54 protein-coding genes and 1 pseudogene (2 of these 55 cut by a window edge) are annotated in these 57,671 nt (G+C 58.1%); 38 read left to right on the forward strand and 17 right to left on the reverse strand.

Features of this window, described 5'->3' with window-relative positions:
- The 13 genes from BLR97_RS11540 to tatC form a co-directional block, all read left to right on the forward strand.
- Window positions 1–726, forward strand: the end of a protein-coding gene (locus BLR97_RS11540) for a primosomal protein N' (RefSeq protein WP_089706613.1). 1,497 nt of this gene lie to the left of the window's left edge; only the last 726 of its 2,223 coding nucleotides appear in the window; the start codon falls outside the window, past its left edge; the stop codon is at window positions 724–726.
- A 107-nt stretch (window positions 727–833) separates the two neighbouring features.
- Window positions 834–2,519, forward strand: a complete 1,686-nt coding sequence (gene argS / locus BLR97_RS11545) for an arginine--tRNA ligase (protein WP_089706616.1) — start codon at window positions 834–836, stop codon at window positions 2,517–2,519.
- A gap of 3 nt (window positions 2,520–2,522) precedes the next feature.
- A complete protein-coding gene (locus tag BLR97_RS11550; protein WP_089706621.1) occupies window positions 2,523–3,248 on the forward strand; it encodes an SPOR domain-containing protein in 726 nt (241 codons plus the stop codon).
- 170 nt (window positions 3,249–3,418) lie between these two features.
- Window positions 3,419–3,952, forward strand: a complete 534-nt coding sequence (gene hslV, locus BLR97_RS11555; RefSeq protein ID WP_089706624.1) for an ATP-dependent protease subunit HslV — start codon at window positions 3,419–3,421, stop codon at window positions 3,950–3,952.
- 12 nt (window positions 3,953–3,964) lie between these two features.
- Entirely contained in the window at window positions 3,965–5,287 is a 1,323-nt protein-coding gene (gene hslU / locus BLR97_RS11560; RefSeq protein WP_089706627.1) for an ATP-dependent protease ATPase subunit HslU, read from the forward strand.
- A 78-nt stretch (window positions 5,288–5,365) separates the two neighbouring features.
- Complete coding sequence (locus BLR97_RS11565) at window positions 5,366–5,749, forward strand: gamma-butyrobetaine hydroxylase family protein (RefSeq protein WP_089706629.1); 384 nt, start codon at window positions 5,366–5,368, stop codon at window positions 5,747–5,749.
- Window positions 5,750–5,871: 122 nt separating this feature from the next.
- Entirely contained in the window at window positions 5,872–6,627 is a 756-nt protein-coding gene (ubiE, locus tag BLR97_RS11570) for a bifunctional demethylmenaquinone methyltransferase/2-methoxy-6-polyprenyl-1,4-benzoquinol methylase UbiE (RefSeq protein ID WP_089706633.1), read from the forward strand.
- Window positions 6,628–6,649: 22 nt separating this feature from the next.
- On the forward strand, window positions 6,650–7,288 hold the full coding sequence (locus BLR97_RS11575) for a ubiquinone biosynthesis accessory factor UbiJ (RefSeq protein WP_089706636.1): 639 nt from the start codon (window positions 6,650–6,652) through the stop codon (window positions 7,286–7,288).
- On the forward strand, window positions 7,285–8,907 hold the full coding sequence (ubiB, locus tag BLR97_RS11580) for a ubiquinone biosynthesis regulatory protein kinase UbiB (protein WP_089706639.1): 1,623 nt from the start codon (window positions 7,285–7,287) through the stop codon (window positions 8,905–8,907). Before BLR97_RS11575 ends, ubiB begins: the two co-directional genes overlap by 4 nt.
- A 21-nt stretch (window positions 8,908–8,928) precedes the next feature.
- Window positions 8,929–9,291 carry a phosphoribosyl-ATP diphosphatase gene (locus BLR97_RS11585; protein ID WP_089706642.1) on the forward strand — a complete coding sequence of 121 codons (363 nt, stop codon included), beginning with the start codon at window positions 8,929–8,931 and terminating at the stop codon, window positions 9,289–9,291.
- 42 nt (window positions 9,292–9,333) lie between these two features.
- On the forward strand, window positions 9,334–9,609 hold the full coding sequence (gene tatA / locus BLR97_RS11590) for a Sec-independent protein translocase subunit TatA (RefSeq protein WP_089706645.1): 276 nt from the start codon (window positions 9,334–9,336) through the stop codon (window positions 9,607–9,609).
- Window positions 9,610–9,612: 3 nt separating this feature from the next.
- Entirely contained in the window at window positions 9,613–10,050 is a 438-nt protein-coding gene (tatB, locus tag BLR97_RS11595) for a Sec-independent protein translocase protein TatB (protein ID WP_089706648.1), read from the forward strand.
- Entirely contained in the window at window positions 10,047–10,832 is a 786-nt protein-coding gene (gene tatC, locus BLR97_RS11600; RefSeq protein ID WP_089706650.1) for a twin-arginine translocase subunit TatC, read from the forward strand. The genes tatB and tatC overlap by 4 nt, the downstream gene beginning before the upstream one ends.
- Window positions 10,833–10,919: 87 nt before the next feature.
- Here the strand turns inward: tatC and elbB are convergent, their stop codons facing one another.
- On the reverse strand, window positions 10,920–11,579 hold the full coding sequence (elbB, locus tag BLR97_RS11605; RefSeq protein WP_089706653.1) for an isoprenoid biosynthesis glyoxalase ElbB: 660 nt from the start codon (window positions 11,577–11,579) through the stop codon (window positions 10,920–10,922).
- A 160-nt stretch (window positions 11,580–11,739) separates the two neighbouring features.
- On the opposite strand from elbB, the gene hemB reads away from it, so the two are divergent.
- Both hemB and ppk1 read left to right on the forward strand, forming a co-directional pair.
- Window positions 11,740–12,753 (forward strand): porphobilinogen synthase, encoded by a 1,014-nt coding sequence (hemB, locus tag BLR97_RS11610; RefSeq protein ID WP_089706656.1) that lies wholly within the window; start codon window positions 11,740–11,742, stop codon window positions 12,751–12,753.
- A 122-nt stretch (window positions 12,754–12,875) separates the two neighbouring features.
- Complete coding sequence (gene ppk1 / locus BLR97_RS11615; RefSeq protein ID WP_089706659.1) at window positions 12,876–15,068, forward strand: polyphosphate kinase 1; 2,193 nt, start codon at window positions 12,876–12,878, stop codon at window positions 15,066–15,068.
- A gap of 65 nt (window positions 15,069–15,133) precedes the next feature.
- Here the strand turns inward: ppk1 and metE are convergent, their stop codons facing one another.
- Window positions 15,134–17,431: a 5-methyltetrahydropteroyltriglutamate--homocysteine S-methyltransferase gene (gene metE / locus BLR97_RS11620; protein WP_089706661.1), complete on the reverse strand. Its 2,298-nt coding sequence runs from the start codon at window positions 17,429–17,431 to the stop codon at window positions 15,134–15,136.
- A gap of 99 nt (window positions 17,432–17,530) precedes the next feature.
- On the opposite strand from metE, the gene BLR97_RS11625 reads away from it, so the two are divergent.
- Window positions 17,531–18,469 carry a LysR family transcriptional regulator gene (locus BLR97_RS11625; protein ID WP_089706664.1) on the forward strand — a complete coding sequence of 313 codons (939 nt, stop codon included), beginning with the start codon at window positions 17,531–17,533 and terminating at the stop codon, window positions 18,467–18,469.
- Here the strand turns inward: BLR97_RS11625 and BLR97_RS11630 are convergent.
- Both BLR97_RS11630 and BLR97_RS11635 read right to left on the reverse strand, forming a co-directional pair.
- Window positions 18,432–20,027, reverse strand: coding sequence for an ATP-binding protein (locus BLR97_RS11630; RefSeq protein ID WP_089706667.1), 1,596 nt, complete (start codon window positions 20,025–20,027; stop codon window positions 18,432–18,434). The two genes, BLR97_RS11625 and BLR97_RS11630, sit on opposite strands and share 38 nt — an antisense overlap.
- A 20-nt stretch (window positions 20,028–20,047) precedes the next feature.
- Window positions 20,048–20,806, reverse strand: a complete 759-nt coding sequence (locus BLR97_RS11635) for a winged helix-turn-helix domain-containing protein (RefSeq protein ID WP_089706669.1) — start codon at window positions 20,804–20,806, stop codon at window positions 20,048–20,050.
- Window positions 20,807–21,034: 228 nt separating this feature from the next.
- Here BLR97_RS11635 and BLR97_RS20090 point away from each other — a divergent pair, with 228 nt between their 5' ends.
- On the forward strand, window positions 21,035–21,166 hold the full coding sequence (locus BLR97_RS20090; protein WP_280140191.1) for a hypothetical protein: 132 nt from the start codon (window positions 21,035–21,037) through the stop codon (window positions 21,164–21,166).
- Window positions 21,167–21,245: 79 nt separating this feature from the next.
- Here the strand turns inward: BLR97_RS20090 and BLR97_RS11640 are convergent, their stop codons facing one another.
- The 3 genes from BLR97_RS11640 to BLR97_RS11650 all read right to left on the reverse strand — a co-directional run bounded on the left by BLR97_RS11640 (window position 21,246) and on the right by BLR97_RS11650 (window position 24,753).
- Window positions 21,246–21,425: a PLDc N-terminal domain-containing protein gene (locus tag BLR97_RS11640; RefSeq protein ID WP_089706673.1), complete on the reverse strand. Its 180-nt coding sequence runs from the start codon at window positions 21,423–21,425 to the stop codon at window positions 21,246–21,248.
- A 66-nt stretch (window positions 21,426–21,491) separates the two neighbouring features.
- Window positions 21,492–22,772 (reverse strand): MFS transporter, encoded by a 1,281-nt coding sequence (locus tag BLR97_RS11645; protein WP_089706739.1) that lies wholly within the window; start codon window positions 22,770–22,772, stop codon window positions 21,492–21,494.
- Between the two features lie 355 nt (window positions 22,773–23,127).
- Window positions 23,128–24,753, reverse strand: coding sequence for a BCCT family transporter (locus BLR97_RS11650; protein WP_089706675.1), 1,626 nt, complete (start codon window positions 24,751–24,753; stop codon window positions 23,128–23,130).
- A gap of 175 nt (window positions 24,754–24,928) precedes the next feature.
- On the opposite strand from BLR97_RS11650, the gene BLR97_RS11655 reads away from it, so the two are divergent.
- Window positions 24,929–25,303, forward strand: coding sequence for a hypothetical protein (locus BLR97_RS11655; RefSeq protein WP_089706678.1), 375 nt, complete (start codon window positions 24,929–24,931; stop codon window positions 25,301–25,303).
- 32 nt (window positions 25,304–25,335) lie between these two features.
- Here BLR97_RS11655 and BLR97_RS11660 read toward each other — a convergent pair whose 3' ends face one another.
- From BLR97_RS11660 to trmB, 6 genes are all read right to left on the reverse strand, one after another.
- The gene (locus tag BLR97_RS11660) at window positions 25,336–26,229 is read right to left on the reverse strand and encodes an AEC family transporter (protein ID WP_089706681.1); all 894 of its coding nucleotides are present in this window, start codon (window positions 26,227–26,229) and stop codon (window positions 25,336–25,338) included.
- 52 nt (window positions 26,230–26,281) lie between these two features.
- Complete coding sequence (gene glnE, locus BLR97_RS11665) at window positions 26,282–29,236, reverse strand: bifunctional [glutamate--ammonia ligase]-adenylyl-L-tyrosine phosphorylase/[glutamate--ammonia-ligase] adenylyltransferase (RefSeq protein WP_089706684.1); 2,955 nt, start codon at window positions 29,234–29,236, stop codon at window positions 26,282–26,284.
- A 25-nt stretch (window positions 29,237–29,261) separates the two neighbouring features.
- Window positions 29,262–29,633 (reverse strand): diacylglycerol kinase, encoded by a 372-nt coding sequence (locus tag BLR97_RS11670; RefSeq protein ID WP_089706687.1) that lies wholly within the window; start codon window positions 29,631–29,633, stop codon window positions 29,262–29,264.
- Window positions 29,634–29,657: 24 nt separating this feature from the next.
- Window positions 29,658–31,058: a D-alanyl-D-alanine carboxypeptidase/D-alanyl-D-alanine endopeptidase gene (gene dacB, locus BLR97_RS11675; RefSeq protein WP_244511297.1), complete on the reverse strand. Its 1,401-nt coding sequence runs from the start codon at window positions 31,056–31,058 to the stop codon at window positions 29,658–29,660.
- A gap of 85 nt (window positions 31,059–31,143) precedes the next feature.
- Window positions 31,144–31,473: a DMT family transporter gene (locus BLR97_RS11680; protein WP_089706693.1), complete on the reverse strand. Its 330-nt coding sequence runs from the start codon at window positions 31,471–31,473 to the stop codon at window positions 31,144–31,146.
- Complete coding sequence (gene trmB, locus BLR97_RS11685; protein ID WP_089706695.1) at window positions 31,470–32,135, reverse strand: tRNA (guanine(46)-N(7))-methyltransferase TrmB; 666 nt, start codon at window positions 32,133–32,135, stop codon at window positions 31,470–31,472. Before trmB ends, BLR97_RS11680 begins: the two co-directional genes overlap by 4 nt.
- Window positions 32,136–32,460: 325 nt before the next feature.
- On the opposite strand from trmB, the gene BLR97_RS11690 reads away from it, so the two are divergent.
- From BLR97_RS11690 to BLR97_RS11720, 7 genes are all read left to right on the forward strand, one after another.
- Entirely contained in the window at window positions 32,461–34,347 is a 1,887-nt protein-coding gene (locus BLR97_RS11690) for a beta-ketoacyl synthase (protein WP_089706740.1), read from the forward strand.
- Window positions 34,344–34,862, forward strand: a complete 519-nt coding sequence (gene coaD / locus BLR97_RS11695; protein ID WP_089706698.1) for a pantetheine-phosphate adenylyltransferase — start codon at window positions 34,344–34,346, stop codon at window positions 34,860–34,862. Before BLR97_RS11690 ends, coaD begins: the two co-directional genes overlap by 4 nt.
- A 74-nt stretch (window positions 34,863–34,936) precedes the next feature.
- A complete protein-coding gene (locus BLR97_RS11700; RefSeq protein WP_074395288.1) occupies window positions 34,937–35,185 on the forward strand; it encodes a YfhL family 4Fe-4S dicluster ferredoxin in 249 nt (82 codons plus the stop codon).
- 5 nt (window positions 35,186–35,190) lie between these two features.
- Window positions 35,191–36,480 (forward strand): MATE family efflux transporter, encoded by a 1,290-nt coding sequence (locus BLR97_RS11705; RefSeq protein ID WP_089706701.1) that lies wholly within the window; start codon window positions 35,191–35,193, stop codon window positions 36,478–36,480.
- A gap of 97 nt (window positions 36,481–36,577) precedes the next feature.
- Window positions 36,578–37,888, forward strand: a complete 1,311-nt coding sequence (locus tag BLR97_RS11710) for a short-chain fatty acid transporter (RefSeq protein ID WP_089706704.1) — start codon at window positions 36,578–36,580, stop codon at window positions 37,886–37,888.
- Window positions 37,889–37,958: 70 nt separating this feature from the next.
- On the forward strand, window positions 37,959–38,480 hold the full coding sequence (locus tag BLR97_RS11715; protein ID WP_089706707.1) for an acyl-CoA thioesterase: 522 nt from the start codon (window positions 37,959–37,961) through the stop codon (window positions 38,478–38,480).
- A 47-nt stretch (window positions 38,481–38,527) separates the two neighbouring features.
- On the forward strand, window positions 38,528–39,532 hold the full coding sequence (locus BLR97_RS11720) for an ion transporter (RefSeq protein WP_089706711.1): 1,005 nt from the start codon (window positions 38,528–38,530) through the stop codon (window positions 39,530–39,532).
- 1 nt (window position 39,533) lies between these two features.
- On the opposite strand, the gene BLR97_RS11725 is transcribed toward BLR97_RS11720, so the two are convergent.
- Complete coding sequence (locus tag BLR97_RS11725; protein ID WP_089706714.1) at window positions 39,534–40,928, reverse strand: aminotransferase-like domain-containing protein; 1,395 nt, start codon at window positions 40,926–40,928, stop codon at window positions 39,534–39,536.
- A 98-nt stretch (window positions 40,929–41,026) separates the two neighbouring features.
- Between BLR97_RS11725 and BLR97_RS11730 the strand changes: the two genes are divergently transcribed.
- Entirely contained in the window at window positions 41,027–41,632 is a 606-nt protein-coding gene (locus BLR97_RS11730) for a LysE family translocator (RefSeq protein WP_089706717.1), read from the forward strand.
- 8 nt (window positions 41,633–41,640) lie between these two features.
- Window positions 41,641–41,778 (forward strand): annotated as a pseudogene (locus BLR97_RS11735) (type VI secretion system tube protein Hcp); the annotation flags it as partial.
- 70 nt (window positions 41,779–41,848) lie between these two features.
- Here the strand turns inward: BLR97_RS11735 and polA are convergent.
- Entirely contained in the window at window positions 41,849–44,617 is a 2,769-nt protein-coding gene (polA, locus tag BLR97_RS11740) for a DNA polymerase I (protein WP_089706718.1), read from the reverse strand.
- 174 nt (window positions 44,618–44,791) lie between these two features.
- Between polA and BLR97_RS11745 the strand changes: the two genes are divergently transcribed.
- The 11 genes from BLR97_RS11745 to BLR97_RS11795 all read left to right on the forward strand — a co-directional run bounded on the left by BLR97_RS11745 (window position 44,792) and on the right by BLR97_RS11795 (window position 56,758).
- A complete protein-coding gene (locus BLR97_RS11745; protein ID WP_089706741.1) occupies window positions 44,792–45,751 on the forward strand; it encodes a homoserine kinase in 960 nt (319 codons plus the stop codon).
- The gene (gene speA / locus BLR97_RS11750) at window positions 45,748–47,667 is read left to right on the forward strand and encodes a biosynthetic arginine decarboxylase (protein ID WP_089706720.1); all 1,920 of its coding nucleotides are present in this window, start codon (window positions 45,748–45,750) and stop codon (window positions 47,665–47,667) included. Before BLR97_RS11745 ends, speA begins: the two co-directional genes overlap by 4 nt.
- Window positions 47,668–47,903: 236 nt before the next feature.
- Window positions 47,904–48,929, forward strand: a complete 1,026-nt coding sequence (locus BLR97_RS11755; protein ID WP_089706721.1) for a LacI family DNA-binding transcriptional regulator — start codon at window positions 47,904–47,906, stop codon at window positions 48,927–48,929.
- A 21-nt stretch (window positions 48,930–48,950) separates the two neighbouring features.
- Complete coding sequence (locus tag BLR97_RS11760; protein ID WP_244511294.1) at window positions 48,951–49,763, forward strand: sugar phosphate isomerase/epimerase family protein; 813 nt, start codon at window positions 48,951–48,953, stop codon at window positions 49,761–49,763.
- 42 nt (window positions 49,764–49,805) lie between these two features.
- Window positions 49,806–50,780 (forward strand): sugar kinase, encoded by a 975-nt coding sequence (locus BLR97_RS11765; protein WP_211605121.1) that lies wholly within the window; start codon window positions 49,806–49,808, stop codon window positions 50,778–50,780.
- Window positions 50,781–50,790: 10 nt separating this feature from the next.
- Entirely contained in the window at window positions 50,791–51,780 is a 990-nt protein-coding gene (locus BLR97_RS11770; RefSeq protein WP_089706722.1) for a 2-hydroxyacid dehydrogenase, read from the forward strand.
- A 90-nt stretch (window positions 51,781–51,870) separates the two neighbouring features.
- On the forward strand, window positions 51,871–52,962 hold the full coding sequence (locus BLR97_RS11775) for a LacI family DNA-binding transcriptional regulator (RefSeq protein ID WP_089706723.1): 1,092 nt from the start codon (window positions 51,871–51,873) through the stop codon (window positions 52,960–52,962).
- 62 nt (window positions 52,963–53,024) lie between these two features.
- Window positions 53,025–54,032, forward strand: a complete 1,008-nt coding sequence (locus BLR97_RS11780; RefSeq protein ID WP_089706724.1) for a TRAP transporter substrate-binding protein — start codon at window positions 53,025–53,027, stop codon at window positions 54,030–54,032.
- Between the two features lie 50 nt (window positions 54,033–54,082).
- Entirely contained in the window at window positions 54,083–54,703 is a 621-nt protein-coding gene (locus tag BLR97_RS11785; RefSeq protein WP_089706725.1) for a TRAP transporter small permease, read from the forward strand.
- Window positions 54,700–56,007: a TRAP transporter large permease gene (locus BLR97_RS11790; RefSeq protein ID WP_089706726.1), complete on the forward strand. Its 1,308-nt coding sequence runs from the start codon at window positions 54,700–54,702 to the stop codon at window positions 56,005–56,007. The genes BLR97_RS11785 and BLR97_RS11790 overlap by 4 nt, the downstream gene beginning before the upstream one ends.
- A 67-nt stretch (window positions 56,008–56,074) precedes the next feature.
- A complete protein-coding gene (locus BLR97_RS11795) occupies window positions 56,075–56,758 on the forward strand; it encodes an HAD-IA family hydrolase (protein ID WP_089706727.1) in 684 nt (227 codons plus the stop codon).
- Window positions 56,759–56,886: 128 nt separating this feature from the next.
- On the opposite strand, the gene BLR97_RS11800 is transcribed toward BLR97_RS11795, so the two are convergent.
- Both BLR97_RS11800 and thpD read right to left on the reverse strand, forming a co-directional pair.
- Complete coding sequence (locus tag BLR97_RS11800; RefSeq protein WP_089706728.1) at window positions 56,887–57,552, reverse strand: fumarylacetoacetate hydrolase family protein; 666 nt, start codon at window positions 57,550–57,552, stop codon at window positions 56,887–56,889.
- A gap of 104 nt (window positions 57,553–57,656) precedes the next feature.
- Window positions 57,657–57,671: the end of an ectoine hydroxylase gene (gene thpD / locus BLR97_RS11805; RefSeq protein ID WP_089706729.1), read on the reverse strand. 960 nt of this gene lie beyond the right edge of the window; the window shows 15 of its 975 coding nt (coding positions 961–975); the start codon falls outside the window, past its right edge — the gene reads right to left on this strand; it ends in the stop codon at window positions 57,657–57,659.

Genomic DNA, 57,671 nt, shown 5'->3' on the forward strand with positions numbered 1-57,671 from the left:
ACCGAAGAAACCCTGCAAAGCCTGTTCCCCAAGACCACCGTGCAACGCATCGACCGCGACAGCACACGTCGCAAAGACAGCTTCGAGCAAATGCTTAAAGAGATTCAGCGAGGCGAACCTTGCCTATTGGTGGGGACACAAATGCTCGTCAAGGGGCACCACTTGCCCCATGTGACGTTGGTCGTGGTGGTCAACGCCGACGGCGGTCTTTACGCCGCCGACTTTCGCGCTCTGGAGCACAGCGCTCAACTGTTGGAGCAAGTGGCCGGACGAGCAGGCCGTGCGGCCCACCCCGGCCGCGTGCTGGTGCAAACCCTGCACCCCGACGACCCGCATCTCGGCCAACTCGCCGAACATGGCTACGGGGCACTCGCACGCAACTTACTCGAAGAGCGTCGCCTCGCCCAACTGCCCCCGTTTTGTTTTATGGCGCTGCTACGCATCGAAAGCCCCAAAGAAGATGCCGCGCTGGCCTTGGCCCAACAGGCCGCCCAGGCACTGCGCCAATGGCTAACCCATAGCAACACCCCAGCGCGCTGCCTAGGGCCGGCACCCGCGCCCATGGAACGACGCCAGAACCGTTACCACATGCAGGTCATGCTCGCCGCGGATAAGCGCAGCCAGCTCCACGCCGCTGCCAGTTGGCTAGTTCAATGGCTCGAGGCAAACCGCGATGCACGACGGGTTCGCTGGTCGATCGACATCGATCCGCAAAGCCTATCTTAGCCGCCTCCGCACACACGGCTTTGAAACTGCGCGCCAATTGCCGATAATAGCCGCCTTACTGGCACACCTCGTATAAATGCGCGCCACCGACGTAACCGGATACTTAAATGAAAGATACGATTATTTCCCTGCTCGACGGCGCGGTTTCCGCGCTCAAGCACCAAGGCGTGCTGCCCGCTGATTTACAGCCCACGATCAAGGTGGATCCTGCCAAAGATAAAGCCCACGGCGATTATGCGACCAACTTGGCATTGATGCTCGCCAAGCCGGCCGGTATGAAACCCCGTGAGCTGGCGGATGCGCTGGTCGCGGCGCTACCCGAAAGCGATGCCATCCAAAAGATCGACATTGCCGGCCCGGGCTTTATCAACTTTTTTGCGGCCTCCGACGCCGCTGCGCAAATTGTCGCCCAGGTGCTAGACAGCGGCGATACGTTTGGCCGCAGCCTGATCGGCAAGGGTGAAAAAGTGCAGGTGGAATTCGTCTCCGCCAACCCTACCGGCCCGCTTCACGTGGGTCACGGCCGAGGAGCAGCGATTGGCGACTGCCTATGCCGCCTGCTCGACGCCACGGGCTATGACGTGTCACGTGAGTTCTACTACAACGACGCCGGCGCGCAAATCGACAACCTGGCGCGCTCCGTGCAAGCCCGCGCCAAAGGGCTTGGCCCCGAAGATCCCAGTTGGCCGGAAGACGGCTATCGCGGTGAGTATATCGTCGATGTTGCCAACGACTATCTGGCAGGTAAAACGGTGAGCGCCGATGACCGCGAAGTCACCGCCAGCGCCGACCCCGACGATCTGGACGCCATCCAAGCCTTTGCCGTGGCCTGGCTACGCCGCGAGCAGGATATGGATCTTAAAGCCTTCGGTGTCGAGTTCGACGTCTACTTTCTCGAATCATCGCTCTACCAAGATGGCAAGGTAGACGCGACGGTTGAGAAACTCATCGCGGCAGGCCACACCTACGAAGAAGACGGCGCCATGTGGCTGCGTACGACCGATTTCGGCGACGATAAAGACCGCGTAATGCGCAAGCAGGAAGGCGGCTATACTTACTTTCTGCCCGACGTGGCATACCACCTAGACAAATGGCAGCGTGGCTTTACCACGGTGATTAACGAACAAGGGGCCGACCACCATTCAACAGTGACGCGGGTTCGTGCAGGCCTACAAGCGCTGGAAGTCGGCATTCCCAAGGGCTGGCCCGACTACGTGCTCCACCAAATGGTCATGGTGACCCGCTCAGGCGTCGAGGTAAAACTCTCCAAACGAGCGGGCAGTTATGTCACCGTGCGCGACCTGATCGACGAAGTCGGCCGCGATGCAACGCGCTTTTTCCTCGCTGCCCGGCGCGCCGACTCCCAGTTGACCTTTGATATCGACCTGGCCCGCTCCCAGTCCAATGACAACCCGGTGTACTACATCCAGTACGCTCACGCTCGGGTGTGCAGCATGTTGCGCAAAGCGGAAGCGGCCGGACAGACCTTCGATCACGACCTGGCGCTGGCTAACCTGGCGCTACTCGACAGCGACCAGGAGCGCGCCGTACTCAACCGTTTGGCCCGCTACCCCGAAGTGGTCGAAAACGCCGCCAACAACCGCGAGCCCCAACAGGTCGCTCAGTACTTGCTCGACTTGGCGGGCGACTTCCACACCTGCTACAACGCCGTCAAGGTAATGGTCGACGACACCACGTTGCGCAACACCCGTCTGGCGCTAGGCCTGGCCACCCGCCAGGTTTTGCGCAACGGCTTGGATTTGATGGGGGTCAGCGCCCCCGAGGAGATGTAAGCCATGGCCACCCCGCGTAAAAAGCCCACCCGCCGCGGTGCCACTAGCCAGCGCAAAGCCGCCCGTCGTTCGGGCGGTGGATTTCGGCTACCCGGCTGGCTCTGGGGGCTAGCGGGCGTTGCAGCGGGTTTCTTTCTTGCCCAGCATCAGCACGGCACAGCCCCCTGGCAGGATGCCCCAGACGAAACCGCCCAAGCGACATCAGGCTCAGCCACCGCCGAGCAACAAGAACGCCAAGCGGCACGCGAAACCGAAGCGTCGGAGGAGCCGTCCATGCCCACCTTCGAGTTTTATACCTTGCTGCCTGAAACCGAAGTGATCGCGCCTGGCGTGGCCCCCGACTCAACCGTTGAACGCCCTACCGCCGCCGATGCGGATGAAACCAGTCGCGCCGAGAGCAATACCGCTGACGACCCTATTGCCCAAGTCATCGCTGCCAATATGCGTCCGCAAGAGCAAGTCACCACCGCGCAGCAAACCACCCCCGACGATGAGGCGCGGTATATGCTGCAAGCGGCGTCGTTCCGTGAACTTGGCGACGCCGAGCAGCTACAGCAACGACTGCGCAATTTGAGCCTACTGGCTAAAATTAGTGAAATCCAAGCCAATGGCAGCACTTGGCACCGCGTGCAGGTCGGCCCCTATGAAGACACTCACGAACTAAATCGCGCCCAAGACTTGATGGGCACGCAAGGCATTGAACCGCTGCTTATTCAACTGCAGAACTAGCTGTTGCCAATCCAGGCGGTCAATTTTTAAAACGCTTTATTGAACGGCTTTATTTAGCGGGTGGTTGATTTTTTATCGACCGCCCGCATTTTGTTGTGAACTGCTTTCACAATGGTCACAACACGACCCGAATGTCATCGGGAGCACGCCTCCCCCAAGGAGTTACCTCCATGACCACCATCGTATCCGTGCGTCGCGGAAACCAAGTCGCCCTAGCGGGTGACGGCCAAGTCTCCCTTGGCAATACCGTCATGAAAGGCAATGCCAGCAAGGTGCGCCGCCTGTACCGTGGCAAGGTGCTCGCGGGCTTTGCCGGCGGCACCGCCGACGCCTTTACGCTATTTGAGCGTTTTGAAGCCCAGCTTGAAAAATACCAGGGTCACCTTACTAAAGCTGCCGTTGAGCTCGCCAAAGACTGGCGTACCGACCGGGCACTGCGCCGCCTAGAAGCGCTCCTCGCCGTAGCCGACCATAGCGCTTCGTTGATTATCACCGGCAATGGCGACGTCGTTGAGCCCGAGCGCGGCATTATCGCCATCGGCTCCGGCGGCAACTATGCCCAGGCGAGCGCCCGCGCGCTGCTCGAAAATACCGAGTTGGGCGCCCGTGAGATTACCGAGAAATCGCTCGACATTGCCGGTGACATCTGCGTGTTCACCAATCATCACATCACGCTTGAAGAGCTGAACATCAGCGAACGTTGAGGCCACTTTTTTATGACCCAGATGACACCCCGCGAAATCGTCCACGCCTTGGATCAGTACATTATTGGTCAACAAGATGCCAAACGCGCCGTGGCTATTGCGCTGCGTAACCGCTGGCGTCGGATGCAGCTGGACGACGATCTGCGCCCGGAGGTCACGCCTAAGAACATTTTGATGATCGGCCCTACCGGCGTGGGTAAAACCGAGATTGCCCGCCGCTTGGCCAAATTGGCCCGCGCGCCGTTCATTAAAGTCGAAGCCACCAAATTTACCGAAGTGGGTTATGTGGGCCGCGATGTTGAGTCGATCATTCGCGACTTGATGGAATCAGCGATCAAGATGGTTCGCGAACACGCTAAAGAAGAAGTCGGCCACCGGGCCGAGGACGCTGCCGAAGACCGCATTCTCGACGCCCTGCTGCCTCCACCCCGCGGCCAGGAAGACAAACCGCGCGAGGACAACGGCACGCGCCAAACCTTCCGCAAGAAACTCCGTGAAGGCCAGTTAGACGACAAAGAGATCGACATTGAAATTTCCGCCCAGGGCCAAGGCATCGACATCATGACGCCGCCGGGTATGGAAGAAATGACCAGCCAACTGCAGAACCTGTTTTCCAACATGGGCCAGCAGAAGCGTGAAACGCGCCGCGTTAAGGTCAAAGAAGCCTTCGGCCTGCTGCGCGATGAAGAAGCCAGCAAACTGGTCAACGAGGAAGAAATTAAAGCTCGCGCCGTGGAAGCCGTCGAACAGCACGGCATCGTTTTCCTCGACGAAATCGATAAAGTTGCCAAAGGCAGCGGCCAATCCAGCGGCGGCGAAGTCTCTCGCGAAGGCGTGCAACGCGATCTGCTCCCGTTGATTGAAGGCTCAACTGTGTCGACCAAATACGGCATGGTCAAAACCGACCATATCCTGTTTATCGCCTCGGGGGCTTTCCATCTATCGCGCCCATCGGATTTAATCCCCGAACTGCAGGGCCGCCTGCCTATCCGCGTCGAGCTGGACGCGCTGACCCCAGGCGACTTCAAGCGTATCCTGACCGAACCGTCTGCCTCGCTGACCAAACAATACCAAGCGCTGTTGGCCACCGAGGGGCTCGACGTTGATTTCACCCAGGACGGCATCGAACGTATCGCCGAAATTTCCTGGCAGGTTAACGAAGGCACCGAAAATATCGGCGCACGTCGGCTGCACACGGTCATGGAGCGCTTGTTGGAAGAAGCCTCGTTCAAAGGCGGTGACATGGAAAGCCCACTGCTGATCGACGCCGACTACGTAAATGCCCAACTGGGTGAGCTAGCCGTCGACGAAGATCTGTCGCGCTATATTCTGTAACGCATTGGCTCGGCAGGGATGCCGAGCTTAGGTGTGCCACACTTGGTCACCTATGCCCAGCCACATTTGAGGTGTGTTATGAATGCTCCCAAGCCCACCCGCGTTCACTACCACAAGTCGACCCGCGAACTAGAGCTGGCTTACGCTAGCGGTGAAAGTTACCGCCTGCCGGTGGAGCTTTTACGCGTTTATTCCCCGTCGGCCGAAGTACGCGGCCACGGCGGCGATACCGCCGTGCTTCAGGTCGGCAAAAAAGACGTGGGCCTGCAAAACATCACCCCAGCGGGCAACTACGCGCTTAAACTGCATTTTGATGACGGCCACGATAGCGGCCTGTTTAGCTGGAATTACCTCTATGATCTGGCCCAACATCAAGCGGCCTACTGGGAAAACTACCTGCAACGTCTAGACGAGGCCGGCGCGTCTCGCGAGCCTGCCAGCATCCAATTCAAACAGCTGTGACGTCGCGCCCCAGGGCAAACGCAGACAAGTCGGGGCAGACAAGGCTACAATGTCGTCAACTTTTTTAACGCGACGACCGCTTGGTCGACGACCACTGCCTCGAACTCGGGAGCTAGAGCCCCATGAGCCCCACCGATAAGCGCACGACCGATTTTGGTTATCAGGAAGTTCCTCTCGACGAAAAAGCCTCACGCGTGGCCGATGTTTTCCATTCGGTCGCCGCCCGTTACGACGTCATGAACGACCTCATGTCAATGGGCATCCACCGTGTATGGAAGCGTCTCACCATCGAGCGCGCCGGGGTTCGCCCTGGCCACCACGTACTCGATATCGCCGGCGGCACTGGCGACCTAACGCTTAAGTTTTCGCGTTTGGTCGGCCCCCGGGGCAAAGTGGTTCTGGCCGACATCAACGCCTCGATGCTCAATGTGGGCCGCGACAAACTGATGGACAGCGGCGTAGGCAGCAACGTTGAATATGTCCAGGCCAACGCCGAGTGCCTGCCGTTTCCCGATAACAGCTTTGACTGCATCACCATTGCGTTTGGATTGCGCAACGTCACCGACAAAGACGCTGCGCTACGCTCGATGGCCCGGGTGCTTAAACCCGGCGGACGTCTACTGGTGCTGGAATTTTCCAAACCCAACAACCCACTGTTATCGAAAGCCTACGACGAATACTCTTTCCGCCTTCTGCCGAAAATGGGCGAGCTGGTAGCGGGCGATGGCGAAAGCTACCGCTACTTGGCCGAGTCGATCCGTATGCACCCCGACCAAGACACGCTGAAAAGCATGATGGAGAGCGCCGGTCTTGAGCGGGTGGAATACACCAACCTCACCGGCGGTATCGTCGCGCTGCACCGCGGCATTAAACTATGACATCAACCACCATGAGGTCAGCATGCTGGTAACACCGACCTTATTGCTGGCCGGATGTGAACGCACCTTGAACGCCTTGCTCGCCCGCGATCCTGCGTCGCCTGGTCGGCTAGCCGCGTTGGCGGGTAGCCGCTTGTTAGTGCGTTTCGAGCAGCCCCACCTGGCACTGGTCATGCACTACCACGCCGCCGGCGTCGACTTACTCCGCGCCGACGGCCTAGACGACCAGCAGGCCGATGCAGTGGTAGAGCTAACCCCGGAAACGCTATCGGCTTGGATGAGCGGGGCGTCGGTAGAGCAACTGATGTTTGAAGGTAGGCTCGCCTTTCGTGGCCAAGTGCACTTGCTTGAGGCGACGCGCGCGTTGCTGCTTGACCTTGACCTCGACTGGGAAAATGAACTGGCGCGCTGGCTGGGGGACTATCCTGCCCACTCACTGGCCGAAGGCCTTCGGCGGGCGGCAGGCTGGGGCCTACGAACCAAAGACGAGCTCGTGAAGGACGTTTCGGACTACGTATTTGAAGAGGCCCGCCTGCTTCCCGGCCGCCAGCAACGCGACGTACTGCGTGACCAGCTAACCGCACTAGAAGTGGCGACTGATCGCCTGGAAGCTCGCTTTAAACGCCTTGATCGACGGCTTCGCGCGGAGGCGAACCAATGAGCCTGCGGCTTATTCGCATCAGTTGGATTATTGCCCGCCACCGCCTGGATACGCTGCTGCCGCTTGATCGGCTACCGTGGTGGCTGCGGTTTCTGCTGTGGTTTTCGCCGCTGCGCCTGATGCCCATTGGCCGGCGCTCACGGGCTGAGCGGTTACGTCTCGCCTTGGAAGCGCTCGGGCCTATTTTTATTAAATTCGGCCAGATGCTTTCCACGCGTCGCGACCTGCTGCCCGCCGACCTCGCCGATGAACTCAGGCGCCTACAAGATCAAGTCCCGCCCTTCCCTGGTGAGCACGCCGTTGCCCGGGTGGAAAAAGAGCTTGATATGCCGCTTAGCGAGGCATTCGCCTTTTTCGACCCGGCGCCCCTAGCATCGGCCTCAATTGCACAAGTGCATGTCGCCCGGTTGCATAGCGGTGAGGACGTGGTGGTCAAAATCATTCGCCCCGGCATCGACCGCATCATGCGTCAGGACATGGCTCTGATGTATCAGGTGGCCAAGCTGCTTAGCAAAGTGCCTGAGGCACGTCGCCTGCGCCCGGTAGAGGTGATCAGGGATTATGAGGCGACGCTCTTCGATGAGCTCGACCTGTATAAAGAAGCCGCCAACACCTCGCAGCTTAAGCGCAATTTCAAAGATTCCCCGCTACTGTTTGTGCCGACCATCTACTGGCCCTTTACCCGCCGCCACGTCATGGTCCAGGAACGCATTCGCGGCGTGCCTGTGGCTGACCTTGACACGCTTAAAGCCAACGGCACCAACCTTAAAAAGCTCGCCGAGCGCGGCGTGGAACTTTTCTTTACCCAGGTATTCCGCGACAATTTCTTCCATGCTGACATGCACCCTGGGAATATTTTCGTCAACTGCGACAACCCTGAAGACCCGCAATATATCGCCATTGACTGCGGGATTGTCGGCAGCCTAACGCGGGAGGATCAGGATTACCTGGCGCGCAACCTGCTGGCATTTTTTCATCAAGACTATTACGAAGTGGCGGCGCTGCACATTGAGTCAGGCTGGGTGGGTGAAAACACCCGGGCCAACGAGTTTGCCGCAGCGATACGTACCGTTTGCGAGCCAATCTTAGAAAAACCGTTGAAAGATATATCCTTTGGCCAGGTACTGCTGGGGCTGTTCCAAACCGCCCGGCGCTTTAATATGGAAGTTCAGCCCCAGCTGGTGTTGCTGCAAAAAACCCTACTGAATATAGAAGGATTGGGGCGACAGCTTTACCCAGACCTTGACCTGTGGAGCACGGCAAAACCCTATTTAGAGCAGTGGATGAAGGATCGCGCCGGCGTCGGCGGCTTGTGGCGGTCACTAAAACGCCAGGCACCGGAGCTTTCTCATCAGTTACCGGAGCTGCCGGTATTAGCGCACCAGGCACTTAATCGCATGGAGCACGAACACCGTCAGCGCCACCAGCAGGCTTCGGCTATCAGCGCCATGCGACGGCAAATGGCCCGACAAGGAAAACGCCAGCATCGCTTGCGGATTGGTTTGATCTTGCTGGGGCTCGCTCTGGCTTGGCAGCCACTCAGCCAATGGGCAAGCGGTCAAGAATGGCCGGTTCTCTTCGCTGCGGCCATCGGCTTATTGCTGTTAGCATGGCAATAGTTAAAGCACCTAAGGATCCCCATGGACACGACGCCTTCGACCCCCAATAATACGCCTGTGCTCGATGCGCTCGCCGAGGTATTACAACAGCGCCGCCACGCAGCGCCGGACGATTCGTATGTTGCCGCCTTGCATTACAAGGGATTGAACAAGATACTCGAAAAAGTCGGCGAGGAAGCCACCGAAACATTGCTTGCCGCTAAAGACGCCGAACACGGCGGTTTGGCCGAGCGACAGGCATTGGTCGCTGAAACAGCCGACCTGTGGTTTCATAGCTTGGTGATGCTGTCGCATCTGGACATGGATCACCGCGACGTACTAAACGAATTAGCGCGTCGCTTTGGCATGTCGGGCCACGACGAAAAAGCGGCGCGCGAACAATAACCCATTGGCTTTGCAACGTAGATCCATTATGAGGACACGCTTATGTTAGGTGGTATCAGTATTTGGCAACTGCTCATTGTGCTGGGCATCATCATCCTGGTTTTCGGCACTAAAAAACTACGCAACGTCGGCACAGACTTGGGCGGTGCGGTTAAGGGCTTCAAAAAAGCCGTTCATGAGGATGAGAAAGACACCGATAAACCAGACGCCGATCAGCCTCAGTCGAAAGTCAGCCACGACGAAGCTGGCAACACCTACGACGTTCAAGCAGAAGAGAAAGCCAAACAGAAAGCCGAAAATAACGACGAGCGCAAATAAGCCATGTTCGACTTTGGCTTTTTTGAAATACTGGTCATTGGCGTTGTCGGGCTTTTGGTGCTGGGCCCTGAGCGCCTGCCGCGCGCCGCGCGCACGGCAGGGCTGTGGGTCGGTAAGGTTAAACGCACCGTTTCGGGAATGCAGCGTGAAATCAGCGCTCAGCTTGAGGCGGAGGATCTACGCCAAAAGCTCACCGACCAGCAAACAAAGCTAGATGACAGTTTACGCAAAGCCAAACAGGACGTAGAGCGGATAGCCGACGACCCCGAAAAACCAACGGCCCCTTCACGCAGCACGTCAAGCGAGTCGGAACAGCGCGCCGCCAGTGCTGTGTCGCACCTGGATGATGCGCTGGAGACCGTCCAAGAGGAAGCCCCAGAGTCGCCGGCGCCAGCCTCCTCCGACGCTGAGTCATCTACTAAGGACCGCAAGCACCCATGAGTACGTCTGGCGATTCCCAGGAGCCCAATAATGAGCCGCCCCAAGCACCGCTAATCGAGCATCTCATAGAGTTGCGCTCGCGCCTGATGCGGGCGGTTATCGCCATTTTGGTGATCTTTCTGGGACTGTATTCGTTCTCAAACGATATCTACATTTTCGTGGCGGAACCTCTCATGGCGCTGCTGCCTCCCGGGTCGCAAATGATTGCGACGGAAGTCGCCTCGCCGTTTCTTGCGCCGTTTAAACTAACCTTGGTGACTGCGCTGTTCATTGCCGTTCCCTTCGTGCTTCACCAAGCATGGTCGTTTATTGCCCCAGGGCTTTACGATAATGAGAAAGCGCTGGCTATTCCGATCCTCGTTTCCAGCATCTTGCTGTTCTACGCAGGGGCGGCATTCGCCTATTACGTGGTATTTCCGCTGCTGTTTGCGTTTTTCACCCAAACAGGACCGGAAAATGTCACGGTGATGACCGACATCAACCAGTATTTGAACTTCGTGCTCAAGCTGTTTTTTGCCTTTGGTGTGGCCTTTGAAATCCCAGTGGCAACGTTTTTGTTGATCCTGTCAGGCGCCACGACGGTCGAAAGCCTTTCTCAGAAACGTCCGTATATCATATTGGGCTGTTTCATTATTGGCATGGTGCTAACACCGCCCGACGTTATTTCCCAGAGTTTGCTAGCGGTGCCGATGTATCTGCTTTACGAAGTTGGCCTGTTGTTTGGCCGCTTGGTGCGCAATCGTCGAGCCGAAAAAGCCGCTCAAGAACAGAGCGACGAATAAGCGATTCGTTTTCACTGTAAACACCCAATAAATAAGCCGCTGCCCTAGGCAGCGGCTTATGCGTTTGTACGGGCGTTCGCTTGCAAACTAGCTCATCATGTCATCAATCCGATCCACCAACTTAAAAATACCCGTGGCCGCTTCGCTAATCCGCGTGGCGAGCATATAGGCGGGTGTTGTCACTACCCGATGTTCCAGATCCACCACGATATCGTCAACGCTACAGCTGCGGTGCAGTCCGCCCATGGCGCTGATCGCTCCGGATACGCCGGGATCTTTGCCTACCGTGACAGCAATGCCATCGCCTAATAAACGCGTTGCCAGCACCGGCGCAATGCAGATTAAGCCAATCGGTTTGGCGTCTTCGCGAAAGCCTGCCAACACCTCTTTGAGTGACTCAAGTACCTGCATGCTGTCACCTGCTGTGGCGAAATCCGACAGGTTTTTGGCCACACCAAAGCCACCCGGTACGATCACCGCGTCAAACTCATCGGCCACTAACTCGGTCAGCGGGGTCACCTCGCCGCGGGCCAAACGCGCTGACTCCACCAGCACATTACGCCGTTCGTCTGCATCGGCTTGCTGGGTGAGGTGATTTACCACATGGTGTTGCTCGATATCGGGGGCAAAACAGCGATATCCTATTCCCAGCTGATCCAAGCGTAGAAGCGTCAACGTGGTTTCGTAAATTTCTGAACCATCGAATGCACCGCAACCAGCGAGAATCACTGCCACCTGTTTGGTCATGCCTATCTCCTTGTCCAGGGTCTGCTCATTCAGCAGCGTTCGCGCCACTTTAGTCAGTCTTGTGGCGCGCCACAAGGCGGCTTTCGCCGCAGGTCAAGGCTGATATACTCAGCTAAGGCCGATAGGCACCTTTATTCACGAGTTTTTGTGGAGAATACCGTTGAGCACATCAACCCCTCGTCACTTCCCTGCGACTCGTATGCGCCGCATGCGCCGCGACGATTTCTCGCGCCGTTTGATGCGCGAGTCATCATTAACCCCCGACGATTTAATTTTGCCGGTCTTTGTCCTGGAAGGCAGCCAACAGCGTGAAGCGGTCTCCTCGATGCCGGGCGTAGAGCGCCTGTCGATTGACCTGCTGATTGAGCAGGCCCGCGAAGCCTATACGTTAGGTATTCCCGCGATTGCGATCTTCCCGGTGGTGGGTGCCGAGCAAAAATCACAGCTTGCCGAAGAAGCTTACAACGCAAACGGCTTGGTTCAACGCAGCGTACGCGCGCTGAAAGAGGCCCTGCCCGAGTTAGGCATCATCACCGACGTTGCCCTTGACCCTTACACCATCCACGGGCAAGACGGCATCATTGATGAACAAGGCTATGTGCTCAACGACCGTACCGTCGATACCCTGTTGAAGCAGGCGCTATCCCACGCCGAGGCCGGTGCCGACGTGGTCGCCCCCTCCGATATGATGGACGGTCGTATCGGCGCTATCCGCCAGGTGCTGGAACAAGAAGACCTCCCTAATGTGCGCATCATGGCCTACAGCGCTAAATATGCCTCGCACTATTACGGCCCCTTCCGCGATGCCGTCGGTTCGTCGGCAAACCTAGGCAAAGCCGACAAGCGCACCTACCAAATGGATCCGGCCAACAGTGATGAAGCGCTTCACGAGGTGGCCATGGATATTGCCGAGGGGGCCGATATGGTCATGGTAAAGCCGGGGATGCCCTATCTGGATGTGGTTCAGCGGGTCAAAAGTGAATTACGCGTACCGACGTACGCCTACCAGGTGAGCGGCGAGTACGCGATGCACCGCGCCGCTTTCGATAATGGCTGGCTTGACGCCGACACGGTGATTCTCGAATCATTGATGTGCTTCAAACGGGCTGGTGCCGACGGCATTTTGAGCTACTTTGCACTCGATGCGGCTCGCTTGCTGGCCAAAGCGCGTTGATCTGCGTGCGTAGATGACAACGCTGTGACACGTCTTTGTCATCTTGCTTTGTCATACTGCGTTGATCATCGCGTATCGGGCAATGATACGCTCCAAAATCACTGACGCCGGAGGCAGTCAACATGGACGATCAGGTCACCGACAGCTTGCCCAATCCGCCTAATGAGCATGGCAGCGGCGATACCGAAACGTCCACGCTTCGCGTTAACCGCACGCCAGCGGGCATTCAGGCCCGCGAAACGCCGCCCGAAACCGACCTAGACAATCCGCAGCTCTACTTCAACCGCGAGCTGTCGCACCTGAAGTTTAATATCCGCGTGTTGGAGCAGGCGCTCGATGATGCCCACCCGCTTCTCAACCGACTGATGTTTCTGCTGATTTTCTCATCCAATATGGATGAGTTTTTTGAGATTCGCGTCGCTGGGCTTAAGCACCAAATCGCCCTAGGCGACGATACAACAGGCGCCGATGGGCGGCTCCCCAAAGCCGTACTGGCCGAGATTTCCGAGATCGCTCACGAACAAATCGTGCGCCAGTATCAAATACTTAACGATACGTTGTTGCCGGCACTCGAGGCTCAGGGACTCAGGTTTCGGCGTCGCGATCAATGGACCAAAGCGCAAAAAGACTGGGTTCAGGAACTGTTTAATAACGATATTATGCCGGTCATCAGCCCTATCGGGCTGGATCCGTCGCACCCCTTTCCGCGATTGGTCAACAAAAGCCTCAACTTTATCGTCGAGCTGGAAGGCAAGGATGCCTTTGGCCGCGCCGGTGGCATGGCGATTCTGCCCGCCCCCCGCTCGCTGCCGCGCCTCATGGCCCTGCCCAAGAACCTTTGCAGCGAAGGCTTTACCGAGTACGTGTTTTTATCATCGATGATTCACGCGCATGCCGAGGAGCTGTTTCCAGGCATGAAGGTGCGCGGTTGCTACCAGTTCCGCCTGACGCGTAATGCGGACATGACGGTCGACCCCGAAGAGGTGTCCGACCTGGCCTCGGCGCTGCGCGGCGAACTGTTGGCAAGGCGCTACGGCAGCGGGGTGCGCTTAGAAGTCGCCGATAACTGCCCGGACGATTTAACCAACTTCCTGCTACGCCAATTCAGCCTTGAGAGCGACGATCTTTACCGCGTACAAGGCCCGGTCAACCTGACCCGTATGATGTCGGTGCTTGGCGACGTTGACCGCCCCGAGCTGCTATATCGGCCTTACACACCTGGCACCCCCAAAGCACTGAGAGGTGGCAGTTTATTTAGCGCTATCGCTAAACAGGATCTCCTGCTGCACCATCCTTTTCAGTCGTTTTCGCCAATTGAAGATCTACTCAGCGAGGCGGCACGCGACCCGGATGTACTGGCGATCAAACAAACGCTCTACCGGACCGGTGCCGACTCGCCGATTGTTAGCGCGCTGGTGGACGCCGCGAGTCATGGTAAAGAAGTGACCGTGGTGATTGAGTTGCGGGCGCGCTTTGACGAAGCAGACAACCTGCAACTGGCGTCACGGCTTCAGGAAGCCGGAGCCATCGTGATTTACGGCATCATGGCGTATAAAACCCACGCCAAAATGCTGCATATTGTGCGCCGTGAGAGCGATGGGCTCCGCCACTACGCCCACCTGGGCACCGGCAACTACCATTCCAAAACCGCCAAACTGTACACCGACTACAGCCTGCTGACCGCCAATAAGGCACTTTGCGCCGACGTCCATCGGGTGTTTCAACAGCTGTCGGGCATGGGTCGCGCGCGTAAAATTGATACGCTGCTCCACGCGCCGTTTACGCTGCACGAACGATTAATAGAAATGATTGATCGCGAAGCGCAGGTGGCCCGCAAGGGCAAACGTGCTCATATCATCTTCAAGTGCAACTCGCTCACCGAGCCTCAACTTATCAAGGCGCTATATCGGGCGTCTCAGGCAGGCGTGGAGTGTGACCTGATTATTCGCGGCATGTGCTGCCTAAAACCCGGGCTACCAGGCGTATCGGAGAACATTCGCGTGCGTTCGATTATCGGGCGTTTTCTAGAGCACACGCGAGTTTTCCACTTCCACAACGATGGCAAGCCGGAAATTTGGTGCTCAAGCGCTGATCTGATGTCGCGTAATATGTTCCATCGGGTGGAAACCTGCTTTCCGCTGCTCGATAAAAAGTTGGCCTCCCGTGTGCGCAAGGATCTGGAAACCTACCTGGTGGACAACTGCCAAAGCTGGCTGCTGAAAAGCGACGGTAGCTACCACCTGCAAGACCCGGGCAACAGTGATCCCATCAGCGCTCAGGAAACATTGCTCTACGCCTACGCCACTAAAAGTTGACCATGTCAGATGAAAAACCCCGGCGCGTTGCCGGGGTTTGACATGTTGAGACATGCGATCCGCATTTAGGCGTAACGCTGGCGCAGTTGCTTAGCGGCCTCTACCATATTGGCAAGCGCCGGCTCTACTTCGGCCCAGCCGCGGGTTTTGAGCCCACAGTCGGGATTGACCCATAGCCGTTCGGCGGGGATTTTTTCCAGCGCTTTTTCCATCAAGTCCACCATCCACCCCACATCAGGAATATTCGGGGTGTGGATATCATAGACGCCAGGCCCAATCTCGTTGGGATAAGCAAAGTCCTGGAAGGCGTCGAGCAATTCCATATCCGAGCGTGATGTTTCGATGGTGATCACATCGGCATCCAGCGCCGCGATCGCTCCGATGATGTCGTTAAACTCCGAGTAACACATGTGGGTATGGATCTGAGTCGCGTCACTAACCCCCGCGGCACTTAACCGGAAACATTCCACCGCCCAGTCTAAATAGCTCTGCCACTCGTTCTGGCGCAGCGGCAAGCCTTCACGCAGGGCGGGTTCGTCAATTTGAATAATAGGGATACCGGCCTGCTCCAGATCCAGCACCTCGTCGCGAAGCGCTAAGGCAATCTGCCGGCAGGTGGTATCACGCGATTGATCATCGCGCACAAACGACCACTGCAATATCGTCACGGGGCCGGTCAGCATGCCTTTCATGGGCTTATCGGTGAGCGTTTGGGCATACTGACTCCAGCGCACGGTCATAGCCGCCGGGCGGGTCACGTCGCCAAAAATGACCGGCGGTTTCACGCAGCGCGAGCCATAGCTTTGAACCCAACCAAAGCGGGTAAAGGCAAAGCCATCTAGCTGTTCGCCAAAATACTCCACCATGTCGTTGCGCTCGGCCTCACCGTGTACCGGCACGTCCAAGCCGAGCGCTTCTTGGCGTTCAACCGCGTATGCAATCTCTGCTCGCATACGTGTTTCATAGTCGGTTTGGCTTAACTCACCGGCTTTAAACGCGCGCCGCGCCGCCCGAATGTCGTGGGTTTGTGGAAACGAACCGATGGTCGTGGTGGGAAATAGCGGCAGATTAAGCGCTCGGCGCTGCGCCACCGCGCGCTCAGCATAAACAGAACGACGCTGGCTATCGCCGGGCGTGACCGCGGCAACGCGCGTGCTCACCGCTGGCTGGTGAATCCGCCCTGATTCACGCCGGGCATCCAGTGCTTGTGTGGCGGCCTTTAAACGCTGCTCATCAAGGTCGGTGGCACGGTTATCGATCAAGCGGGCCAGGGTCACCACCTCGTCGAGCTTTTGACGAGCAAACGCCAGCCAACTGACTAAAGACTCATCAAGCTCGGTTTCTTGTGTGAGGTCTACCGGCACATGTAACAGCGAACAACTGGGGGCAAGCCACAGCCGTTTACCCAGACGCACCTTTAACGGCAGCAGCCGCTCACGCAGCGCGGCAAGATCGGCACGCCAAATATTGCGTCCGTCGATAAAGCCTATCGACAGCACCTGGTGGGGGCCTAAGCGATCGATCACATTGTCGACTTGTTGCGGTGCGCGCACGGCATCAATATGCAGTCCAGCGACCGGCAGCCGCGTGGCCAGCGACAAATTATCGCCCAGGCCACCGAAGTAGCTCGCGACCAGCAGCTTTAAGGGAGCAGACTGCAGCCGATGGTAAGCGCGCTCGTACGCTTGATGCCACGCCAGAGGCAAATCCTGCACCAACGCAGGTTCATCCAACTGAACCCACTCAACCCCCTGCGTTGCCAGACGCGCCAGCACTTCGCTATACACATCCAAGACGCTATCCAATAGCGATAAGCGATCCAGCTCGCCGGTTTTGGACTTGCCCAACCACAGCCAAGTGAGTGGCCCGGTGAGCGTCACTTTGGGGGTAAACCCGGCACTTAGTGCTTCATCAACCTCTTCGAACAACCGATTAGAGGCGAGGGTAAAGCGTTGTCCTTCATGCAGCTCCGGGACCAAGTAGTGATAGTTAGTATCGAAGTACTTGGTCATTTCGCATGCTGGTGCCGGTTCACCGCTTGGCGCCCGTCCCCGCGCCATACGAAAGGCAGTATCCAGGTCAACATCACCCGCCGCGACTTCCTGTGCCGCGTTGAAGCGTTCGGGCACCGCACCCAATAGCACCGAGACGTTAAGCACTTGATCGTAAAATGCGAAATCGCCGACACTCACCAGATCAAGCCCCGCCGACTGCTGCGCCTGCCAATGGCGTAAGCGCAGTTCGCGACCGGTCTTTTCGAGTGCTTCGCGCGAACACTCGCCTTTCCAGTACGCCTCGGTGGCTTTTTTTAGCTCGCGTTGAGCGCCAATGCGGGGATAGCCGAGAATATGAGAAACTGTCATGATGAAACCTTACAACGTGAATGATTTCGCACAGTCTGGGCACCGCCACCAGGTGAATCAAACTAAAGTTTCTAATATTGAAAATGAAAAAAACTCACCATGATTGAATTACGCCACTTGCGCACCCTGCTTGCGCTGCGCGAAACCGGGTCACTGGTTGAAGCCGCTGATCGCGTCCACCTCACCCAGTCAGCGCTGTCTCATCAGCTAAAAGACCTCGAAAGCCGCGTGGACAGCCCGCTGTTTGTGCGTAAGACCCGACCCGTTGAATTCACCCGTGCGGGGCTGCGGCTGCTCGCCTTGGCCGATCAGGTACTGCCTGAAGTACGCAAAGCGGAACGCGACATCGCACGCATGGCGGGAACCGAACTCGGCCGCCTGCACATGGCGATTGAATGCCACAGCTGTTTCCAGTGGCTGATGCCCACGGTGGATTACTTTCGCGATCATTGGCCCGAGGTTGAGATCGACATCCCCAGCGGCCACCATTTCGACCCGCTGCCCGCGCTTGCCCGGGAACAGCTCGATTTGGTCATTACAGCGGATCCGCAACCCCTGGACGGCGTTCGCTATATGCCGCTATTCCGTTATGAGGGTCTATTGGCGGTTGCTCGCCAGCATCCGTATGCCGCGTACAGCTTCGTCACCCCTGAGGCACTCGCCGATGAAACCTTAATTACCTACCCGGTAGAGCAGTCTCGACTTGACGTCTTCACTCAGTTTTTAGCCCCCGCCGGGGTTCGCCCACGGGAAATACGCACGGCCGAATTAACGATCATGATGATGCAACTGGTCGCCAGCGGGCGAGGGGTGTGCGCACTGCCCAATTGGGCACTCACCGAATACCTGGAACGCGACTATGTTAGCGCGGTCAAGCTCGGTGAACAGGGCGTTTGGAGCACGCTCTACGCGGCCGTTCGCGAAGAAACGCTGGAAGCCCCATGGATGCAGGATTTTTTACGCACGGCTAAGGAAACCTCGTTTGCCGTACTGACTGGCATCAAGCCGGTGACTCGCGACGCGGAATCAGCAGCGTGAATCGTGCGCCGCCCAAGGTGGGGCTGACATCCACGGTCACGCTGCCGCCATGGCCGGCCATGATTTTTTGCACAATGGACAGTCCCAACCCGTAACCGCCCGAGCTGCGTGCCCGGCTGTCGTCTAAACGCGCGAAGGGTTTAAACACGTCGGCCCGGACATCGGCGGGAATCCCTGGCCCATCGTCTTCCACGTCAATACGTACCAAATGCGGCTCGTCCCATAGCCCAATGACAACTTGGGACTGGCCATAGCGACACGCGTTACTCACTAGGTTTTGCAGCGCTCGCTGAAGGTAGCGGGGTTCTGCCAACAGCTCGATGTCTGGCCCCGGCATTAAGGTGATGGTCAAGCCCTCGTGAAGCGGCGAGAGCGTATCGATCACCCGCTCGGCCATCGCCCGGCATTCGACCAGTGCGGTTTCCAACTCGGCGCCGTTAACGGTCTCGCCGCCCAATCTCGCGTAGGTAAGAATTTCATCGACCAGTTCATCAAGCTCGGCGATATCGGCATCGATGCCCTGCAGCTGGCGTCGTATAGCGGGCTGTTCGGTCATGTCCTCGACCATTTGCACCGCAAAACGAATGCGGGCCACTGGCGTGCGTAGTTCGTGGGACACGGCGCGGATCATCTCTTGCTGACCGCGCAGCAGCGACTGCACTTGATTGGCCATGCCGTTGAAGGCCATGCCCAAACGCCCCAGGAAGTCGCCACTTTCCACTTTTACCCGGGTCTCCAACCGGCCGCTGGCAATCCGTGTGGCGGCTAATTCGAGTCGCGCCATGCGTGATTCAATGCTGCGCATAATCAGATAAATAATCAGCGCCAGCACGACCATCAACGCCATCAGCAAGAGTAGCTGGAGATTAAACGGCAGGTTATTGCCCCGGGAAGCCGGCCCTACGGCAAGCCACTGGGCTCTCCCCGGCAACTCATAGAGAAAGCTGATGGTTAACTGCTCACCGCGTAACCGCGTGACGACTTCACCGCGGGCAAGCTGGGCGTGCTGAGTATCGCTTAGTTCGCTGGGCGGTCGATTTAGCAGCGCAAGGGGCCAACTCCCCTGCTGCAAATCCCCTAACCGCTCACGGCGTTCGCCGTCGTTAAGCGGCGATAGCCACGCCCCAAGCATGGCAATCGAGGCGTGCCATTGCTGTTCACTCCAGGCGGGAAAGTCGGCCTGCAACAGCCAGGATTGACCGGGAATGCGGCGCTTTAACCGCCAGGGTGAGGCCTCGACCAGCACCTTGCCCTGCTCTAAACGAGCGCGTTCGAAATAGCTCAGCGAGGCGTCTCCCAGCGCCACCAGCGACAACTGCATATCAAGCTTTTCCGCCCAAATGCTCAGTTGGTCTTGGCGTTCACGTGGCGTGCTCTCGGCTAACTGTTGCGCCATCAGCGACATGGGCAGCGCCGCTAGGGCTTCGCGATAGTCCTCACGGCGCACCTGTTCAATAAAGGCGCGGCCGCCCAGGGCGATCAGAAACACCACTAATAGCGCGGTACCCAGCAGCAAATAAAAGCGTAAAAACGAGCCATGACTGAGCACCCGCCGCATGAGACTGTCCTTCTGTTTAATCAGCTGTCCTTCACAAACAGGTAACCCTTGCTGCGTACCGTTTTGATACGGTGGGGCTGGTTAGGATCGTCGCCAATTTTGGGGCGAATGCGTGAAACGCGCACGTCAATCGAGCGATCTTGGCCGTCGTATTTGATTCCCCTCAGGTCGTTGAAGATCTCTTCACGGGTAAGCACACGTCCGGCATTGCGCGCCAGCAACCATAAAAGATCAAACTCGGCGCTGGTCAGGTCAATGCGCTCCCCCGACAACCAAGCTTCGCGGGTCGCATTATCAATTTCCAGATTCTCAAAGCGCAGACGAATTTCACCATCGGGGGTCGGCCCATCGGCACGCCGCAACAAGGCGCGCATACGCGCTAAAAGCACCCTCGGCTGAACAGGTTTGGGCACATAGTCGTCAGCGCCCATTTCCAACCCCAACACTTGATCCAAGTCGTCGGTGCGGGCCGTCAACATCATAATCGGACCCGCGAAATTGGGTCGAACACGACGACAAATCGCCAGGCCATCCTCTCCCGGCAGCATTAAATCAAGAATCACCAGATCCGGCTGCAGGGTTAGGATACGATCCACCCCTTTTGCCCCATCAGCCTCTAACGTGACTTGAAAACCATTGGCCTCCAAGTAATCGCGGGTGAGCTCAGCCAAGCGTTGGTCATCCTCGATGATGAGCACATGATCCTGGTCAGGGTAGTCGGGTTTTTGTGGTTCTTGAGATCCAAGCGCCTGAAACTGTTCTTCTAAGTGATCCGCCATCCTCGTTATCAACTCCACTTCTAGGTGTCTTATCGCCTGCTTCCCCCATACAAAAGCAGAACCTTGGTATTTGTTTCCAGGATACCTTAAAAGTGCCCAGGCGCCTGCTAGGCGACGCCAAATCCACGATATTTATCCATTTAAGCCAACGGCGATGGCTTGATTCTTATCACAACCACGGCTAATGTAGAGATGCAAACTGTCGACAATCTGACAGGAGGAAAAGCCATGGGAAGCGGTAAAGCCAAAAGTATTATCAAACGCGTTTACGTACCGACTCAAGTGCGCGACCTGCCCAACGGAGAGAAGCTGAAAATCCCCGGGCATTACAAATCGCCGCCTGATGAAGAGCAAAGTTAAACAAAATCAATATGAAGTTACTTAATAAGGCAGGCCTAGCGCCTGCCTTATTCATATCAGCTTGCTGAACCTTGCGGCGCTAGCCTTTGGGGCCTAACAAAAACCATACAATCAACCCGACCAGCGGGAAGAACAGCAGCACTAATATCCATAGGAGCTTGGACAAACCGCCCGCCGAGCTTTTCGACACTTTGATAATCGCCCAAACGACGATGATCAACCAAATTAAGCCCAGTAGTCCACCGACTTCGATACCCATATCAACTCCTTATGTTGGGATCTGTGCCCTCGCAGCTAAGCATATCGATACACCCGACACAAGCTGCTAAGCCAAGGGCTGCCAATTGAGTGCCGCCTGACGGCCCCGCGCCTCATTGACCTGCGCACAAATCAGCATCGCCACGCCAAACAACACCGCACACAGCAGAATAGACGCCTGCAAGCCCACCAATGCCTGAAGCCCACCTAGCAGTACAATCCCCATAACACCGGCCAACTTATTGGCCAGGCCCCAAAAGCCGAAGAATTCCGCTGACTTAGTGGTCGGCGAGAACAGCCCCACCAGTGCTCGGCTCGCCGACTGACTGGAGCCCAAGCTCAGCCCCGCCAAACAGCCCACCAGCAAAAAAACGTACTGAGCTTGCCACTGCCACCCGGCGTAATGGTTCACCCAGTCGGTAAACTGAGGCGTCAGCCAAATAGCCAGAATGGCGCACACCCATAGCGCTAAGGTCATTTGATAGGTGCGCTTTGCGCCGACGTGGTCTTGAATCCAACCAAACCCCAACGCCCCGGCGGCGGCAGTAATTTGCACAATAATGAACATAATATTGCGCACGCCGGCTTCCCAGCCAATCACCTGCGCACCATAGATGAAGGCAAAGGCGATGATGATGTACACCCCCGCCATGGAGAATAACAGCGACACAAGGAAAACCGACAAATCCCTGAAATGTTTTAGTTCGTGGAAGGTATTGGTCACGCGCCGCCGCGCCGTATGCCAGTAGGATCCGCGCCGGGGTAGCGGTGTTCCTCGCTCCTTCAGCCACATAAAGGTGGGTATGGCGGCCACCAAGAAGAACCCCGCTGCAAAGGGGCCTACCCAGCGAATACGCTCGAAATTATCGGCACTCGCTTCTCCCAGCACGATGAGCGTAAACCCAGCGGCAAAAAGGCCGCCGATATAGCCCAATGCCCATCCAAACCCGGAAATTTTGCCCAGCGCATGCGGTGGCCCCAGCGCGGGCAAAAAGGCCGCAATAAAAGACTCGCCCATTGAGTAGGCGTAATTTGAGATAATAATCAGGATAAGCCCCAGAACCACATAGCCGGGCGCTACAAAGTACAGCATGGCGGTGGCGGCGACGGTGGCTAAATAGCTGACGAACAGAAAGCGCTTTTTTTCCGCGCGCTCGTCCATGATCGCCCCGCAGAGTGGCGCGGTGATCACGACCAACAGATAGCTAATCGCAAGGGCAAGGCTCCACAGCAGGTTGGCAAGACGAAAGTTACCGTCACGCTCTCCCACGATCACCGTGGTAAATAATTCACCGAACACCACGGTGATAATCAGCAACGTATAGGCTTGATTGGCAAAATCGAACATCGCCCAGCCAAAAATCTCACGGCGCGAAGCGAAGTCAGAAGCAGCACTGGTAGGTTGAGCGCGCACGATGGTTTCCCTCACCTGCTAGCAAAGTGACTTAGCCTAGCAGCTTGGAATAAAAAAGCGACACACCAAATGTTGGACAATAGGCATGGGGATTGAGCGTCACGGTTGGCGCGCCTGAATTAAGCTTTCAAAGCCACCAGTGGGCAATCACTGCGGCAAGCCCAACGACAAGCGCTGTGATCACGGTGACAGACACAGCACGGTCTAACCAGCGGTCGAAGACAACCCCCTTGGCATGCCTTCGTGTGGCTCCGTGCCGTGTTTTCTTGACCATTAGTCTTTACCCCATTTAATGGTTGATGCGACGATTAATGACGTTCGGGGCACGACGCAGCCGCTCCTCTTCGCCCAGCTCTTCGGCTTCAAAGGCATCGGCGCCCACCGGGGTTTCACCATGCCGACGGTACAGTTGAGTGAGCATGGATTTACGGTCGGCACGTAGCTCACGCACCAACACAATCACCATCATATAAAGAATAAAGGTGAAGGGTAATGCCGACAGCACCGACGCCGACTGCAACCCCGAAAGACCGCCCGCCACAATCAACGTAAAGCAGATCGCAGCAATCAAAACGCCCCATATTACACGCTTGTATAACGGCGGGTTAATTGAGCCATTATCGGTCATTTGCGCCACGATGTAGGACGCCGAGTCGGCTGATGTCACCAGGAAGATAAAAATTAGCATGATGGCGATAAGCGACAACACACCGGAAAACGGCATTAGGTCGAACATTTCAAACAACGCCACGGTGATATTGTCCTGAGTGGCAGCCGCCAGGCCAACATTGTCACCGGCCAGCTCCATATTTAACGCGGCACCGCCGAATACCCCGATCCATAAGCACGCCAGCAATGGAGGAACCAGCAGCACGCCAAAGATATATTCCTTGATCGTCCGGCCACGGGAGACGCGCGCCACAAAGGAGCCAACAAACGGCGACCAGGCAATCACCCATGCCCAGTAGAAAATGGTCCAGCTACTCGCCCAGTTTTCATCGCTGTAAGGCGCGGTGCGCAAGCTCATGCCAATGAAGTTTTGCAAATAATCGCCAATCCCCACCGTAATGGTTTCCAGGATAGCAACGGTTGGGCCGGTAAACAGCACGTAGAGCATCAAGCCGATACATAGCAGCATGTTCAAGTTCGACAGCCGCTTAATGCCTTTATCAAGCCCTGACCAGGTCGACAGCATATAGGCGCAAAACATCACAAACAGGATAACAAATTGCCAAAAACCATTTTCCGGCAGGCCAAAAACAGCATTCAACCCGCCGTTCATCTGTAACACGCCGAGCCCTAGCGATGTGGCGACCCCCATGACCGTGGCGACAACGGCAAACACATCAAGCCAGGAGGCATAAGGACGAATCCGCGGGTGTTTCGCCGTAACCGATGACAGTACCGACGACACCAGCCCTGCTTGGCCTTTGCGGAACTGAAAGTAGGCAATGATCAGACCGACGACAGAAAACGCCGCCCACTGGTGAATACCCCAGTTAAAATAACTGTATTGAATAGCGTAGCGCGCCGACGCCTCGGTTTCCGCCGTCACATCCCCGTAAGGCGGCTCGATGTAATGCAACATGGGCTCGGCCATGCCATAGAACACCAACCCCACACCGAAACCGGCGGCCAGTAGCATGCTGATCCAGGAAAAAAAGCTATAGTTTGGCCGGCTATCCTGGGGGCCCAAGCGTACCTTGCCGTATTTGCTTAGTGCTAAACCAAACAAAAACACCACAAAGCCAAATACAGAAAATAGGTAGAACCAACCGAATAGCTCGGTAACCCTTGATAACGCCGCCTCTGCCGCACTGCCAAAACTTTCAGGAAACGACGCGCCGACAACCACCAAGCCGAAGATGATCAGCGTTGATGCGATGAATACCGACTTGCCTCCATGATTTGCCATATAACCTCCCTGTTAAATGAGCATGGCGCGCAAACTACGTGCGCCTGCGAGCAAAATCGTAACACCTACATTGTTACTCTGCATGGACGCCGCTTTAACGCCAAACCATGCCAGGTCCACTGAACTCTCCCTAGCCAGCGCGTTCCAACGTACGTAACCAAACGAGGGAGGCTTCATGCCCCAGATGAATCGTGATCAACGTAACGCCGCCTGGCAAGCCGCCAATCAATGGCGTGCGCGTGCCGCTCAGACTCAACCCAGCGGCCTCATGGGCAGTTTAAAACTGCTTTTCACATGGCTGGCGTTTGGCGCATTGATGATTGTCGGCGTGGTACTAGGTTTGTTTTTCCTGTTAGTGGGTTGGGCCATGATGCCGTTTGTCCGCCACAAGATGAAAAAGCGTATGGAGCAGATGCGCGCCCAGAATGCACAGGATATCGGCGGCAGCCAATCGGAGCCGTCGCCAGGCGCTGGCCGCCATGATGTGCTTGAAGGCCAATATGAAGTTAAACGTGATGCACGTAACAGCGCCAAAAACGACAGCCCATAATGGCTCAGGCTCCATTACGTTCGTTGGTATAGTTATTGGGGTGCATGAAGCCAGATAAAGGCGGCCGCTAGCGTCAATGGCATGACGACTAAGCTACCCAAATTGCCGATCAGCACCAATGAAGCCACCTTGTGAGGGGCTAAACGGTATTGTTCAGCGACTAAGTAATTCAACACGGCAGGCGGCAATGCCGCAAACACCAGCAGCACGGCTGCCTGCAAGCTATTGAAAGGCAACAGCGCAATCAACGGTAGTGCAATCACCAGCCCCGATAACGGACATAGCACCGCGCCCAAAAGACCGGTTCGCCAATCGCTAAAGTCGATTTCCAGCAAGCGAACACCCAGCGCAAACAGCATCAACGGGATGCATACCCCACCCAGCATATTCATGGCATCCAGTAGCCACACAGGCAGCGGCAGTCCGCTTACGTTGACTGCCAGTCCCGCCAAACTCGCCGCCACAATCGGCATGCGTAACAAACGCCATAGCGAAATGCGCGGGTCGAGCATATGAAGCCCCACCGAAAAGTGCAGCAGCATCTCGACGATAAATACCACCACCGCGGCCGGCAGTGCCTGCTCGCCGTATGCCAGCACGATCAGGGGAATGCCCATATTGCCGGAATTGTTGAACATCATCGGCGGTAGAAAGGTTTTGATGTCCAGGCGCAACCAGCGAGCGACCGGCCATAACAACACCCCTGAACCGAGCACCACCGCAACGGCAGCGCTCGCCAGCCAGGCATAATCGGCTAGGGGTGCCTGTCGGTCGGCCAACACAGCAAACACCAAAAGCGGTACAAACAGCTCCATGTTCAGGGTATTCAAGCTGCGAATGTCCGGCGTTCGGAAACGTCCGTACGCGACACCCGCCCCGGTAATCAAAAAAACCGGCAATAGCGTCGCGAGAATTTGGCCGATCATCGCCGGGCCCTTCCCTGTAGCACTCTATCCATCAACGATCCTTAATGCGCCGCTACGGCTCCAGGAAACGCTTCCACACCGCCGTGACGGCATCGCGATGCGCTTCAAAATCAGTTGCACGCCCCACCGCTTTGTCACCGGTTAGCGCCGCACGATGCGTGGTACTCCGGTAGGCTAAATAAGCGTCACGGAGCCGCTCCGCCTCGTCTTGAGGTAAGTGCCCACTCTCCGCCAAGGTCTCTAAAATACGGATATTATCGCGATAGGTGAGCAACTCAGGTGTTTGGTTGGCAAGCGCTAACACCGCGTACTGGCAGAGGAATTCAATATCCACCATGCCACCAGTATCTTGCTTAAGGTTGAAGGTGTCGCCTTGGGTTTTAGTGGCAAGGTGGTCGCGCATCTTATGACGCATTTTGACCACGTCATCACGCAATGCTGTGGTGTCCCTCGCTTGCCCCACAATATCACCGCGCAGGTGTTCAAACTTATCCGCCAGCGCTTCATTGCCTGCCACCACCCGAGCGCGAACCAGCGCCTGATGCTCCCAGGTCCAGGCATGCTGCCGCTGATACTCGGCAAAGGCCGCAAGCGAGGTCACCAGCAAACCTGAATTGCCTGAAGGCCTGAGCCGCATATCGACTTCGTAGAGGCTGCCGGTCGGGGTGATCGCCGTCAGCAAATGGATAATCCGCTGGCCTAAGCGGGTAAAGAATACCGGGGTATCGATGGGTCGTGGGCCATCGGTGGATCCTTTACCGTCACTATCGTGGAGGAACACCAGATCCAAGTCAGATCCGTAGCCCAGCTCAATACCGCCAAGCTTGCCGTAACCGACAATCAAGAACGCGGGCTCTTGCGCATTACACCCGCTGGGCACGCCATGCTTAGCGACAATACGCTTCCACGCCATCGCCAACACGGCCTCCAGGATCACTTCGGCGATATATGTTAAGTAATCACTTACTTTCATTAAATGGCGGGTACCTGCAATATCCGAGGCCGCCACGTGAAGCATTTGAGCATGCTTAAATACCCGCAACGCTTCCAGTTGCGCTTCTTCGTCGTCTTCGGGAAGCCGGTTCAGCGTTTGGCGTAGCTCATCCGCCAAGCGGGCTTTATCAGCCGGGGTATAGAGCGTATCGGGGGTCAGCAGCTCATCCAGCAGAATCGGGTAACGCGCTAATTGCTCGGCGATCCAAGGACTGGGGGCGCATAGCCGCATAAGGTGCTCAAGCGCATGGGGATTCTCGCGCAGTAGGGCCAAATACGCCGTACGCCGAAGCACGGCTTCAATCAGCGGCTGAACGCGCGCCAGCGCCGTATCGGGTGTTTCATTTTCGGCCACGGCGTCCAGCAAAAGCGGCATTACCGCGTCAAGGCGCTCAAAACCGATGCGCTGCATACTCTGCACCTGACGCGAGTGATAAAGGCGAGAAAGCCGGGTGAGCACCTTGCCGGGCGCTTGAAACCCTGCTTCTTCCAGGTGCGCCAAGGCTTCGTCTTGATCCAACTCACCTCGCCATATCAACCGCCACTGCTCCAACCCGGGACCTTGTTCGTCACTCGCGTCGTCTACTTCGTCTTCGGGTTCGGCAATCACTGCGTCAAAATGCTGGCGAACACGCTCGCGTACTTCTTCTAGCTGGTGCACAAGGCTAGGCCAATCATCGTGGCCGGTGGCAAAAGCGACCCGTTCACGATCCTCGTCCTCGCTGGGCAAGGTTTGCGTTTGGCGATCTTCCAAGGCCTGTAGCGCGTGTTCAACGTCGCGCAAAAACGCGTAATCGGGCAGTAAGTCATCCACAACACCTTGTGGTAGTAACCCGAGCGCCGGCAAGCGCGTTAGTGCCGTGTATAGCGAGGTCACCTGGAGTTCGGTATCGCGCCCGCCGCGAATCAGTTGAAACGCCTGCACCACAAACTCGACCTCACGGATACCGCCAGGCCCAAGCTTGATGTTGTGCTGCATACCTTTGCGCTTCACCTCACGGTTAATCATCGATTTGAGTTCACGCAGCGATTCAATCGCCCCAAAATCGAGATAGCGGCGGTAGACAAAGGGACGCAAGCTGGCCAGCAGCTCCGCGCCGGCCGAGACATCGCCCGCAACCGGGCGCGCCTTGAGCATGGCATACCGCTCCCACTCGCGGCCCTGATCCTGGTAGTAGCTGGAAAGCATCGCAAAACTGCCCACCAGCGGCCCACCGTCGCCTAGCGGGCGCAAGCGCATGTCCACCCGGAAGACAAAGCCATCAGCGGTGATGGCGTCCAATGCGGCGATTAATTTCTGGCCTAACTTGGTGAAGTATTCTTGGTGCTCTAGCGGCTTGCGGCCGCCTTGCGTTTCGCCGTTCTCGGCAAACGCAAAAATCAGATCGATATCCGACGATAAATTAAGCTCGCCGGCCCCCAACTTGCCCATCCCGAGCACGACTAGCCGCTGAGGCTCGCCGTCACGCGTCGAGGCTGGCAACCCCCAGCGCGGCGCATAAAACTGCTCAAGCCAGCCAAGCGCTGCTTCAAGGCAAATTTCTGCCAGTTGCGAGACCGCATGGGCAGTCTCCCACATGGTGTAACCCGCTGGCCGGTTGAGGTCTCGCCATACGATGCCCAGCATACGCGCTCGCCGAAAGCGGCGGATGGCACGCTGCATCGTTTCCTCATCGTCGGCGTTGTCCAAGGCGTCAGCCAGCAATTGTGCCTGGTCGTCACGGCTTGGCGTGGCATCTAGCTCACCGCCGCTGTCTAACATGACCAGCCATTGGGGATAACCGATCAGCGTATCGACGGCAAAATTCGAAATGGCTAGCACGCGCGCCAGCGCTTCACGGCGCTCCGCCGACAGCGAAGGCCATTCGGCAGATGGCATCGGTTGGTCGGTCATCTCTGCCACGTTATCGGCTTGGCTGAGGGCCTCACACAGACGCTGCCACGCTTGCCCCGCCAAGGGTTGAAGCGCTTTGGGTAGCGTATCAACCGGTAAAAACGCTTCATTGAGTTGCATAGTGACCTCGCGTCCCTGGTTAAAGCTAACCGATGATTTTTTGCCAGCCTAACAGGCTCCAGGTGAGCCCCGCGAGTAGCAACGACAGCATTACCGCGGCAGAACCAATGTCTTTGGCCCGCCCGGACAGCTCATGATGCTCAGGACCTATGCGGTCCACAACGTTTTCAATCGCGCTGTTCAGTAACTCAACAATTAGCACGATAAATAAGCTGCCCACCAGTAACAGCCAGTTAACCGGCCCATCGCCAATCCACCAAGCCAACGGTAGCAGAATAACGGTAATCGCTACCTCTTGACGAAACGCTGCCTCGTTACGAAACGCTGCTTTTAATCCTTTCAATGAATAGCGCGTGGAATGCGCTAAATGTGCCAAGCCGGTATGTCCTGGTTTCATGGCTTTTGCCTCAAAATAAAGTCATCAATTGGCGAGTATCATGGCATCAAGATCCTTCGTCAGCGGATCCAGCACCTGCGACCAGTTTAAATAGGGTGTACTGGCATCACCGTTGACCAGCACACTGAACACCCCCCAGCGGCCTTGCGCGGTACGAAAATAACCCGCGGCGGCTCGCACCGCGAACGGCTGGTTCAATGTGCCGGTTTTTAACATGACGTTGTGTTGAAACGTCTCCGGACCGCGCCTAATAAAGCGCATCACCCCGTTGGCGGGCGACTGAAAGGCGGCGATAAAGCTCGGGAAAAGCGCACTTTCATGAAACATCTCGGTCAGCATAACGTTGATACCGTGCGCCGAAGTACGGTTTTCAGTGGTCAGCCCGCTACCGCTGTACAGCGTCAGTGGGCCGTGTCCCGGCAAACTCTGGGCATAACGCTCCAGCGCCTGGCCTGCTTCGCGAAGCTGCGCTTGGGGCGAATCTACCAAGTTTAGGGCCAGCACATCGGCCATGTAGTTATTCGAATAGTTCATTATGCGCAGCAGTAATTCCTGCAGAGGCTTACTATCCACGGCGGCAAGCTGCTGCGCATCACCGGGCGGGCGCATTGACGTCAGTTGCCACCCATCGCGCACGTTAATACCCGCCTGACGGAGCATGCCCAGCAACACCTCGGCGGTTACCTCGGCCGCATCACCCGCGCCACGGTAAACATCCCGCGCGTGCGCATTGGTGGATATTTGCCCGCTCAAGCGCATCACATCACCCTCAGCGGTGGTAATCCGCTCGGCATTGAGCTTGGTGCCGCTATTATCGGGTTTGGTGACCACACGGTTGTCAATGGTAAGGTCTAACGCCTGTCCGTCGCACATCGATATCCGGGCGGGCGCATTAGGCACTGAGGCGGGCCTCACGTTGGCACACCAGCTACCAAAATTAACCCCCGCCGACGATAACGGCGCACTGTAGGTATTTGCCACGCGCGTTTGGGCATCACAACGATCCGTGGTGATGCACTCGACAGGGCCAAAACGCCATTGGTTAACCACCAAGGCGCCCTCAACCTCACGCACGCCGGCTTGCTGCAACCGCTGCACCAAACGCCATATATTTTCCGCGCTCAACCCGGGGTCTCCGCCCCCTTCAAAAATTAAATTACCGCGTAAAACACCGTTCTCAAGCACGCCGGGGCTTACCAACTGGCTAGTAAAACGATGCTGGGGGCCAAACCGCTTTAAGGCCGCGGCAGCCAGGTACGCTTTGGTAACCGATGCCGGAGAGAGCTGACGGGTCGGCTCGATGCTCGCCAGTGGTGCCGCGCCAGCATCAACATTCAGCAAGCGTGCTTCAGCGCTAATCGCGAACCCTTTGCTTTGTAACTCCCCGACACGGCTAAAGTCCGCCCACAGCGACCCGCTGGCCATCAGGCTTATGATGGCCACGGCAGGCCGCCATCCCCAGTGCTTTGTTATACAACGCCGCCAGCCAACGCGGAACATTCGCTTCTCCTTAATGCACGCTCATTTTTGAAAATACCTGTAGCGTCACCACGCCCGCGACAATCAAACCAATACCGATCAGGCCGGGGGCATCTGGCTTTTCGCCAAACACGACAACGCCCACCAGCGTGACCAAGACAATCCCTAACCCCGCCCAGATGGCGTAGGTAATCCCCACGGGCAAGCTACGCAATACCAGGCTCAACAGGTAAAATGCCACGCCGTATCCACCCACCACCAAGAGGCTTGGCAACGGGCGAGTAAAACCCATGGAAGCTTTTAACGCGCTGGTTGCCACCACCTCGGCAATGATTGCCAGCACTAAATAAACAAACGTCATGTCGACTCCAACGTCACGCACAAACGCCATAACGTTTGGCCACTTTGATGATACTTGGCCTCAAACGGCGTTAAATACTCGCCGTTGGGCACCCACTCGCCTAAGTCGGCCTGCTGGCCGGTCACCTGCGCCACAGCTAAAGCGAACTCTTCAACATAAAGCTGCCAGTTAGACCGCAGTTCAATCAGGCCACCAAGCGCCAACAGTGTGGGGAAGACCGGATGCCCATGCCAGCGCATTTTCAAATGTGACGCTTTGGGGTACGGATTAGGATAAAGCAAATAGTGACGCTCAGGTGCCCAACCGGCCAAATGGGCCAGTCGCCAAAAATCGACCAGATCGGCCCGCACCAGCCGTGCATTAGGCGGTAGTTCGCCGTGGACCCGCGTTAGCCGATCGTTGCTACGGTCAACGCCGATCACCGCGTGTTCAGGAAACTGCGCCGCCAATCGCCGAGTCGAGAGCCCCACACCGCAACCGGCGTCGAGTATCAATCGCGGCGACTGACTCTCTCGCCACTCTGCCGCCAACTCAAATGCCCGTTGGGTATGCGCGGCGATAGGCTTACGCAACGGGTGCGCTAGCCCACGACTAACCCGGCGGGCTAAATCGTGGTGAGGGCCTGGCTGATTGGATATCACAGGACGCGAAGGCTGCTGCATATTGACTCTCTTTTGATGCCAGCGCGAAATAAATAGCGCAAAAAAACGTGATTCTATCAGCCCAGCGTGGATGCGGCATGACGCCGCCGCTCGCCCGGTGATATGATCGTTGGCAGTAATACGCATTTTGTCATATTTATTAAGTGCAAAGCGGCGGGTCAGGCGTTTGTTTATTGTTTAAGCGTTGGTGGATACTATGTTTCCGAACTATGTTTTTGCAGACTTCGCCGATGACCTCTAGCGTTACGCATTGCCAATAACTGTCATTTAAAAACCACCGCACCACGAGGAACCCGGCTTGTCACACTTACCGGTGATTGTCGGCATGGGCGGCATCAATTCCGCCGGCAGAACCTCGGGCCATCAGGCCTTCCGCCGCACCGTGCTTGATGCGCTCCCTGCTGACCAGCAACGCCAGACATTAGAAGGCCTCGCGACACTGATGCGCTTGGCTTTGCCATCTCCACAGGGTTGGCACGATAGCGCAGGGCAGCCCATGGCGGCCCCGGCCGATGTGCTGCGCGAGCAAATCCTCAACCATACGTTAATTCGACGCAACGAAGACCCGCGGTTTAGCTCACCAGGTCTGCCGGCGAATCGCCAAGTGAGCATGCAACTCGACGAACCGTTGCGCTTCAGGCTGCGTCGTCGGCAATTGCCCGATCACCTCCCCCCTCATTGGCAGATCGAGCCTATTGACGCCCGTATGGTGGAGGTAGTCGTTCCCGCCGGTGAAATGGAAGCCCTGCTGCCCGATGCACAAACGCCTAAGGTGCGTGCCGCGGCACGGTTGCCCTCAGGCTTTGACCCCACGCTTTTATACCGCAGCGTGCATCATCCGCGCGGCTTAGCCATGGCAATATTTGGGGCAAGCGACTGCCTGGGCGCCAGCGGCCTGTCGTGGGAACAACTGCGCCAACAGTTAAACCCGGATCACATTGCCGTTTACGCAGGCAACTCCATCGGCCAGTTAGACGACCAAGGTTGGGGCGGGCTACTAAAAAGCTTGGTCAGCGGACAGCGTGCCACCTCTAAACAAATGCCGTTAGGCTATGGCCAGATGCCCGCCGATTTTTTGAACGCTTACGTGTTAGGCAGCGTCGGCGGCACCGGAGCCGCGTTAGGCGCTTGCGCAAGCTTCCTTTACAACCTGCGGCTGGGCATCGATGACATTCGCGCCGGTCGCCGCCGTGTGGTGATGGTGGGCACCGCCGACGCGCCCATTACCCCCGAGATTATCGAAGGTTTTCGCGCCATGGGGGCGCTGGCCGATGATGCCAGCCTCAAAGCTCTCGACGCTTTAGAGCTTCTCACGGACGCCGATTACCAGCGCGCCTGTCGCCCCTTTGCGCGCAACTGCGGCTTTACAATGGCCGAGTCCAGTCAGTTTGTGCTGTTGATGGACGATGCTCTCGCCTTGGAGGTCGGTGCCGATATCTTGGGTGCCGTACCGGAGGTATTCGTCAACGCCGATGGTTTCAAGCGCTCTATCTCGGCCCCCGGCATTGGCAACTATATTACGCTGGGCAAGGCGGCCTCGCTGGTTCGCGACATGCTGGGCGATAATGCCCTGCGAACGCGCAGCGTGTTACACGCCCACGGCACCAGCACACCGAAAAACCGCATCACCGAATCCCATGTTTTCGATGAAATCGCCCGCGCCAATGGCATTAGCGACTGGCCGGTTGTGGCCATTAAAGCCTTTATTGGCCACTCCCAGGGAAGTGCCGCTGGCGACCAGTTGGTGAGCGCTCTGGGCAGCTTCGCCCACCAACTACTGCCCGGCATCCCTACGCTTGATGCCGTCGCCGATGACGTTTACGCCGACCGCCTGCGATTCTCGTCAACCGCCCAACCCTTTAATGCCGATGCGGCCTTTATCAACGCCAAAGGGTTCGGCGGCAATAACGCCACCGGGGTGGTGCTTTCGCCTGCCGTCACCGAGCGCCTATTGACGCAGCGACATGGCAAAGCCGCTATCCAGGCTTGGAAAACACGCCGCGAAGCCGTGCGCGATAACGCCGTCGCATATTTTGCTCAAGCTGACCAAGGCCACTACGCCCCCCGCTATCAGTTTGGTGAAGCGGTACTCGAAGGCCCCGAACTGGATATTCAGGCAGATCGAATTCACATTCCCGGCTATGCCCAAGCGGTTTCTTTACAGAGCGATAACCCCTTTGGCCGCCTTGATGATGAGGAGCCAAGGTCATGATGGGCCAACGCGAGAACATTGCCGTCTATCCGGGGACTTTTGATCCCATCACCAATGGGCACTTCGACCTGATTCAACGCGGTGCCCGGATGTTCGACAAAGTAGTGATTGCCGTCGCCGCGAGCCCCGGCAAACGCCCGAACCTGGAGTTAGCCACGCGGATTGAGTTAGCCCAGGTTGTGTGCGCCTCGCTACCCAACGTAGAGGTGATTGGCTTTTCCACGCTACTCACCACCATGATGTATGAGCAGCAGGCGACCATTATTTTGCGCGGCTTGCGGGCGGTCTCGGACTTTGAATACGAGCTACAGCTAGCGAACATGAACCGCGCCCAGAACCCTGAGTTGGAGAGCGTTTTCCTGACCCCAGCGGTGGAAAACTCGTATATTTCCTCTACCATTGTGCGAGAAATCGCTAAGCTTGGCGGGGATGTTTCGCCGCTAGTGCACCCCAAGGTCGCAGAGGCTCTACGTAAGCACTACACTATGCCTCCTAAGACACCTCCTGAAACCTAGATCCTACACGGTGGCGGTAGAACACTGACTGCGTTGCGACGCGGCCACCGCTGCGTTATTCGCGAGGTATACCCATGGCCTTAATGATTACCGACGAATGCATCAACTGCGACGTCTGCGAACCTGAATGCCCCAATGATGCGATCTCGCCCGGTGAAGAAATCTACGTGATCGACCCCAACCTATGCACCGAATGCGTGGGCCACTTTGATGAACCTCAGTGCCAACAGGTTTGCCCAGTCGACTGCATTCCGCTAGACCCTGAGCGGCCTGAAACGCACGACCAACTGATGAAGAAGTACCGCATCATCACAGCTGCCTAATCCTAATGAGGATATGGGCTCTTGCCTGGCCAATCATCATCTCCAACATCACCGTCCCGCTACTGGGACTGGTGGATACGGCGGTGGTCGGCCACCTACCCGACTCACGTTACCTCGCCGCCGTCACCCTTGGCGCCACGCTGTTTAGCTTCCTGTATTGGGGGTTTGGCTTTCTACGCATGGGTACCACCGGATTAGTGGCCCAAGCGGTCGGCCGCGAAAGCCACAGCGACGTGCGCAACTTACTCGGCCAGTCGCTTATTATGGCCGTGGTGATCGGCAGCCTGCTAATTATCTTCGCCTCGCCGATTATCTCCCTGGGGCTCTGGCTGCTCGACGGCAGCGAGGTCGCCACCTCCCTGGCAAGAAGTTACGCCGAAATACGCCTTTGGTCGGCCCCAGCCGTGCTGGCTAATTACACCATTTTGGGCTGGTTTCTCGGCCAACAAAATGCCCGTGTCACGCTGATGATTTTGGTGCTTACGAACAGCGTCAATATCGTTCTCGATATCTGGTTTGTCATGGGGCTGGGCCTCACCAGCGACGGTGTCGCCTGGGCCAGCGTAATCGCGGATTACTGCGCTCTGGCGTTTGGTGGCTTTCTCGTTCTGCGTCAGTTGGGGACACTCGAAGGTCGTTTTCTGCGCAGCCGTCTATGGGCTCTTTCTGCCTACACGGCACTATTTAACGTCAACGCCAATCTTTTTATTCGCACGCTTGGGCTATTGTTCGCCATGGCATTCTTCACCGCTCAAGGAGCGCGCCAGGGCGATACGACCCTCGCCGCCAACGCCGTATTGCTGCAGTTTATTATGTTGACGAGCTATGCGTTGGATGGTTTCGCCCACGCGGCGGAGTCCCTGGTCGGCAGTGCCTACGGACGCCGCGATTGGCCAGCCTTCGCCGCCACCGTGCGTGCGGCAGCGCGTTTTTCATGGTGGACCGCGGCAGGGGCTGCGTTGCTATTCGCCCTTGGCGGCAATGGGTTGATTGCGCTACTCACGGGGCTTGAAGACGTTCGCGCGACCGCGGCGACTTACTTGCCCTGGATGGTCGCCATGCCGTTGATCGCCGTATGGAGCTATTTATTGGATGGCGTCTTTATCGGCACAACATCCATTGCCGCAATGCGCAACAGCATCTTTATTGGCTTGGCCGTTTATTTGCCCACCTGGTGGCTGACCCAAGGCCTGGGTAACCATGGCCTATGGTTCGCCTTTACACTATTTACCTGCGTACGTTCGGCGGTCTTAATCGGTTATTATCGGCATTACCGTATTAACCACTGGCGTTAATACGACAGCTGTCAAGTGCGCCTAATGTGATGAAAAATAAGCCTTGGCCCCGTATATTAGCTATGCACTTCCTAATAACGAATAAAGTGAGCCTGCCATGCTGAAAATGATATCCAAACCGGCAGTGAAGATGGTCGAACGCTATCTTCCTGATCCGTATATTTTTGTACTGCTCCTCACGCTTATTGCTGCCGTCGCGGCGATCGCCATTGAACGCCAAACGCCGCTCGCCGTACTGCGTTTTTGGGGGGATGGCTTTTGGGGATTACTGACCTTCTCCATGCAGATGCTGCTGGTGCTGGTGACCGGCTTTATGCTGGCAAGCTCCCCACCGGTCAAACGCCTGTTGCAACGGCTGGCCAGTACCGCGAAAAGCCCGGGTGGCGCCATTATCCTGGTGACGCTGGTATCTCTGACGGCAAGCTGGATTAACTGGGGCTTTGGGTTGGTCGTCGGCGCACTGTTCGCCAAAGAACTGGCGCGCTTGGTACGCGTTGACTATCGCTTGCTGGTGGCCAGTGCGTACTCCGGCTTTGTGGTTTGGCACGGTGGACTTGCGGGTTCAATTCCGCTCACCATTGCCACCGAAGGCCACTTTTCCGCGGATGAGATTGGCATTATTGGCACCGGCTCAACAGTGTTTGCCTTCTTTAACCTTGCGATTGTGGTGTGCTTGTTTATCACGATTCCGCTGGTGAATCGGCTAATGCTGCCAGACGAAAAAGACAGCGTTTACATCGACAACAAGCAGCTGGAAGATGAGCCGGAAACTAAAGGCCGCATTACCCGTCCCGCTGAAAAACTCGAAAACAGCACAACGCTAGCGTGGCTAGTGGGGATACCGGGCCTGCTGTTTCTAGCCGACCATTTTCTGTTACGCGGTGGCGGCCTGAACCTGAACGTCGTTAACTTCTTGTTCCTGTTCCTCGCCATTGTGCTTCACCGCACGCCGCGAAGCCTGCTGAACAGCTTGTATGAAGCGGTTAAAGGCGGCGCCGGCATCGTTATCCAGTTCCCGTTTTACGCCGGCATTATGGCCATTATGGTGCAATCGGGCCTGGCGCAGAGTATGTCTGAGTGGCTGGTATCCTTTGCTACCGCCACTTCGCTGCCGTTTTGGTCGTTCATCAGCGCCGGGATTGTGAATCTTTTTGTGCCCTCCGGAGGCGGTCAGTGGGCCGTCCAGGCGCCGGTCATGCTGCCTGCCGCAGAAGCACTCGGGGCGGACGTTGCCCGCGTTGCCATGGCCGTTGCCTGGGGCGATGCCTGGACAAACCTGCTGCAGCCGTTCTGGGCACTGCCGGTGCTCGCCATTGCCGGTCTAAAAGCCAAAGATATTATGGGCTTTTGTCTGATTCAGCTGCTTATCACCGGCGTCATCATCTCGATTGGCTTAGTCTGGTTCTAAGCCTTTTCGTAACCCACGTAAGCGCCTGCCAATTTGGCAGGCGCTGAGCATTTACCTGGACGCATCGCTTATGTCGGATACCACAACAACCGCGCTACCCGGGCAGCACGAACTCTCCATGACCGTTTTAATGACGCCCGACATGGCGAACTTCAGTGGCAAAGTTCACGGCGGGGCCATCCTTAAAAAACTCGATGAGGTGGCCTACGCGTGCGCCAGCCGCTATTCAGGGCACTACGTGGTCACGTTATCCGTCGACCAAGTGCTCTTTAAGCAACCCATTCACGTAGGTGAATTGGTGACCTTTTTGGCCAGTGTTAATCACGTGGGCCGCTCGTCGATGGAAATTGGCATCAAGGTCGTGGCGGAGGATATTCGCAACAAGCTCATTCGTCATACCAACAGCTGCTACCTTTCCATGGTCGCTGTGGATACCGACGGCAATCCCGCTGAGGTGCCCGCACTTGCCTTGGCAACGCCTCTACAGCAGCTACGCTTTGAGAAGGCGGCACTGCGCAAAAAAATGCGCAAACAAGCCGAACAAGAAGAGAAGTTAACCCAACAGCAGCATCAATCACACCAGCCGCGTTGAGCTATTAAGGCACAACACCGCTTCCTCACCAAGCCAAAGGAGTTGCCATGCCTGCCAGGGAGCGCTACCCCCACCTTCCCAAAGGCGTTGAGTACGCGCATATTGGCTGGGACTTTTTCATCTTAGCAGCCGTGGTTATTAACCTTGGCTTGTTATTGTTTGATTCGCTATTTTTGCTCGCCCCGTTTAACCAGGCTATTGAGGCACTATCACCGGGCTTTCATAGCATCTACCAATCGGCTATTCACAGCCGCTTTATTACCATCGACCTATTTTTTGTTGGCATTTTTATCGCCGACGTTCTGCTTGGCTGGACGGTAGCCATTGCAGAGCGACGCTATCATCGCTGGTTTTTCTATCCCTTTGTGCATTGGTACGACGTGCTGGGCTGTATTCCCCTTAGCGGTTTCCGCTGGCTGCGCATTCTGAGGGTGATTTCGTTAATGAACCGGCTGCATCGCCTGCGTCTTATCAACATCGAACGCTGGGCGATTTATCAGTTTTTTGCCAAATACTATGAAATTCTGTTGGAAGAACTCTCCGACCGCATTGCCTTACGCTTACTGGATAACGTGCAGCATCAGATTCGCTCCAGCGACTCACTCACAGAGCGGGTTATTGACCGTGTTGTCATGCCGCGCAAACAGCAACTGATTCAAGAAATCGCCCAGCGGCTAGAGGCTTCGGTGGGCACCGCCTACCAACACAACCGGCAAGCGATTATGGCGGCGATTAGCGAGTTGGTCAGCCGCACGCTACGTGAAAGCCCCGAAATTCAGCGTCTGCGACGCCTGCCTATGGGTGAACCGGCCACCAGCGCAATGGAAGCCTCGCTGAGTGGCGTGGCTCAACGACTGGTCGACGAGGTTGCCCTGGGAATTTACTCTCCGGAGTTTCGCGAGCTGGTGGTGGGCATGGCAGAGAACGGCTTTGATAGCTGGCTGACCGTAGATGAAGGGAGTGATCGAGTCACCGAACAAGTGCTATTTGACGTACTGGAAATGCTTAAAGATCAAGTACGCCACAAGGAATGGAAAGATCGTTATGAATAATCTACAACGTTACCGGGGCTAACGGCCGCTCGGTTAAACAGGCGGCAACGATACTTAATGCCTGAATGAGCTCGCTGCGATCCGCTGCGGCCCCCACACACAGACGAATAGCCTGCGGCGCTGGCGTGCTACCTACACAAAAAGGCTCTGCGCTGCTTACTTTAACACCACGCTGTAGCAGCCGATCACAGAGCTCTAGTGCGCGACTCCCCTCCGGAAGCGTAAGCCAGACATTACTGCTATGCGAACGCCCGCTTAACGTAAATCCTTGAAGCCATTCGGCGGCCAACTGCTGACGCTCGGCTAACTCTTGGGTTTGCCAGTCAAGTAAGGTGTCAGCCGCGGTTTGGTTAATCCAATGGCAAGCAACGTCGACCATTAACGGCGGCACCATCCAACTCTGCGCGCGAAGGCCCGCGGCTAGTCGTTCGTATAGGCTGTCAGGTGCACGCAGCACGCCAATACGCAGCCCGCCAGCCAGCACCTTAGCGGTACTAAAGACGAACAACGTGCGTTCCGGGGCCAACTTATAAAGGAGGGTGCCACGCAGCTCCAGCGGTAAATACTGCACGCCATCCTCTATTAGCCAGATATCATAGCGCCTCGCCAACGCCACCAACTGTTCACGACGCGACTCGCTCAGGCAAGCACCCGTGGGGTTGTTTTGATCCGGCGTAATATAAATCGCCCTCGGCGGCTGACGGGCACACTGAGCCTCTAGCTGATCCATGCGCATGCCGTCATCATCCTGACCAATTCCTACTAACTTAAGATGCCCCTGTTGTGCAGCACTAATCGCACCCGGATACGTTAAGGCATCGGCGGCCAACAGCTCGCCCGGCCGTAGCAAGGTACTCAGCGTCAAACTAAGGCCATGTTGCCCTCCCTGAGTTATCAGCAATTCATCGGCCACCAGCGGCATGCCTAACCTATTCAACCAGCTCGCTAATGCTTCGCGGTGCTCTCGGCGACCTTGAGCTTCTTGGTAGGTAACGCCGCGCGCCAGTGCGGCCTCTGAATGGCTTAAACTAACCAGTGCCTCACTCAGCAATGACTGTCGCAAGGGATGCGGTGGTGGCAAGCTAAGACTTAAATCGATCACACCGGGCATTTCGTCAGCGGGAAACGACGGGCTAAAAGCGTTGTCCTGCGCCGGGCTTTTCACATAGGTGCCACTACCCACGCGGGCCAACACCCACCCATTGCGTTCAGCCTCTGCATAACCCCGCGTCACCGTACCTATCGTCACGCCTAATGCATCCGCCAAACGGCGCTGGGGCGGCAAACGCTCACCGGGCGCTAACGTTCCTGCACGAATGTCGGCCTCTATTGCGTGTGCGATGGCGCGATAGCGCGAACCGTTAAATGCGTCCAGTGATGGAACCCACATTGTCATGGTGACAATAAAACCTTTGACGTCAATTTAAAGCCCATTATGCTAGGTAAAACCACCGAATAATACCACTTTAAATAATATTGTATGGATACAATAAAATGAACAGCGAATGGTTAATCCTCGGCCCTGCCGCGCTCTATATGATGTCGATGACGCTTACCCCCGGGCCGAACAACATTATGCTCACCGCCTCGGGCGCTAACTTTGGTTTTCGGCGTACGCTGCCGCATATGTGGGGGATTTTAGGCGGCTGTTTTATACTGTTTGCAGGTATCGCGTTGGGCTTAGGTATGTTGTTTGAGCGCTACCCGGCATTCCAAACCACGCTGCGCTGGGTGGGTAGCGCTTATTTGCTTTACCTTGCCTGGAAGATCGCCAGCGCGCCGCCGCCCAATCTCAAGGTGCGGGAGCATAGCGTCCCGTTTACCTTCTGGCAGGCGGCCGCGTTTCAATTTGCCAACCCTAAAGCGTGGGTGATGGGCTTGGCACTGATGGCTGGCTTTCTCCCCGAAAGCGGCCCGCCGGTGTTCAATGCGCTGCTGCTGGCAGGCTTTGCCGAAATAGTGGGATTACCGTGCATTGCTTTATGGGCCGCCTTTGGCAGTGCCATTGGGCAGTGGATCAAAAGCGACAAGGCATGGCGGGCGTTTAATATCACCATGGGCATTTTGACCGCCGCCTGCGTAGTGTTGATTCTTGGCTAGGTTTAGCACCGCATGCTCAAGACGTCACCAAATCTGAGTTTACTCAGCTAATGGATGTGTCCCTGTCTTATCGTAAGATTGATTGGGAACATACCGTTGCGGGCACTTCAGGCTCTGACGACTGGCGCGCGCCCATCGAGAGCTAAGCGCCTCGCCATGCGTAGCCTGCAAAGGCTACGCATGGGTTTTATCGCCAACGGCTCACCTAAGCGGCCCTTAGTGGGCTTCGTCCCAGTTGTTACCGCTTTCCGCTTCTACAATAAGCGGCACGCTCAGTTGCGCGGCGCCTTGCATACGCTGCTGAATCTGTTGGATAAAGGCGTCTACCTGAGCCTCGGCCACTTCAAATACCAGTTCGTCGTGCACCTGCATGACCATCAGCGCGTCAAATTCCCCCTCTGCCAGCCAGGCGTCCACATCAATCATCGCTTGCTTAATGATATCGGCCGCCGTGCCTTGCATGGGCGCGTTGATCGCGGTGCGCTCCGCTCCCTGACGCCGGTTACGGTTTTGGGAGTGAATTTCGGGTAGGTAGAGACGGCGCCCGAATACAGTTTCCACAAAGCCGTCTTCCGCTGCCTGGCTGCGAATACGCTCCATGTAGCGCGCCACGCCCGGATAGCGGTCAAAGTAGCGGTCGATGTAGGTTTGCGCTTGATTACGCTCAATGTGCAACTGGCGTGAAAGACCCCAGGCGCTCATCCCATAGATCAAGCCGAAGTTGATGGCTTTGGCGCTGCGCCGCTGATCACCGGAGACTTTTTCAAGCGAGGTGCCAAACACTTCCGCAGCGGTAGCGGTATGAATATCGCGCCCCTCGGCAAACGCTTCCAGCAGCCCCTTGTCCTCCGAGAGGTGCGCCATGATGCGCAGTTCGATCTGCGAGTAGTCGGCCGCGACGATGCGATAGCCGGGGCGAGCCACGAACGCCTGGCGAATCTTGCGGCCTTCTTCGGTGCGGATCGGGATGTTCTGCAGATTGGGATCGGACGACGATAGCCGCCCGGTGGCCGTCACCGCTTGGTGGTAGCTGGTATGCACCCGCCCGGTGGCTTTATTGAGCAGGCGCGGCAGCTTATCGGTGTAGGTGGACTTCAGCTTGGCCAGCCCGCGATGCTGCATAATCACCTTGGGCAGTGGGTAATCCAGTGCCAGTTCTTCAAGCACCGCTTCTGCCGTGGAGGGCGCACCTTTGGGGGTCTTTTTGAGTACCGGGATTTTCTGTTCTTCAAACAGAATCTGCCCCAGCTGTTTGGGCGAACCCAGGTTGAACTCACGGCCCGCCAGTTCATACGCCTGACTTTCAAGTTCGCGAATCCGGGTGTCTAGCTGCTGGCTCTGTTCATGGAGGCGCTCAGCATCCAAAGCCACGCCGTTGCGTTCAATGCGCGAGAGCACGCTGATCAGCGGCAGCTCAAGGGTGTCCAGCACCTCGGCCAAGCGGCCCTCTCGCTCGACCTGGGGGCGCAACGTCTCTTGCAGTCGCAGGGTAATATCCACGTCTTCACAGGCATATGGCGCCGCCTGCTCCAGGGCTATCTGGTTAAAGGTCAGTTGCTTGGCGCCTTTTCCGGCGATCTCCTCAAACGAGATGGTGGTTTCGCCCAGGTACTTCAGCGCCAGCGAGTCCATGTCGTGGCGGGTGGCGGTGGAGTTCAGTACATAGGAGGCCAGCATGGTGTCGGCCAGCGGCCCTGACACGCTAATGTCGTAGTTCGCCAGTACGGAAATATCGTACTTGAGGTTTTGGCCGATTTTGGTTTTCTGCGGGTCTTCGAGCAGCGGTTTTAGCGCGGCCAGCACGGCTTTACGATCAAGCTGCTGGGGGGCATCCAGATAGTCGTGGGCAAGCGGAATATAGGCGGCTTCACCAGCCTCCAGTGCCAGGCCGATGCCGACGATTTCCGCCTCCATGTAATTGAGGCTGGTGGTTTCCAGGTCGAAGCAGAAGCGCTCCGCTTTTTTGAGCCGCTCAAGCCAAGCGTCGAATTCGCTTTGGCTGACGATGACGTGATCATGACGCTCACTGGGGGCAGGCGCCGGGCTATCGTCGACCGCATCGGCGGATGCCGGCTCGCCACCCTTTACGTCATCAACGCCTTCGTCTTTGCCCTCGAGCAGCTCACCGAGCCACTGCTTAAACTCCATCTCTTTGTAAAGTTCTACCAGCGCTTCGCGGTCGGGATGGGCGATATCCAGGTCGTCCAGCCCCACCGGCAGGTCGCAGTCGACTTTGATCGTGGCGAGCTGGTAGGAGAGAAACGCCTGCTCGCGGTTTTCCTCAAGCTTCTTGGGAAGCGTTTTTGCGCCACGGAATGACAGCGTTTTTACCCGCTCCAAATCATCGTAGATGGTATCGAGCCCGCCGCCCATGCCCTGTAGCAGGCCAATAGCGGTCTTTTCCCCCACCCCAGGCACGCCGGGGATGTTATCCACCTTGTCGCCCATCAGAGCGAGAAAGTCGATAATCAGCGCCGGCGGCAGGCCAAACTTCTCTTCAACCCTTGCTTCGTCGAGGGTTTCGTCCTTCATGGTGTTGACCAGCGTGATATGAGCGTTTACCAGCTGCGCCATGTCTTTATCGCCGGTGGAGATGACCGCATCGCGCCCCGCCTGGGTGGCGTGGTGGGCCAAGGTGCCAATCACGTCGTCCGCTTCGACGCCGTCGATGCATAACAGCGGCAGGCCAAGGGCTTTCACGCAGGCATGGAGTGGCTTGATTTGGCTGCGCAGGTCGTCGGGCATCGGCGGGCGATGCGCTTTGTATTCGCTATACAGCTCATCGCGAAAGGTTTTTCCCGGCGCGTCGAACACCACCGCCATAGGGCTTTCGGGGTAATCTTTGATCAGCCGTTTGAGCATGTTCAGCACACCCTTAACGGCCCCCGTGGGCTGGCCGTTAGAGGTCGTTAAAGGCGGCAGCGCATGAAACGCGCGATAAAGGTACGAGGAGCCATCGACAAGCACGATCGGAGCACGGGCCATAACCAAATTCCATTGTGAGCAAACAGTAAGAAAGTCTGCTCGCCATGATACGCGTTCAACGCCTACGCTGCAGACCCAAGATAGTTCAATGGCGTACTTCAACATGACACAACGCTGCCAACTGTGGCATCAAGCCGCTACAATAATGGGCTTAGCAACCTGGGCGAGATTCTCATGGCTGTATTCACCCCGCTTAGCGACGCACAGGTCGCTACGTTTTTAGAAAAATTTGATGTAGGTAACTTCGTTTCGCTCAAGGGCGTGGCGGCCGGCACCGAAAATTCGACCTTTTTTGTGACCACCGACCGCCGCGAATTGGTATTAACCCTGTTCGAGCAAGGCGAGCATGCCGAGCTGCCGTTTTTTGTCGAGTTACTCGACTATTTGGATGAGCATCGCCTGCCGGTTCCGGGCACGGTGCACGACCGCGACGGTATCTCACTGCACAGCCTGGCCCATAAGCCGGCGCTGCTATTTCCGCGCTTGCCGGGGCGCCATCCCGAGGCACCCAACCTCAGCCAATGCCAGGCACTCGGCGATACCCTCGGGCGGATGCACGTGGTTTCCAAGCGCTTCCCTGGGCACCGCCCCAACCCGCGAGACCTGCATTGGCTGCGCGTGATGCATCACAAAGTGCTGACCTACTTAAGCCCAGACGACCAAATGTTAATGAAAGACGAGGTCGATGATTTCGAAAGCGCGTTCGCCCAGCACGACGAACTGCCGCAAGGCGCGCTACACGGCGACTTATTCCGCGATAACACGCTGTTTGAAGGCGATACGCTCGGCGGTATTATCGATTTTTATAATGGCTGCACAGGGGATTTGCTGTTTGACTTGGCCATTGTGATTAACGACTGGGCTTCCAACCAAGACGGCTCGCTGAGTAGCGAACGCTATGAGGCCATCTTGAGCGCTTATCAGGCGCGTCGCGCCCTAACGGCGGATGAGCAAGCGCTGTGGCCGACCATGTTGCGCATGACTGCGCTGCGCTATTGGCTATCGCGTCTGCTGGTTGTTTATGTTGACCCGCCCGCCCACGACTTAACGCCCCATGATCCCGAGCGCTTCCGTACCATTCTAAAAACGCGCATAGCCAAAGGCGCGTTGCCGCTACCCAAGGTGTCTTCATGAGTGAGATAGCCGCCACCAGCCCCTCGGCCCTACGTGCCCGCCGCACCTGGAACATTGACCAGTGGGGCAGCGGTTACTTCGACGTGGATGACCACGGCCAAGCGCTGGTGCGCCCGCTAGGCAGCAACGCGGAAGGCCCAGCGTTGCCGATTAGCGGCTTAGTTCGCCAACTTCAGGCCGCCGGTCTACGCCTGCCTGTGCTGGTACGCTTTAGCGATATCCTGCATGACCGCGTGGAACAGCTTTGCGGTGCCTTCGATATGGCGATGCAGGATAGCGACTACCGCGGCGGCTATACAGCGGTTTACCCCATCAAGGTTAACCAGCAGCGGCGCGTCGTAGAAGAAATTTTGGCCACCGCCGAACGGGGCAATGGCCGTGTTGGACTTGAGGCCGGCAGCAAGCCTGAACTACTGGCGGTACTCGCCTTATCGGACGGTGGCTCTTCGCTGATCGTATGCAATGGCTATAAGGATCGCGAATACATCCGCCTGGCCTTGCTAGGCGAAAAGCTCGGCCACCGGGTTTATCTGGTGGTGGAAAAGCTTTCAGAACTGGCGATGATTTTAGAGGAAGCCCGCGAGCTTGACGTGACTCCACGCATTGGCCTGCGTGCGCGGCTTGCCTCGGTGGGCAAAGGCAAATGGCAAAACACCGGCGGTGAAAAATCCAAGTTCGGCCTAACCGCCAGCCAGATTTTGGAAGTGGTCGACACACTACGCTCCCAGGATGCCCTGGCAAGCCTGCAACTCGTGCATTTCCACCTGGGCTCACAGATTGCCAATATCCGCGATATCCAGCGCGGCCTGCGCGAGTGTGCCCGCTTTTACCAAAACCTGATAAGTCTGGGCGCGCCCATTGACACCGTCGATGTCGGCGGGGGCTTAGGCATTGACTACGAAGGCACGCGTTCGCGCAGCGACTGCTCGGCCAACTACTCGATGCGCGAGTATGCTCGCAACGTGGTCAGCGCATTTGCCCAACTGTGCCAAGAAGCCAACCTGCCCCAGCCGCACTTAATTAGCGAATCTGGCCGAGCACTCACCGCCCATCACGCGGTGTTGATTACCAACGTGATCGGCGACGAACGCATCGACGCTACCCCACCCGAGCGCTCGCTTCAGAACGACCCACAGGTTGAGGCATTGTGGGGTGTCTTTGAGCAGTTATCCGAGCCCCAAGAACCTCGCGTGTTGGTAGAAGCGTGGCACGATCTCTTGCAAGCGGTGAGTGAGCTTCAGGATCGCTTCGTGATGGGACTGAACACGATCAACGCCCGCGCTGAGGGTGAACGCGTCTATATGGCCGCGTGCGCGCGACTGCGCGACCAGCTCGACACCCGCAACCGCGCTCACCGCGAAATCCTGGATGAGCTCGCCGATAAGTTGGCCGATAAGCTGTTCGTCAATTTTTCGCTGTTCCAGTCGGTACCCGACGTGTGGGGCATTGAGCAAATCTTCCCGGTGCTGCCGTTAAGCGGACTGGATCAACCACCGACCCGTCGCGCGGTTATCCAGGACATCACCTGCGACTCGGACGGCCGCATCGATAACTATGTAGACGGCCAGGGCGTCGAAAGTACGCTCCCCATTCCCGAGTGGGCAACGGATGACGAACGCTGGTTAGGTTTTTTCCTCGTCGGGGCTTATCAAGAAATTCTGGGGGATTTGCACAACTTATTTGGCGATACCGACTCGGTGGATGCCGCCCTCGGCTCCAACGGCGAATGGGTGCTGACCAATCACCAGGCCGGCGACACGGTGGCCGATGTGCTTGGCTACGTAAATTTCGACGCACGGGTATTAAAGCAAAAACTCACGGAACAATTGATTACCAGCGGCTTTTCTACTCAAGAGCAGGCGCGCTTTGCAGCTAGCTTAAGCGACGGCTTAGAAGGCTACACGTATCTTGAGTAACGGCTCGGTAAGAAGATAGCTATTTTTTATTCCTCTAATACAAAAGGTTAGAGGAATTTTTTATTTTTGCTGCCAGTTCCCGCCAATAACCACCTCTGTCACCACATTCTGTAATCCCACCACAAAAAAGTATAATTTTATTTAACAGGCTAAAAATAAACCTTCCAGGGTGATGGGCATTTGCCTTATCACCGTCATGGATCTACGATGGGAACGGTTCCATTTGTAGAGATAAAATGCCAACAACCACTCAACAACGCACAACGATCCTCGAGGTCGCACGCGAGGCCAGGGCTTCCAAGACCAGCGTTTCCCGCTACTTCAGTGAAGAGCGCGAGCGGCTCTCTCCGGACATGCAGACGCGCATTGCCGCCGCTGCCCAGCGCCTGGGCTACCGCCCCAATCGGATGGCCAGCGGCCTTAAGGGGGGGCGCTCGAGGCTGATTGGGATGCTGGTGGCGGACATCCGCAATCCCTTCTCTGTGGCGGTGATGCACGGTGTAGAACAGGCCTGCCGCGAGCGCGGCCTGTCACTGATGGTGTGCAACACCGACAATGACCCGGCCCAGGAACGTGAGCACCTCGCCCTACTCGCCTCGTATCGTGTCGAGGGCCTGGTCATCAACGCCGTCGGCAGCCCGGATCGGGAACTGCAGGCGCTGGTCGAACAGGGCACCCCCCTGGTACTCCTCGAGCGAGAGCTGGGCGAGGTAGAGGCTGAAGTGGTGGGACTCGACAACGTACGAGCGCTCGACATGGCTCTGAACCACCTCCAGGCCCAGGGTTATGGCGAACTGCTTTACCTTAGCGAACCCCCGGAGCAGGCCAGTCCACGCCAGACACGCCTGACACGCTTCCATCAGGGGATCGCGGCGCGTGGCCTGGCCGGTGAGGTGCATTGCCGGCCCCTCGGCGATACCGAGGCTCTGCACCATGCCATTGGCGATTTCGTGGCACGCCCCAGCACGGTGCCCCGGGCGGTACTGTGCGCCAACGGCAATGCCACCCTGGCCGCCACCCGAGCCCTCCGGGCCCTCGGCGCGCGCCTCGGCGAGGTCGGACTGTTGGGCATCGACGAGCTCGACTGGTGCGAGCTGGTCGGCCCCGGCATCACCACGCTGGCCCAGCCCACCGAGGCAATCGGTCGTGCTGCCGTTGAGTGCCTAATGCGCCGCCGTGAGGGAGGTGGTGAGCGCATTGCCCCAGCGCGCCGAGTGCATTTCCAAGCCAGCCTGATCCCACGCGGCTCTACCCGCCGCTAATCCACCTATTCGAGAATCCCTATGCCCAGCCTAACCTCCAACACTCAAATGGTACCGTTCCCACCATTACTGCCCGGCGCGTCGGAGCCCCCCGCCGTCCTGATCGCCACCTCCGCCTATGGCCACGAGGCTATCGCCACCCACGGCCATAGCGAGGTGCTATCGTGGCTCGCCGCGGCCGGGGCCGACGGTGTGGAGATCCGCCGTGAACTGCTGCCAGCTGGCTTCGCGGATTTTACCGACCTTGGCCGAGCCTGCGCCGATATGGGCCTGGCGGTCGTTTATTCCGCCCCCGAAAGACTTTGGGAAGCCGACCGCTTCGCCGCGAACCTGGACGAGCAACTTGGCGAGGCTGTTGCCCTGGGCGCAGTCGCGCTCAAAGTCCCCATGGGACATTACACCGGTGGGGCTCAGGTCGACTGGGCGGCGCTGCGCGAACGCCTCGCCGCCGGCCCGCCGCTACTGGTAGAAAACGATCAGACCCACGAAAGCGGCACCCTGGAGCCCCTCGCCACCTGCTTGGAAGACGCCGCGGCAGCGGACTGCCCGCTAGGCATGACGTTTGACATTGGCAACTGGCACTGGACCGGCACCGATCCCCTAGACGCGGCACGGCGCCTGGGGCCCTTCGTACGCTATCTTCACTGCAAGGGGGTCGTGCGCGATGATGGGCGCCTCGAGGCCGGCGTGCCCGGCGACGGTGAGCTTTCCGACTGGCGTACACTGCTGACGCACTTACCCGCCCAACTGCCGCGCACCGCCGAATACCCCTTACAGGGCCAGGATCTGACCGCCCTCACGGCGGCACAAGTGGCGCGGCTGCGCCGCCTCTGATAACCCATCCATGACATAGCACCCATGACATAGGAGACTGCCATGACCCCACCTTCCGCACCTCCCGAGATCCTCGCCTTCGGCGAGGCCATGACGATGTTCGTCGCCGAGGATCCCGGCGAGCTGGCAGGTGTCGAGCATTTCCAGCGCCGCATCGCAGGCGCCGACACCAACGTGGCCATCGGCTTGGCCCGCCTGGGTTTCCATGTCGGCTGGCTAAGCCGGGTAGGCAACGATAGCTTCGGCAGCTTCATTCGCCGCGCCCTGGAAGCCGAGGGGCTGGACTGCCGACACCTGCGCACTGACCCCAAGCACCCCACTGGCCTGGTGTTCAAGGAACTTGCCCAGGATGGTGCCGATCCCCACGTGGAATACGTCCGTCGTGGCAGTGCCGCTAGCCATTTGGCGCCGACGGACGCCGACGGCGTCGACTTCTCGGCGCTGCGCCACCTGCACGCTACCGGCATCCCCCCAGCGCTCTCATCGAGCGCCCGCGAGCTTGCCGAGACCATGTTTGAGCGGGCCCGAAACGCTGGCGCCAGCCTCTCCTTCGACCCCAACCTGCGCCCCAGCCTATGGAACAGCGAGGCCGAGATGCGCGACACCCTCAACGCCCTGGCCGCGCGCGCCGACTGGGTACTGCCCGGCCTGGCCGAGGGCCGCCTGCTAACCGGCCGCGACAGCCCCGAGGCGATCGCCGATTTCTACCTGGAGCGCGGCGCCCAGGCGGTCATCATCAAGCTCGGCCCCCAGGGCAGTTACTATCGCGGTAACCTGGGAGGCAAGCAGGCCGACTTTACCGTTCCCGGCGTACCGGTGGCCGAGGTTGTCGACACCGTGGGCGCCGGTGACGGCTTTGCAGTAGGCGTGATCAGCGCTCTGCTCGACGGCCTCTCGACTCGGGAAGCACTGCAGCGCGGCAATCTGGTCGGCGCCCTAGCAGTGCAGGTACGCGGCGACATGGAAGGCCTACCCGATCGCACCCAACTCGAAACACTGGCATCTACACCTCAATAAGGAGACCTACATGAAGAAGCGCATCCTAGCCTACGGCCGCCTGAGCGAAGCCCAACTGGCCCAGCTGTCCCGCGAGTTCGAGGTTCAGCAGTTTCACGGCCTCGCCTCGGCAGATGATCCCGAGTTCCGTGCCGCGCTGCCCGAGGCCCATGGCCTGATTGGCTCCAGTGTAACGATCCCCGCAGAGCTGCTCGATGAGGCTCCCAACCTAGAGGCTATCGCCAGCATCTCAGTGGGCTATGACAACTACCCGGTGGACGCACTGACAAAGCACGGCATCCTGCTGTGTAACACCCCGGACGTGCTCACCGAAACCACTGCTGACACCGGCTTCGCGCTGATCATGGCAACCGCTCGCCGGGTCGTGGAGCTGGCCGACTTCGTTAGGCGCGGCGACTGGCAGAAGAGCATTGGCCCTGAACACTTCGGCAGCGACGTGCACGGCAAGACTCTCGGCCTGGTAGGCTTCGGGCGCATCGGCGCCGCCGTGGCCCGGCGCGGCGCCCTGGGATTTGGCATGCAGGTGCGCTACGCCATGGCCTCGCCCAAGCCAGCCCTGGAAGCGGAACTGGGCGCTGAACGCCGCGAGCTTGACGAGCTGCTCGCCGAATCCGATTTCGTGTGCGTCACCGTTCCCCTCTCCGAGGCCACCCGCCATCTGATCGGCGCTGATGAGCTCGCGCGCATGAAGTCCTCGGCGATCCTGATCAACATCGCCCGTGGCCCAGTGGTGGACGAGGCGGCGCTGATCGAGGCGCTGGAGACAGGGGGCATCCACGCCGCCGGCCTCGATGTCTACGAGCGCGAACCCCTGTCGCAGGCGTCACCGCTGCCTCACATGGCCAACGTGGTGGCCCTACCGCACATCGGCTCGGCGACCCACGAGACCCGCGACGCCATGGCCCAGCGGGCGGTGGACAACCTCATCCTGGCGCTCTCTGGTGAACACCCCATCAGCCTAGTCAACGAAAAGGCCTGGGAGTCGCGCAACGGCGCTTGATCGGGCGGCCTTAGACTAAAGACGATTGGTAGGAACCCATCGTATCAGCTAAGTTTTAGATCAATCTAAAAACAACCATACGGAGACACCATGCGCCAGGATGCCTCGCCCCGACAGGATCAGCGCGATAGCGCCAGCGTGACCCTGCAGGACATCGCCGCCCACGCCGGGGTGTCCCGCTCGACGGTATCACTGGTGCTGCGCGAGAGCCCGCTGGTCGCCGAGCGAACTCGGCTAAAGGTTCAGCGTTCGATCAAGGCATTGGGCTACGTCTATAACCGCGGCGCGGCGGCCTTGCGCGGCAGCCGTACCTCGACCCTGGGGGTAGTGGTTTACGACATCGCCAACCCCTTCTTCGGCGCCATGGTGGCCGGTATCGATGCCGCCCTGAACCGCGAGGGCTACGTCTCCTTCCTGGCCAACAGCGAGGACTCGCCAGCGCGCCAGCAACGCTTTTTGGAGCGCATGCGCGAACACCAGGTCGACGGCATCCTGCTGTGCCCTGCTGAGGGTACCGACCCGGCACTGATCGACACCCTCGACGACTGGGGCATGGCCTGCGTGCAGGTGCTGCGCCACGTAGGCGAGCCGCCCTTCGACTATGCCGGCGCCAATTTCCACCAAGGGGTCTGCCAGGCAATGAACCACCTGGTGGCCCTAGGGCACCGTCGTATCGCCTTCCTTGGCGGCCACAGCGAGCACTCGGCAACCCGCGAGCGTTGGCAGGGCTATCGGGAATCGCTGGAACACCACCAGCTCGCTTACCAGCGCCTGTTGCGTTCCACCGTGACCCGCCGCGATGGCGTCGACATGATTGAGAAGCTGATGGCCGAGTCACCGGCGCCCACGGCCGTGGTCTGCCACAACGACCTGGTGGCCTTTGGCGCTATGCTCGGCCTGAAGCGTCTAGGGCTAGTACCCGGCGTCGACTGCGCGGTGATCGGCACCGACGACGTCGAGGAAGCAAGCCTGGGTGACCCGGCGCTGACCAGCATCGCCACCCATCCTCATGCAATCGGCGAGGAGGCCGCGCGCTTAGCGCTGCGGCGCATCGCCAACCCGGCGGGCGCACGGGAACAAGTCGTGCTGGCGCCCCGGCTGCAGGTTCGCGACTCCTGCGGGGCCGCCAGGCCCGCGTCAGACGCAGCAGTACCCGACCCTGCAGCCGGGGAACACGCCTAGCGTCTTATCCCACGTCCGCCACTCACCAACGCCTAGAGCGACGACAACAACAAGGTATTATCATGACTCAGAAATGGATCGATCCAAACCGCACTACCACCCGTGGACTACTGGGCACCGCCCTACTGGCCACCGCCGCCCTCGGTTTCGCGGGCACCGCCCAAGCCTTGGACCTGCGCTTCGGCCACGGCGGCACCGAAGACACCGCTTACCAACTGGGCGCCGAGCGCTTCAAGGAGCTGCTTACCGAGGCCAGCGACGGTGAGATCGGCGTCCAGATCATGGGCAACTCGGTGCTCGGTCACGAGACCGAAATGTTTGAACAGCAGATGGCCGGCGCCCTCGACGTGTCGATCATCAATCCTGGCCTGATCACCGACTTTTCACCCACCGCCAACGTTTTCTCGATCCCCTTCCTGTATCGCGACGAGGAGCACTGGCGCCAAGTACTCGACGGCGAGGTGGGGCGCGCGATCGCCGACCAGATCACAGCAGAGACCGATGTGCGAGTGCTGGCTTTCTACGGTGGCGGCAAGCGTCAGGTCGTTAGCACCGAGCCGCTGGAGAGCCTTGACGATCTCGAAGGCTTAAAGATCCGCACCAACCCCACCCAACCGCTGATCACCGCCTGGGAGGCGCTGGGCGCTGATCCCACTGTTATGGAGTGGAGCGAGATATACACCGGTCTGCAACTGGGTGCCATCGACGGTCTGCTCAATGAGGCGGAATGGATCCACCGCATGCGCTTCCACGAAGTTGCGCCGCATATCGGCCTTTCCGAGCACGACATCACGGTGCGACTGCTGACACTTTCCCAGGCGACCTGGGATCGCCTCGACGAGTCCCAGCAAGACCAGGTGATGGAGGCCGCCGCCGAGTCCGCTAGCTACGCTCGCAACGTGCAACTCGAGCAAGACGCCGAGGCGCTCGACCTGTTGGTCGAAGAGGGCGCCACCCTGCACGAGATGGATCGCGAGACCATGATGGAGACCGTGGAGGGGCCGCTTGAGAGCGTGATCGCCGACATGGGTCTGACCGAGTATCACCAGATGATCGTCAACGCGAAATAACCCACCCGGCGCCGGCCTGGCCGGCGCCTCGCTTGCCATAGGTAATCGCCATGTCCCGACTGCTCGCTGGCCTGGCACAGCTCAACCGGGTCCTGGAGCGTGTGCTCCATTGGATTCTGCTGTCGCTGGTGCTGGGCTTCATCCTGCTGGTCATCTACCAAGTGATCAGCCGAAACCTGGCCTTCATGCCGAGCCTCTACTGGACCGAGGAGTTCAGCCGTTTCGCCTTCCAATGGATGGTCATGCTGGGCGCTGCGGTGGGGGTGCTTCATGCCGACCATTTCGTGCTCGAGGCCTTCCCCCGCGGCTCGCGGGCCGATCTCGCTACCCGGGTAATCCGCGACCTGGCTTGCCTGGCCATCGGTATCCTCTTCATCTTCCACGGCCACGAATTCGCCCTCTCAGGGCTGCGCCGTAACGCCACCGCCTCGGGGCTATCAATGATCTACGTCTATTCCACCTTCATGGTCAGCGGGGTGTTCATCTTGTTGTTCAGTGTACAGCGCCTGCTACATGCCCTGCTCCACGGCATGGACGCCATGGAAGCTTCGCTCAACACCCCGAGCGAGATCGAGACACTTGAGGTCGGTGCGCCTGGCAACAGCGTGGAAGGCCTCGAGCCACCTCCCGGAAGTAGGGAAAAATCCGACCGGGGAGGGCCCCACCTATGATGCCCGCCGACTGGATGTTCATACTGCCCTGGCTGCTTTTCGGCCTGCTCGCCGTGTTCATTGTGGTGGGCGTGCCCATCGCCATGGCGCTTATCCTGACCTCTTTCAGCCTGATTCTGCTCGACCCGCGACTAACCTCCTGGGTGCTCTTCCAGCGCATGTACAACGGTATGGACTCCTTCGTGCTGCTGGCCGTACCACTCTTCCTGCTGGCCGGCAATCTGATGAACGCAGCACGCATCACCGATCGCTTGATCACGCTATGCATGTTGCTGGTGGGTCACTTCAAAGGTGCCCTGGCCCATGTCAACGTCATGGTCAGCATGCTGTTCGCCGGCGTTTCCGGCTCCTCGACTGCCGACAGCGCCGGCGTAGGCACGGTACTGATCCCGGCCATGAAGCGTGAAGGCTATCCGACGCACTTCGCCGTCGCCGTTACAGCCGCCTCCTCCGTGATGGGCATCATTATCCCGCCCTCGATCAACATGATCGTGTGGGGCGCCCTAACCAACACCTCGATCGCCGGGCTTTTCCTGGGCGGCATCCTGCCCGGGATCATGATCGGCGTCGCTCAGCTGGCACTCAACCTGGGCTATGTGCGCCGCTACAACGTGCCGGTGCGACCGCGAGCTACCTTCCGCGAACTGCTGCACTCGGGCAAAGACGGCCTGATGGCGGCGGGCATTCCGGTGGTGATCATCGGCGGCATCACGCTGGGCATCGTCACCCCCACCGAAGCGGCCATGATTGCCGTACTCTACGCCCTGGCACTGGGCTTTCTCGTCTATCGCGAGCTCACGTTCCGCGATGTCCTGGATTCCTCCACGGCGACCGTTAGGCTCTGCTCGCTGTCGCTGTTCAGCCTGGTGGGAGCGGCGATCTTCGGTTACCTGATCAGTTTCTACCAGATTCCCCCCAAACTGATGGCCGGGGTGAACATCACCGATCCGGTGATGCTGCTGCTGGTGATGACCGCCGTGATGCTGCTCATCGGCACCTTTATGGACTCGCTGCCCGCCATGGCGATCATGGCGCCGATCTTCATGCCGTTGGCCATGCAGGCGGGCATCCACCCGGTGCAGTTCGGGGTGATCGGCGTGATGGCGCTGGGCCTGGGACTCATCACGCCACCCTACGGGCTGTGCCTGATGATCTCAGCCAAGATCGGCGGCATCCCGCTGCTCAAGGCGCTAGGTACCACACTGCTCTACCTGGCGGTGATGCTTGCGGTGATCCTGCTGCTGATCGTCTACCCCCAGTTGATCCTGGCGATTCCTCGCGCCCTGGTGCCGGACTTCGTCTAACCCACCCCGACGCCGGTTCCTGCTAAGATGAACCGGCGTTTCTTTGTTCACCGACCGAGAGGCCCTCATGCCCCTACCGCTCTGCTTGCTCTTCGACTCCGATGGCACCCTGGTCGACAGCGAGTGCCTGCTCGCCGAAGTGATGGCCGACCTCCTGCCAACCTTCAACCTGCCCTTTTCCGCCCGGCAATACATGGAGGAGTTCCGCGGCGTACGCTTCCGCACCATCGTCGACACCCTCGGCGAACGCCACGGCGCCCTGAACGAAGAACGCTTCCCGTCGCTGGAGAGCGAGATGCGCCGCCTGATGGAACAACGCATGCGCGCCGAACTGCTACCCATCGACGGTATGCCGGAAGCACTGGAGGCCCTGGCCGCCCACCCCAAAGCGGTGGTCTCCAACGGCCCGGAGCGCAAGATTCGCTGCGCCATGGAAAGCACCGGCTTGGCATCCCACTTCGGCGACAACCTCTACAGCGCCTATACCCTGGGCGTGTGGAAGCCCGATCCGGGCCTCTACCGTCAGGCCGCCGAGGCCATGGGCCAAGCCCCCGAGCACTGCGTGGTGATCGACGATGCCGCCGTAGGCGTGGCCGCCGGACTGGCCGCCGGCATGCGGGTAATCCACCTCAACCGCTTCCCCGGTGAGGAAACAACGCCGGACGGCGCCATCGCTATCCATCACGCCGGCGAGCTACCCACTGCCGTGGCCCAGCTCGCCACAAAGGAGAGCGTCCCTGACCCACTTTAACCGGCATGGCCGGGTGGCCATATTTACCCTGCCGGCTGCAACAAAGGGTGCGGCCAGGGCCTAACCCTGGCGGGGCCAGCGCAGACATCATCGCCCAGAGGCGCTACCGGTTCTCAGGCCGGTGGCGTTTATTCCACCACGGTCGTCGTAACGTCCAAACCACCGGTTAGCGTTAAACGCAGCGTGGCGCCCCGCGGCAGCTCACCCACCCCTGAAGGGGTTCCTGTTAAAATAACGTCGCCGGGTTCTAAGGTGAAATGACGGCTCATTTCCGCGACCAGAGTGGGAATGGTAAAAATCATATCGGCCCCTTCCCCGTGCTGACGCTCCTCACCGTCGATCTCCAGCGTAAACGCCAGCGCATTCCAATTAGGTACACGGTTTAACGGTAAAAACGACGAGAGCGGGCACGCCCCGTCAAATGCCTTGGCAATTTCCCAGGGATGGCCTTTCTCTTTTAGCTGCATTTGTACATCGCGCAGCGTTAGATCAAGCGCCAAACCGAGTCCGATGATCGCCGCACTGGCTTCATCCGGTGTTGCATCACAGATCGTTTTCCCCACCAGCAGCGCTAACTCGACCTCGTAGTGAACCTCGCCACGACTGAAAGGCGGAGACAACGGCTGTTGGATATCCACAACGCTGGTCGCTGGCTTGATAAACAGCAGTGGCTCACTGGGAATCGGGTTGTCCAATTCTTTAGCGTGGTCGACATAGTTGCGACCGACACAGACAACCTTGCCCAGCTCATGGGAAAACGCTTGACCATCCGTAAACTGGGGAACAAAACGCATGATGGGATTCACTCCTTATGGTGCGCACATTTAGATGCGCACCAGTCTACCCCACCCATGCGATTGTTCCACATTTCTCTGGTCGTCAAACAAAGTGACTTAACTTACGACCAAGCGTC

This window comes from Vreelandella arcis, assembly GCF_900103865.1.
GTDB lineage: Bacteria > Pseudomonadota > Gammaproteobacteria > Pseudomonadales > Halomonadaceae > Vreelandella > Vreelandella arcis.

Coding starts and splice junctions, on each gene's coding strand:
- argS (WP_089706616.1), top strand. CDS start 834: ATGAAAGATACGATTATTTCCCTGCTCGACGGCGCGGTTTCCGCGCTC.
- BLR97_RS11550 (WP_089706621.1), top strand. CDS start 2,523: ATGGCCACCCCGCGTAAAAAGCCCACCCGCCGCGGTGCCACTAGCCAG.
- hslV (WP_089706624.1), top strand. CDS start 3,419: ATGACCACCATCGTATCCGTGCGTCGCGGAAACCAAGTCGCCCTAGCG.
- hslU (WP_089706627.1), top strand. CDS start 3,965: ATGACCCAGATGACACCCCGCGAAATCGTCCACGCCTTGGATCAGTAC.
- BLR97_RS11565 (WP_089706629.1), top strand. CDS start 5,366: ATGAATGCTCCCAAGCCCACCCGCGTTCACTACCACAAGTCGACCCGC.
- ubiE (WP_089706633.1), top strand. CDS start 5,872: ATGAGCCCCACCGATAAGCGCACGACCGATTTTGGTTATCAGGAAGTT.
- BLR97_RS11575 (WP_089706636.1), top strand. CDS start 6,650: ATGCTGGTAACACCGACCTTATTGCTGGCCGGATGTGAACGCACCTTG.
- ubiB (WP_089706639.1), top strand. CDS start 7,285: ATGAGCCTGCGGCTTATTCGCATCAGTTGGATTATTGCCCGCCACCGC.
- BLR97_RS11585 (WP_089706642.1), top strand. CDS start 8,929: ATGGACACGACGCCTTCGACCCCCAATAATACGCCTGTGCTCGATGCG.
- tatA (WP_089706645.1), top strand. CDS start 9,334: ATGTTAGGTGGTATCAGTATTTGGCAACTGCTCATTGTGCTGGGCATC.
- tatB (WP_089706648.1), top strand. CDS start 9,613: ATGTTCGACTTTGGCTTTTTTGAAATACTGGTCATTGGCGTTGTCGGG.
- tatC (WP_089706650.1), top strand. CDS start 10,047: ATGAGTACGTCTGGCGATTCCCAGGAGCCCAATAATGAGCCGCCCCAA.
- elbB (WP_089706653.1), bottom strand. CDS start 11,579: ATGACCAAACAGGTGGCAGTGATTCTCGCTGGTTGCGGTGCATTCGAT.
- ppk1 (WP_089706659.1), top strand. CDS start 12,876: ATGGACGATCAGGTCACCGACAGCTTGCCCAATCCGCCTAATGAGCAT.
- metE (WP_089706661.1), bottom strand. CDS start 17,431: ATGACAGTTTCTCATATTCTCGGCTATCCCCGCATTGGCGCTCAACGC.
- BLR97_RS11625 (WP_089706664.1), top strand. CDS start 17,531: ATGATTGAATTACGCCACTTGCGCACCCTGCTTGCGCTGCGCGAAACC.
- BLR97_RS11630 (WP_089706667.1), bottom strand. CDS start 20,027: ATGCGGCGGGTGCTCAGTCATGGCTCGTTTTTACGCTTTTATTTGCTG.
- BLR97_RS11635 (WP_089706669.1), bottom strand. CDS start 20,806: ATGGCGGATCACTTAGAAGAACAGTTTCAGGCGCTTGGATCTCAAGAA.
- BLR97_RS20090 (WP_280140191.1), top strand. CDS start 21,035: ATGGGAAGCGGTAAAGCCAAAAGTATTATCAAACGCGTTTACGTACCG.
- BLR97_RS11640 (WP_089706673.1), bottom strand. CDS start 21,425: ATGGGTATCGAAGTCGGTGGACTACTGGGCTTAATTTGGTTGATCATC.
- BLR97_RS11645 (WP_089706739.1), bottom strand. CDS start 22,772: ATGTTCGATTTTGCCAATCAAGCCTATACGTTGCTGATTATCACCGTG.
- BLR97_RS11650 (WP_089706675.1), bottom strand. CDS start 24,753: ATGGCAAATCATGGAGGCAAGTCGGTATTCATCGCATCAACGCTGATC.
- BLR97_RS11655 (WP_089706678.1), top strand. CDS start 24,929: ATGCCCCAGATGAATCGTGATCAACGTAACGCCGCCTGGCAAGCCGCC.
- BLR97_RS11660 (WP_089706681.1), bottom strand. CDS start 26,229: ATGATCGGCCAAATTCTCGCGACGCTATTGCCGGTTTTTTTGATTACC.
- glnE (WP_089706684.1), bottom strand. CDS start 29,236: ATGCAACTCAATGAAGCGTTTTTACCGGTTGATACGCTACCCAAAGCG.
- BLR97_RS11670 (WP_089706687.1), bottom strand. CDS start 29,633: ATGAAACCAGGACATACCGGCTTGGCACATTTAGCGCATTCCACGCGC.
- dacB (WP_244511297.1), bottom strand. CDS start 31,058: ATGGCCAGCGGGTCGCTGTGGGCGGACTTTAGCCGTGTCGGGGAGTTA.
- BLR97_RS11680 (WP_089706693.1), bottom strand. CDS start 31,473: ATGACGTTTGTTTATTTAGTGCTGGCAATCATTGCCGAGGTGGTGGCA.
- trmB (WP_089706695.1), bottom strand. CDS start 32,135: ATGCAGCAGCCTTCGCGTCCTGTGATATCCAATCAGCCAGGCCCTCAC.
- BLR97_RS11690 (WP_089706740.1), top strand. CDS start 32,461: ATGGGCGGCATCAATTCCGCCGGCAGAACCTCGGGCCATCAGGCCTTC.
- coaD (WP_089706698.1), top strand. CDS start 34,344: ATGATGGGCCAACGCGAGAACATTGCCGTCTATCCGGGGACTTTTGAT.
- BLR97_RS11700 (WP_074395288.1), top strand. CDS start 34,937: ATGGCCTTAATGATTACCGACGAATGCATCAACTGCGACGTCTGCGAA.
- BLR97_RS11705 (WP_089706701.1), top strand. CDS start 35,191: ATGAGGATATGGGCTCTTGCCTGGCCAATCATCATCTCCAACATCACC.
- BLR97_RS11710 (WP_089706704.1), top strand. CDS start 36,578: ATGCTGAAAATGATATCCAAACCGGCAGTGAAGATGGTCGAACGCTAT.
- BLR97_RS11715 (WP_089706707.1), top strand. CDS start 37,959: ATGTCGGATACCACAACAACCGCGCTACCCGGGCAGCACGAACTCTCC.
- BLR97_RS11720 (WP_089706711.1), top strand. CDS start 38,528: ATGCCTGCCAGGGAGCGCTACCCCCACCTTCCCAAAGGCGTTGAGTAC.
- BLR97_RS11725 (WP_089706714.1), bottom strand. CDS start 40,928: ATGACAATGTGGGTTCCATCACTGGACGCATTTAACGGTTCGCGCTAT.
- BLR97_RS11730 (WP_089706717.1), top strand. CDS start 41,027: ATGAACAGCGAATGGTTAATCCTCGGCCCTGCCGCGCTCTATATGATG.
- polA (WP_089706718.1), bottom strand. CDS start 44,617: ATGGCCCGTGCTCCGATCGTGCTTGTCGATGGCTCCTCGTACCTTTAT.
- BLR97_RS11745 (WP_089706741.1), top strand. CDS start 44,792: ATGGCTGTATTCACCCCGCTTAGCGACGCACAGGTCGCTACGTTTTTA.
- speA (WP_089706720.1), top strand. CDS start 45,748: ATGAGTGAGATAGCCGCCACCAGCCCCTCGGCCCTACGTGCCCGCCGC.
- BLR97_RS11755 (WP_089706721.1), top strand. CDS start 47,904: ATGCCAACAACCACTCAACAACGCACAACGATCCTCGAGGTCGCACGC.
- BLR97_RS11760 (WP_244511294.1), top strand. CDS start 48,951: ATGCCCAGCCTAACCTCCAACACTCAAATGGTACCGTTCCCACCATTA.
- BLR97_RS11765 (WP_211605121.1), top strand. CDS start 49,806: ATGACCCCACCTTCCGCACCTCCCGAGATCCTCGCCTTCGGCGAGGCC.
- BLR97_RS11770 (WP_089706722.1), top strand. CDS start 50,791: ATGAAGAAGCGCATCCTAGCCTACGGCCGCCTGAGCGAAGCCCAACTG.
- BLR97_RS11775 (WP_089706723.1), top strand. CDS start 51,871: ATGCGCCAGGATGCCTCGCCCCGACAGGATCAGCGCGATAGCGCCAGC.
- BLR97_RS11780 (WP_089706724.1), top strand. CDS start 53,025: ATGACTCAGAAATGGATCGATCCAAACCGCACTACCACCCGTGGACTA.
- BLR97_RS11785 (WP_089706725.1), top strand. CDS start 54,083: ATGTCCCGACTGCTCGCTGGCCTGGCACAGCTCAACCGGGTCCTGGAG.
- BLR97_RS11790 (WP_089706726.1), top strand. CDS start 54,700: ATGATGCCCGCCGACTGGATGTTCATACTGCCCTGGCTGCTTTTCGGC.
- BLR97_RS11795 (WP_089706727.1), top strand. CDS start 56,075: ATGCCCCTACCGCTCTGCTTGCTCTTCGACTCCGATGGCACCCTGGTC.
- BLR97_RS11800 (WP_089706728.1), bottom strand. CDS start 57,552: ATGCGTTTTGTTCCCCAGTTTACGGATGGTCAAGCGTTTTCCCATGAG.